Annotated in this window: 45 protein-coding genes (2 of these 45 only partly in view); 14 read left to right on the top strand and 31 right to left on the bottom strand. The window is 48.0% G+C overall.

From position 1 onward, the window contains the following. The 4 genes in view from G8759_RS21400 to G8759_RS21385 are tightly spaced (at most 53 nt apart) and all read right to left on the bottom strand, a layout consistent with a single transcriptional unit that may run on beyond the window. On the bottom strand, window positions 1-446 hold the 5' portion of the coding sequence (locus tag G8759_RS21400; RefSeq protein ID WP_167212174.1) for a hypothetical protein. It extends 61 nt beyond the left edge of the window; the window shows 446 of its 507 coding nt (coding positions 1-446); the start codon lies at window positions 444-446; the stop codon falls past the left edge of the window. Beyond that, window positions 443-970 (bottom strand): hypothetical protein, encoded by a 528-nt coding sequence (locus G8759_RS21395; RefSeq protein ID WP_167212171.1) that lies wholly within the window; start codon window positions 968-970, stop codon window positions 443-445. Before G8759_RS21395 ends, G8759_RS21400 begins: the two co-directional genes overlap by 4 nt. 53 nt (window positions 971-1,023) lie before the next feature. After that, a complete protein-coding gene (locus G8759_RS21390) occupies window positions 1,024-1,503 on the bottom strand; it encodes a hypothetical protein (protein ID WP_167212168.1) in 480 nt (159 codons plus the stop codon). A 12-nt stretch (window positions 1,504-1,515) separates the two neighbouring features. After that, complete coding sequence (locus G8759_RS21385) at window positions 1,516-2,067, bottom strand: DUF4468 domain-containing protein (protein ID WP_167212165.1); 552 nt, start codon at window positions 2,065-2,067, stop codon at window positions 1,516-1,518. 294 nt (window positions 2,068-2,361) lie between these two features. On the opposite strand from G8759_RS21385, the gene G8759_RS21380 reads away from it, so the two are divergent. Together G8759_RS21380 and G8759_RS21375 are read left to right on the top strand one after the other, a co-directional pair. Next, window positions 2,362-4,131, top strand: coding sequence for a purple acid phosphatase family protein (locus G8759_RS21380; RefSeq protein WP_167212162.1), 1,770 nt, complete (start codon window positions 2,362-2,364; stop codon window positions 4,129-4,131). Window positions 4,132-4,262: 131 nt separating this feature from the next. Then, entirely contained in the window at window positions 4,263-4,913 is a 651-nt protein-coding gene (locus G8759_RS21375) for a hypothetical protein (RefSeq protein WP_167212159.1), read from the top strand. Window positions 4,914-4,938: 25 nt separating this feature from the next. Here the strand turns inward: G8759_RS21375 and G8759_RS21370 are convergent, their stop codons facing one another. The 8 genes from G8759_RS21370 to G8759_RS21335 all read right to left on the bottom strand — a co-directional run bounded on the left by G8759_RS21370 (window position 4,939) and on the right by G8759_RS21335 (window position 15,760). After that, window positions 4,939-6,978 (bottom strand): alpha/beta hydrolase domain-containing protein, encoded by a 2,040-nt coding sequence (locus G8759_RS21370; RefSeq protein ID WP_167212155.1) that lies wholly within the window; start codon window positions 6,976-6,978, stop codon window positions 4,939-4,941. A gap of 132 nt (window positions 6,979-7,110) precedes the next feature. Further along, window positions 7,111-8,508 (bottom strand): FGGY-family carbohydrate kinase, encoded by a 1,398-nt coding sequence (locus G8759_RS21365; protein WP_167212152.1) that lies wholly within the window; start codon window positions 8,506-8,508, stop codon window positions 7,111-7,113. 98 nt (window positions 8,509-8,606) lie between these two features. Then, a complete protein-coding gene (locus G8759_RS21360) occupies window positions 8,607-9,881 on the bottom strand; it encodes a TIM barrel protein (RefSeq protein WP_167212149.1) in 1,275 nt (424 codons plus the stop codon). A 54-nt stretch (window positions 9,882-9,935) separates the two neighbouring features. After that, window positions 9,936-12,056: a bifunctional aldolase/short-chain dehydrogenase gene (locus tag G8759_RS21355; protein WP_167212145.1), complete on the bottom strand. Its 2,121-nt coding sequence runs from the start codon at window positions 12,054-12,056 to the stop codon at window positions 9,936-9,938. A gap of 355 nt (window positions 12,057-12,411) precedes the next feature. Beyond that, entirely contained in the window at window positions 12,412-12,792 is a 381-nt protein-coding gene (locus G8759_RS21350) for a hypothetical protein (protein ID WP_167212143.1), read from the bottom strand. 40 nt (window positions 12,793-12,832) lie between these two features. Then, entirely contained in the window at window positions 12,833-13,801 is a 969-nt protein-coding gene (locus G8759_RS21345) for an extracellular catalytic domain type 1 short-chain-length polyhydroxyalkanoate depolymerase (protein ID WP_167212138.1), read from the bottom strand. Window positions 13,802-13,916: 115 nt separating this feature from the next. Next, window positions 13,917-14,729, bottom strand: a complete 813-nt coding sequence (locus tag G8759_RS21340; protein WP_167212135.1) for a LytR/AlgR family response regulator transcription factor — start codon at window positions 14,727-14,729, stop codon at window positions 13,917-13,919. Beyond that, window positions 14,729-15,760, bottom strand: a complete 1,032-nt coding sequence (locus tag G8759_RS21335; protein WP_167212132.1) for a sensor histidine kinase — start codon at window positions 15,758-15,760, stop codon at window positions 14,729-14,731. Before G8759_RS21335 ends, G8759_RS21340 begins: the two co-directional genes overlap by 1 nt. Window positions 15,761-15,990: 230 nt before the next feature. Here G8759_RS21335 and G8759_RS21330 point away from each other — a divergent pair, with 230 nt between their 5' ends. After that, window positions 15,991-16,647 (top strand): hypothetical protein, encoded by a 657-nt coding sequence (locus G8759_RS21330; RefSeq protein ID WP_167212129.1) that lies wholly within the window; start codon window positions 15,991-15,993, stop codon window positions 16,645-16,647. A 9-nt stretch (window positions 16,648-16,656) separates the two neighbouring features. On the opposite strand, the gene G8759_RS21325 is transcribed toward G8759_RS21330, so the two are convergent. The 4 genes from G8759_RS21325 to G8759_RS21310 all read right to left on the bottom strand — a co-directional run bounded on the left by G8759_RS21325 (window position 16,657) and on the right by G8759_RS21310 (window position 23,631). Continuing rightward, complete coding sequence (locus G8759_RS21325) at window positions 16,657-17,331, bottom strand: DinB family protein (RefSeq protein WP_167212126.1); 675 nt, start codon at window positions 17,329-17,331, stop codon at window positions 16,657-16,659. A 92-nt stretch (window positions 17,332-17,423) separates the two neighbouring features. Continuing rightward, window positions 17,424-20,150, bottom strand: coding sequence for a M14 family metallopeptidase (locus tag G8759_RS21320; RefSeq protein ID WP_167212123.1), 2,727 nt, complete (start codon window positions 20,148-20,150; stop codon window positions 17,424-17,426). 57 nt (window positions 20,151-20,207) lie between these two features. Next, entirely contained in the window at window positions 20,208-21,668 is a 1,461-nt protein-coding gene (locus G8759_RS21315; protein ID WP_167212120.1) for a serine hydrolase domain-containing protein, read from the bottom strand. 91 nt (window positions 21,669-21,759) lie between these two features. Next, window positions 21,760-23,631 carry a CocE/NonD family hydrolase gene (locus G8759_RS21310; protein ID WP_167212117.1) on the bottom strand — a complete coding sequence of 624 codons (1,872 nt, stop codon included), beginning with the start codon at window positions 23,629-23,631 and terminating at the stop codon, window positions 21,760-21,762. Window positions 23,632-23,903: 272 nt separating this feature from the next. Here G8759_RS21310 and G8759_RS21305 point away from each other — a divergent pair, with 272 nt between their 5' ends. Then, entirely contained in the window at window positions 23,904-25,802 is a 1,899-nt protein-coding gene (locus tag G8759_RS21305; protein ID WP_167212114.1) for an AAA domain-containing protein, read from the top strand. 130 nt (window positions 25,803-25,932) lie between these two features. Here G8759_RS21305 and G8759_RS21300 read toward each other — a convergent pair whose 3' ends face one another. Next, window positions 25,933-27,306, bottom strand: coding sequence for an amidohydrolase family protein (locus tag G8759_RS21300; RefSeq protein WP_167212111.1), 1,374 nt, complete (start codon window positions 27,304-27,306; stop codon window positions 25,933-25,935). Between the two features lie 284 nt (window positions 27,307-27,590). Here G8759_RS21300 and G8759_RS21295 point away from each other — a divergent pair, with 284 nt between their 5' ends. Together G8759_RS21295 and G8759_RS21290 are read left to right on the top strand one after the other, a co-directional pair. Next, the gene (locus G8759_RS21295) at window positions 27,591-28,214 is read left to right on the top strand and encodes a hypothetical protein (RefSeq protein ID WP_167212108.1); all 624 of its coding nucleotides are present in this window, start codon (window positions 27,591-27,593) and stop codon (window positions 28,212-28,214) included. Between the two features lie 26 nt (window positions 28,215-28,240). Further along, complete coding sequence (locus G8759_RS21290; RefSeq protein WP_167212105.1) at window positions 28,241-28,903, top strand: NAD-dependent epimerase/dehydratase family protein; 663 nt, start codon at window positions 28,241-28,243, stop codon at window positions 28,901-28,903. A gap of 179 nt (window positions 28,904-29,082) precedes the next feature. Here the strand turns inward: G8759_RS21290 and G8759_RS21285 are convergent, their stop codons facing one another. The 5 genes from G8759_RS21285 to G8759_RS21265 all read right to left on the bottom strand — a co-directional run bounded on the left by G8759_RS21285 (window position 29,083) and on the right by G8759_RS21265 (window position 37,326). Beyond that, window positions 29,083-29,856 (bottom strand): SDR family oxidoreductase, encoded by a 774-nt coding sequence (locus tag G8759_RS21285; protein WP_167212102.1) that lies wholly within the window; start codon window positions 29,854-29,856, stop codon window positions 29,083-29,085. Between the two features lie 177 nt (window positions 29,857-30,033). Next, a complete protein-coding gene (gene kduI, locus G8759_RS21280; RefSeq protein WP_167212098.1) occupies window positions 30,034-30,918 on the bottom strand; it encodes a 5-dehydro-4-deoxy-D-glucuronate isomerase in 885 nt (294 codons plus the stop codon). A gap of 444 nt (window positions 30,919-31,362) precedes the next feature. After that, window positions 31,363-32,607, bottom strand: coding sequence for an L-fucose:H+ symporter permease (gene fucP / locus G8759_RS21275; protein WP_167212095.1), 1,245 nt, complete (start codon window positions 32,605-32,607; stop codon window positions 31,363-31,365). Window positions 32,608-32,963: 356 nt separating this feature from the next. After that, window positions 32,964-35,852 (bottom strand): M16 family metallopeptidase, encoded by a 2,889-nt coding sequence (locus G8759_RS21270; RefSeq protein ID WP_167212092.1) that lies wholly within the window; start codon window positions 35,850-35,852, stop codon window positions 32,964-32,966. Between the two features lie 103 nt (window positions 35,853-35,955). Continuing rightward, window positions 35,956-37,326, bottom strand: a complete 1,371-nt coding sequence (locus G8759_RS21265) for a glycoside hydrolase family 88/105 protein (protein WP_167212089.1) — start codon at window positions 37,324-37,326, stop codon at window positions 35,956-35,958. A 300-nt stretch (window positions 37,327-37,626) separates the two neighbouring features. On the opposite strand from G8759_RS21265, the gene G8759_RS21260 reads away from it, so the two are divergent. Then, the gene (locus tag G8759_RS21260; protein ID WP_167212086.1) at window positions 37,627-38,433 is read left to right on the top strand and encodes a GNAT family N-acetyltransferase; all 807 of its coding nucleotides are present in this window, start codon (window positions 37,627-37,629) and stop codon (window positions 38,431-38,433) included. Window positions 38,434-38,470: 37 nt separating this feature from the next. Here G8759_RS21260 and G8759_RS21255 read toward each other — a convergent pair whose 3' ends face one another. Beyond that, window positions 38,471-39,469, bottom strand: a complete 999-nt coding sequence (locus tag G8759_RS21255) for an SMP-30/gluconolactonase/LRE family protein (protein ID WP_167212083.1) — start codon at window positions 39,467-39,469, stop codon at window positions 38,471-38,473. A 223-nt stretch (window positions 39,470-39,692) separates the two neighbouring features. On the opposite strand from G8759_RS21255, the gene G8759_RS21250 reads away from it, so the two are divergent. After that, entirely contained in the window at window positions 39,693-40,175 is a 483-nt protein-coding gene (locus G8759_RS21250; RefSeq protein WP_167212080.1) for an ankyrin repeat domain-containing protein, read from the top strand. A gap of 74 nt (window positions 40,176-40,249) precedes the next feature. Here the strand turns inward: G8759_RS21250 and G8759_RS21245 are convergent, their stop codons facing one another. The 4 genes from G8759_RS21245 to G8759_RS21230 all read right to left on the bottom strand — a co-directional run bounded on the left by G8759_RS21245 (window position 40,250) and on the right by G8759_RS21230 (window position 44,155). Continuing rightward, window positions 40,250-40,966, bottom strand: a complete 717-nt coding sequence (locus tag G8759_RS21245) for an SDR family oxidoreductase (RefSeq protein ID WP_167212077.1) — start codon at window positions 40,964-40,966, stop codon at window positions 40,250-40,252. 121 nt (window positions 40,967-41,087) lie between these two features. Next, window positions 41,088-42,362, bottom strand: coding sequence for a PQQ-dependent sugar dehydrogenase (locus tag G8759_RS21240; protein ID WP_167212074.1), 1,275 nt, complete (start codon window positions 42,360-42,362; stop codon window positions 41,088-41,090). Window positions 42,363-42,643: 281 nt separating this feature from the next. Continuing rightward, window positions 42,644-43,432, bottom strand: coding sequence for an alpha/beta hydrolase (locus tag G8759_RS21235; RefSeq protein ID WP_167212071.1), 789 nt, complete (start codon window positions 43,430-43,432; stop codon window positions 42,644-42,646). Between the two features lie 135 nt (window positions 43,433-43,567). Continuing rightward, a complete protein-coding gene (locus G8759_RS21230; RefSeq protein ID WP_167212068.1) occupies window positions 43,568-44,155 on the bottom strand; it encodes a Crp/Fnr family transcriptional regulator in 588 nt (195 codons plus the stop codon). A 284-nt stretch (window positions 44,156-44,439) separates the two neighbouring features. Here G8759_RS21230 and G8759_RS21225 point away from each other — a divergent pair, with 284 nt between their 5' ends. Next, entirely contained in the window at window positions 44,440-45,192 is a 753-nt protein-coding gene (locus G8759_RS21225; protein WP_167212065.1) for a hypothetical protein, read from the top strand. A 105-nt stretch (window positions 45,193-45,297) separates the two neighbouring features. On the opposite strand, the gene G8759_RS21220 is transcribed toward G8759_RS21225, so the two are convergent. Then, window positions 45,298-48,252, bottom strand: a complete 2,955-nt coding sequence (locus G8759_RS21220) for a glycosyltransferase family 117 protein (RefSeq protein ID WP_167212062.1) — start codon at window positions 48,250-48,252, stop codon at window positions 45,298-45,300. 256 nt (window positions 48,253-48,508) lie between these two features. Between G8759_RS21220 and G8759_RS21215 the strand changes: the two genes are divergently transcribed. Continuing rightward, a complete protein-coding gene (locus G8759_RS21215; RefSeq protein ID WP_167212059.1) occupies window positions 48,509-48,967 on the top strand; it encodes a GNAT family N-acetyltransferase in 459 nt (152 codons plus the stop codon). Between the two features lie 101 nt (window positions 48,968-49,068). Here G8759_RS21215 and G8759_RS21210 read toward each other — a convergent pair whose 3' ends face one another. Next, window positions 49,069-49,821 (bottom strand): SDR family oxidoreductase, encoded by a 753-nt coding sequence (locus G8759_RS21210; RefSeq protein ID WP_167212056.1) that lies wholly within the window; start codon window positions 49,819-49,821, stop codon window positions 49,069-49,071. A gap of 372 nt (window positions 49,822-50,193) precedes the next feature. Here G8759_RS21210 and G8759_RS21205 point away from each other — a divergent pair, with 372 nt between their 5' ends. Continuing rightward, window positions 50,194-50,493, top strand: coding sequence for a GNAT family N-acetyltransferase (locus tag G8759_RS21205; RefSeq protein ID WP_167212053.1), 300 nt, complete (start codon window positions 50,194-50,196; stop codon window positions 50,491-50,493). Window positions 50,494-50,544: 51 nt separating this feature from the next. Here G8759_RS21205 and G8759_RS21200 read toward each other — a convergent pair whose 3' ends face one another. Both G8759_RS21200 and G8759_RS21195 read right to left on the bottom strand, forming a co-directional pair. Then, window positions 50,545-51,273 carry a LytR/AlgR family response regulator transcription factor gene (locus G8759_RS21200; protein WP_167212050.1) on the bottom strand — a complete coding sequence of 243 codons (729 nt, stop codon included), beginning with the start codon at window positions 51,271-51,273 and terminating at the stop codon, window positions 50,545-50,547. Next, the gene (locus G8759_RS21195; protein WP_167212046.1) at window positions 51,270-52,745 is read right to left on the bottom strand and encodes a sensor histidine kinase; all 1,476 of its coding nucleotides are present in this window, start codon (window positions 52,743-52,745) and stop codon (window positions 51,270-51,272) included. Before G8759_RS21195 ends, G8759_RS21200 begins: the two co-directional genes overlap by 4 nt. Window positions 52,746-52,963: 218 nt before the next feature. Here G8759_RS21195 and G8759_RS21190 point away from each other — a divergent pair, with 218 nt between their 5' ends. The 3 genes from G8759_RS21190 to G8759_RS21180 all read left to right on the top strand — a co-directional run. After that, complete coding sequence (locus G8759_RS21190; RefSeq protein ID WP_167212043.1) at window positions 52,964-53,866, top strand: ABC transporter ATP-binding protein; 903 nt, start codon at window positions 52,964-52,966, stop codon at window positions 53,864-53,866. Then, entirely contained in the window at window positions 53,860-57,387 is a 3,528-nt protein-coding gene (locus G8759_RS21185) for an ABC transporter permease/M1 family aminopeptidase (RefSeq protein WP_167212040.1), read from the top strand. Before G8759_RS21190 ends, G8759_RS21185 begins: the two co-directional genes overlap by 7 nt. A gap of 225 nt (window positions 57,388-57,612) precedes the next feature. Beyond that, window positions 57,613-57,671, top strand: partial view of an RNA polymerase sigma-70 factor gene (locus tag G8759_RS21180; protein WP_167212039.1) — the 5' portion only. 643 nt of this gene lie beyond the right edge of the window; only the first 59 of its 702 coding nucleotides appear in the window; the start codon lies at window positions 57,613-57,615; its stop codon lies beyond the right edge, outside the window.

The following is a 57,671-nucleotide window of genomic DNA, read 5'->3' as shown; positions in this document are numbered from 1 at the left end:
AGGATGCCGACAATGATCAGTAGCCATTTTAAGACTGGTAGTAACGGCCATTTAGTTAGTAGAAAAATGGCGCTAATAAACATCATACCAATAAGCGTCATTATCCCCAGGCTGAAAAACATAATCCAGGCGGTTCCAACACCCGAATCGCGGCTGTCGTGATACTGGACCGAACTGCATAGATAGGTGACAACGAAGGCAATGCCCAGGCTACTGACCAGGCCAATACGAATTAACCATAACCAATGGTTTCCAGGTGCCCAGAATAAAGGAACGAAAGCCATGATCACACCAATGAGCGGTAAAAACCAGCCAAAGTTCAGTAACTGTTCTTTCGAAGAGTCGGTGGCCAGCGGCTGATAGAAGGCAACAAGCCACATTGTCATCAGGTATAGGATGAGCCAGCTTAATTCAGGACCAGCCAGATAAGCAGCGGTGCGGTTCATGGCTTAACCAGTGTTATTATGAAAACAATCGATCCGCCGATAAACAAGATGCCCGAAAATACGACAGCCAGAATGGAAAAAACACCCGTAATTCCAACCTTGGGCCTGATGAGCAGTTTATCGGTTTGGTTAAAATCGTCGTTCGCCGGATTGAAAAGCCGGAATGTGCTGGGCTGGTCGATCGTAAACTCTGCAATTGGCACAATTCGGTTGCCGGACATATCTCGGCTGCCGGAAAGCAGAAAGTTATAGTTTTCGACGGCAATACTTTTTTCAGCCTGACGATCAAGTACTTCAAAGGGAATTTGTTTGGGTATTACGCCAAATAGAGAAGGCCGAATCACCGAAATTTCATAGATACCTGGGTCACGCAGATCAAAATAACAGGCAGGTGATTGGGCAATCCACTCAACTTTAGGAGCCGTTGCATAGATCGCTGTGAGTCGGGTGATACTTTTTATCAATAATATAAAACCGACTATTGACAGAGTTGCGAATAAAACGGTTGATGGAAGGGTGTACATGTGCGTACGAATATGATTTTCTTAAAAAGAGGAAGGACCGTAGTGACGTTGTTTCAGGGGTTGTCCCACTTGAACTTCATCACAAGCAGAAAGAGGCTAAACACAACCAGCAAACATTTTAGGGCGGGCAGGAATGACCAGTTCGCTAATTGAAAAAGGATAGCGATCAATCCTATGGATGCTAATAGTGTCCAGCCGATAGCGACGAAGAACAGAAATCCCATGCCAACGCCCAGATCGCGGATATCCGAATAACTGGCCGATTTACACAAATAACCCACGAGCAGAACAACACCAATCAGACTTGCCAGACCAATCCGTACCAGCCACCACCACAGGTTGCCCGTTGCCCAGAACAAGGGTACAAAGGCCAGCATAACGCCAATGGCGGGTAGATACCAGTTTAACCAGATGATCTTCAGATGACTTATTCCCGTTACGGGCTGGTTCTGGGCCACAAGAATACCCGCTAGAGCGAATAAAAGCAGCCAGACCAATTCGGGGCCAAGCAAATACGTGACAGTTCGGTTCATGGAGCAGGATTCCTAAAAACCTTTGTAGTTTTTAACGTTTTCCTGAAGCAGTTGCAGCGTGCCTTTTAGCTGCTTATCTAGTTCCTGATAGATAAGCTGAAGGTCTTTTTCATTGCGTTGCGAATAGACCTCGATCGGTGTTAATTTATCACTGTTTCCATCTTCTACGTCGATCTGCGTTATCGTTGCCCGGTATTTGCGGTTGCTGCATTCGATGACGAAACTATAGCGAAAGGAAAAAACACCACCGGCAAAGCTCTCCGAACGGGGCATACTAACGACCTGTTTTCCCCGGCTTACCAGATCACCGGTTTCTTTATCGTTTAGTGAAAAGGTACTGGTTGACGAAGACGACGACTGAGCAATCCATAATCTGGCGCGCCGGAACAGGTCGATCTGCGACACACTCCCACAATCAACGACCTCGGAATACGTCACTTTCTGATTGACTATTGGCAGAATGCCGTGCAATTTTCCATCAGTTACCGACGATGGGTTCAGTGTGGTTGCGAAAACAGAACTTAGTAAACTGGCCATTAATAAGCCAAAGGATAATGTATGCATGGTTAATGATTGAGTTATAGTAGTGATTCGTTACGTTGACTGGCCTCGCAAATGGATTAAAGCAAAGCTCCTTGAGTATGTAAAGAACAGCCCAAAAGTAGCCCAGTAAAGAGGAGGCAGCCAGCCAGAGTTGACAATAGGTTGACTCTGGTTAACAAGTGGTCGCGAAAAGGAAATAGTCTACTTACAGGGAGCCGGACTTATTGGTATCCCATTGCTTACGATTCGCATTTTTGCTGTATGTCCGAAGTGTTATTAAAGTTGTGTACTTTTAATGAAGCCAACTAGTAGTATATGATCCGACTAACTCTACTTCATGTCATTTGGATTGTCAGCCTGATAGTGGCCGTAACGGTTTCGATGGCGCAAACCGTTACGCGTTCACCTTACCTGCAGACGGTTACACCAACGGGCATAACGATTCGCTGGCGTACCGATCAACCAACCAACAGCCGCGTTCGCTTTGGTAGTAACGCCGGTCAGCTTAACCAGGAAACTACCGACCCAACGGCAACAACTGAGCACATTGTTACACTAACCGGCTTACAACCGGCGAGTCGTTACTATTATGCCATTGGCTCCTCGGCGGGCGATTTAATGACCTCCAGTGATCAGTATTTTCAAACTTCGCCAACCGTGGGGTCTACCGTTCCTGTCCGTATCTGGGCGCTGGGTGATTTTGGCGTTGGTACGGCCAATGCTAACCAAAATGCCGTTTTAAATCAATACCGGCAAGCCGCGCAGAGCCATCCCGCCGATATCTGGCTTTGGCTGGGCGATAATGCTTATAATCAGGGATTTGACGCGCAGTACCAGCAAAACCTCTTTAATATCTATACCGATATTTTGAAGCATGTTCCGGTCTGGTCTACACCGGGTAACCATGAGTACATCGATAACCCCAACAATTTAAACGTTGACTATTTCAATCTGGTCAGTGTTCCGCAGCAGGCCGAAGCCGGTGGAGTGCCTTCCGGATCTAAACTCAACTATTCGTTCAATTATGCGAATATTCACTTCGTTTCGCTGGATTCTGAAGGGAATGATGGTTCACGGCTCTACGATCCGGCGGGTCGGCAGGCGCAATGGCTTGTCAGCGATTTAGCCGCTAATCATCAGCCCTGGACGATTGTTTTTTTTCACCATCCGCCCTATACCAAAGGCTCACATAATTCGGATACTGAAAATGATTTAATTCAGATACGCCAGCAATTACTTCCTATTCTGGAGCAGTATCAGGTCGACCTGGTCTTATCGGGGCACAGCCATCTGTATGAACGCAGCTATCTCATGAAAGGACATTATGGTCAGGCCAATACATTCGATTTAAATCAGCATGCCATATCGACTAGCAATGCCCGGTATGATGGTTCGCCCAATTCCTGCCCGATTATCAACAAACAGGCCGGTACGATCTATGTGGTCAATGGAAGCGGTGGTCAACTGGGCGGGCAGTCGGTTGGGTATCCACATCAGGCTATGGTTTATTCGGATAATCAGGTGGGCGGTTCCATGCTGATCGACGTAAACGACAATCGACTCGATGCGCAGTGGCTGGCTGCAGATGGAACTGTACGAGACAAATTCACCGTTTTTAAAAAGGTCAGCCAGCGCCGTTATTTCCTGACAATTCCCGATAAACCGCTGACACTGGCGGCTTCATGGCCCGGAAATTATACCTGGAATTCCGGGCAAACCAGCCGAACCATCAGTGTGTCGCCTGCGGTGTCAACGACCTACACCGTCACCGATCAGTCTGGTTGTTTAACGGATGTTTTTACGGTCGATGTCGACAATTCAACGGATACGAACCTGAGGTTTGAGGGGCAACTGACGATCAATCCAAATCCTACAACAGGGGCAACGGCCATTAAGGTGTCGATTCCCGCTCCCCAGACTATTGATCTACACGTGACCGATAATCAGGGGCTTGTCATCTTCGAGAAACAATACATTAACACCGCTGAAGTCAATGAGCAGATTAACCTTACGGTTCCTGGTGACTATCAGTTCATTGCACGCGTTGGATCGCAGGTTCTCGCCCGAATGAATTTCAAGCTATAAGTCAGTGTTTCATGGGCAATAAACAGCCTTCAACCCAGTTCAAACACCCTATTTGACGTTTCAAGCAGAATTGTATATCAGAAACATTCCGGTGCTGGTAGCTTCGTTGCCACAAACGATCAGTGACCAGCATGAAAATTTTAACTATACTTATTATCCTGCTGCAGAGCGCCCTTGGGCTGGCCCAATATATACCAGTAGGAGCCATCACAATGTGGACCGATGGCTACGTCGTTACGATGACGAACGATACGATCCGTGGAGAAATGCGAATTGGAGCACTCATAAATGATTCACCGGCAGGAGTCATCATTCGCAGCGCCGACAAGACTAAAACCAAATTGAAGGGCGATGATCTGCGTCTTATTGCACAGCATATCCCTGATTTCGCTTATTCGAGCGGGTATATTTCACGTGACCGGGAAATGGTTATTTTTGAACGGGTGCCCAATCCACGACGAAGCAATAAACCGATGTTACTGGAACGCCTGAGCCCTTTGGAAGGACGAGTGGCGCTTTATTTCGATGTGTCGGGCTGGAAAAAAACGACTGAGTATACATTCGGGAATTTCGTTCTGGAAAGTAATCGTCAGGAGTTGAGCTACATTGTTCTGAAAAACGGGCAGGAACCGCTGCTTGCCAGACGTGGTGATCTGGAAGCTGTTCATGAAAAACTGTTTGGCGATTGCCCGACTTTTATCCGCAACTACCCGATAGCCACCCGTCGCGACTGGAATCAGTTTGGTGACATGGTTGCCGCTTATAACGAGCTTTGCCAGTAAATTCCGGTTCATTTTCTGTTGCCAGCTACTTCAATACGTTACTTGACGCTGCTGTATGAATATACTGATCGATATCTTCCTGTAGCAAAAAACGTTGCTCAGCTAGTTTTCGGGCGGCTTTCTCCACTGCTTTCACGTAGCCATCATGTGTCTGGTAGCGTTCCTGTAACGATAACCGAGGATCATTGACTGACAGCCGTTCAGCTTTTGTTGGTTTAAAGGGAATAAACTGACCGGCCCCCTCACAGCCTTCATTTTCACCGTAACCAGCCCGACGCAGCGCCCACCCCGTTGTTGTTGCGATGGGTGCGGCAACGGGTGGCAACCGAATCCCGGCGATCTCATTCCCGTCCTGATCGACCTTAGAAACGAAGTTTATGTAAACCGGTCGCTCACCGATACTGGGTGGATACTGGCTCATGATTCCGTGCCTAAACGAAGAGCCAAAATCTAGCTGGTAGCGAGTAGTAATGAGGCCAGTATACGTCACGCCAGGAATCGTCGGCCAGCCGAGTGCCTCCTGATCAATCTGTCCCGTTTGCCAGTTCTGATGGGCATTGGCGATAACAGCCGTGCCCGTTGATCGCCGGGGAACTTCACTTCTGGGTGGAGGTGTGCCTTTCGTCACCCAGTCGTCCAGGGCAATAAACAGAGCCCGTAGCATTGGTTCCGCATTGGTTGGATTCTGAAACTGCTGGCACAAACCACGGTTGTTGACGTTGCCCGCACCATGCTGGGCACCTGATACGAGGAAGAAACGAACATTCTCCGGGTCTGGCAAGTCATTTCCCAAAGCATCCGTATGCAGCAACGAAGCCGCTTTTACCCAATATTCGTTGGCCGAATTGATTTCGAAAACATTCGGACATGTATGACTGGTTGAACAGGCCACTATCCGTCCTCCAGTTTTCCCCGTAAATGGGTCTGTCGTAACGGGATAGGCAAATGGAAAAACGCCTTCCGGGTAAAGGTGGTTTTGCCGATTACGTTCGGTTCGTGAGGGTTGGGCAAACCGAACGTTCAATCCAATTCCACTGCCACCACCCAGCCAGTTTTCGATACCATCAATGACACGTCGGTTATTTTCATCGGCATTGAAGCCAAGAGTCTGAAAGTCATTCAAATAGCGGGCCGGTTGCGAAACGGCATAGGAGAACGTATACTGCAAGTCACCAGCCAGTGGATTGACATTTCCAAAATCGTCGGCCCTGGCGTACCGTAAGAACGACACAAAATCACGCGTGGCCGCAAAACCAATCCCGGCTGCAATTGGATCGCGGGCTGGATAGACCAGTTCATAGATCGCACTTTGCCGGAAAGTCGTTCCGGCGGGCAACAACTGAATCGTACGCTCATTGACATACTCCCAACCCCCTGCCGGTATAACAGTCGGCGAGTCCTGCAAGTGGTCGCGCACAGTGAGGGTTGCCTGTGCGGTGTTCAACGTGGCCGCTGGATAAGCGAGCGAATACGTGGTTGATGGTTTATCGTCGAAAACTATGTATTCGTATGAGGGTCCTGTGATCGGTGAACCGTCCGGATTCCTGACGGTCGGAACGCTGATTGTCAGGTTATTGTTGGCGGCTGATGCCGATGGGTCCCAACCATTCCAGGCGATTGTGTAGCCCCGATTCATCAAAAAGCCCTCTCCCGCGTGAGCAGCAGTGGTAGGGTCATTGCCGCCACTACTGTTGTTGAAACCGCCGAACAATTTCCCACCCCGATTATTGACCTCCAGAAAGAGTTTATGATTGCCATTGGCCAGATTGATCGGTTTCAGGATGTAAATGTCCATTACATACTCTACTTTTCCCCTGGCATTGCGAGGAGCTAACTGGATGTCGGTAATGACGGCATTTTGAAGAGCCGCCGGATCTAGCTCGCCATAGGCTTTTCCCCGTAATTTCTCGTATGCGCCCACCTTCCCGAAGACCTTCCCCTCAAACGTTGGCGATTGAACACTGGTAATTTCAATCCGAACAATCCGCGCCTGAAGCTGTGAGGTAGTGCTAACAAAACCGAGCATGAATAGAAGTACCCGACTGAAGCGAAATGGGCCGTTCATAGAGGTTTGAATGAGATGAGAGAGTATAGCATAAAAAGAGAGACGAAGGCGTCTAAGAAACAACGTTCGCTTAGAGGCCTTCGTCTCGCAAAAGTAGTCGGCAAAATCTGAAAAAACTGTGCAAAGTCCGGGTTAAATGGCCACGGAATCCGTTGTATATAACTTTAAATCAACAATTTCGGCAGGGATAGCTTTTGTGTTCCAGTGCTGGTGAATAGCCAGTGCCGCACCCAGTGCCGTTGCCTGGGCCACCGACGCGGCAAAGACTTCGGTTTGCGGAAAGGCAGCCGCCAGTAAGGCCATATAAATTGGATTCTTGCTGAATCCACCATCTACGAATAGGCGCTTGACGGGTGAGTTTTCCAGCACCAGATCCGTTGAAATCAATTGTTGGGCTACCAGATCCAGCATAAGCTGGTGGTAGGCTTCTTCGTAACTCTGAAAATGCGAAAGATTCCGATGGCCAAACAACGACTCCTGCATGGGCGGGTTTTTTACCTGATCGAAGTTGGTTCCAGCATCGGGTCGGTGCATCCTGAGCGACTGGATCAGCAGGGGATCATAGGCAACCGTTTTGTAGTAATCAACGGGCGTTTTAAAATGCTCGGCCAATCGTTTGGTTTGCTGTTCGTGTTCATAACCGGCAAATAAGCGCGATGCTTTAACGGGCTGACCTTTGTAGTGCAGAAAACACAAACAGTCATACTGCAATTCTTCCGGTGTAACGGGACTGGCATTGAACGGATTCATGCTGATCGACCAGGTACCCGTCGAGATTAAAATAAAGGGTTCACGAAACGACGCCAGATAGGGAATAAGTGCTGCCGAACTATCGTGTAGACCGATGCCGACCGGATAAGGCCGATTGGCAACTTCCGGGCTAATGACATTATCGGAAGGAAATGTGGGGGCAAGAATCTTGTCAATGCCTTCATTCAGGACCCACTGGTGATAATCGTTTCGCTGAAAATCCCACAGCATCGTATGACAGCCAATGCTAGTCAAATCAGAGAAACACTTTCCGGAAATAAGATAGCTCACAAACTGCGGTAAATGAAGCGAATAACGGATGCGTTCGTACAGCTCGGGCTTGTCATACTTGAGTCGGTACAGCATCAGTCCAGAATTCAGGCTATCCAGTGCTGGTGAAGCCGTTTGAAGAGACAGGTCGCTTTGGGTTCCGTAGGTGTCGTAAAATTGCTGCCGGATGGCTGCCGGGAAAGGCTTTAGGTAATTATATAAATAACCAACTGTTTGGCCATTGGCACCCAGGTGGACGAAGCTGGCCCCATATGCAGAAAAATTGACGGCCTTTACCGAGAACTCGGGTAATTGTAAAACATCGTTCAACGACGATTGCACCCAGTCACTTAGCTGACTGACATCTTCGCAGGGATCGCCATCATCGTCGGTTGTTTCAGGAAATTGCGTCGTCTTTTCCCAAACAATTTCATAGTCTTCATTGAAGAGAAACAGCTTCTTGTTTGTCTTACCGACGTCAAAAATGGCGATAACAGGCGTTTGGGTCATGGGAAAGGGAAAATATTAGATAGAATGTAGGCTATAGCGTGTATGATATCAAACTAAAGAATCATACATGCTATAGCCTACATTCTACATTGCTTCGCTTACAGTCCTGTGGCAATTGTTTTGGTGCCGCGTTCGCCAATGAGCTTCTGCCGAACGTTTAACTGCCGGTATAGAGCCAATGGCTGAATGGCACCACCAGCCCGTAAACGGGCCTCGGCTACGAGTGGCCGAACGTCGGTGCGGAAGGCTTCCTGAAGAATCTCCTGCGCCCGAACGACATCATTGGCTTCCCGTGCTTCTTCCAGCGCGACCCGGTCAACCAGCAAAGCCTGAGCATAGGCAAGCTGAATGGCCTCTACTGATTGAAGCAGATCTTCGAGCGGATCTTTTACGTTGTGCGATGCGTCGATCATCCAGCCGAGGCTGGTCGCATGGTTCAGACCGCGCGCATCCAGGCCATCGACCAGTTCATTGAAAATCAAGAACAGCTGATATGGTTTGACGCTGCCAGCCGTCAGGTCATCGTCACCGTATTTGGAATCGTTGAAATGAAAACCACCTAACTTCTTTTCATTCAGTAGGATAGCAACAATTTGTTCGATGTTGGCATTCGGCAGATGATGGCCCAGATCGACGAGTGTATACGCTTTCGGACCCAGTTTGGTCGCGTACAGAAAGGACGAGCCCCAGTCACCAATGGTTGTCGAATAGAAATTGGGTTCGTAGGCTTTGTATTCGACCAGCATCTTCCAGTCGTCGGGGAGTGCTTTGTAAATTGCCTGAAGGCTATCGAGCGTGCGTTCAAACGCTTTGCGGAAATTCAACTGACCAGGAAAGCAGGAACCATCGGCCAGCCATACCGTCAATGCGTCAGAGCCCAATGCTAAACCATGCCGAATTACCTCGATATTATGCTCGACGGCCTGTTGACGAACCGCAGGATCGACGTGTTGCAGCGAACCAAATTTATAACTTAGGGGCTGGCCAGGCTGATCCTGAAACGTATTGGAATTCATGGCGTCGAACCGAATGCCATACTGAGCTGCTAACTGTTTGATGGCCTCCGGGTCCGTTGGAATATCCCAGGGAATGTGCAGGGAAATGGCTCCACTCGACTGGTTCAGGGCGTGGAGCAAACCAATGTCTCCGAGTTTTTCCTCCAGCGAACGGGGTTCACCACCACCCGCAAACCGACCAAAGCGGGTTCCGCCCGTACCTAAAGCCCAACTGGGAATGGCGATCTGAAAATCGATCAACTTACCGATAATGGTTTCGGCATTTGCTACTTCTTCAGTCCAGTAAGCCAGCTTGCGCTGATGACTTTCCTGTAGGCTGTTATTATGGTCAGCTATCTGATACGATTCGAGTTGCATAATGTTACTAGGGTTTAATCGATTTTGGTTTACCGGATTCGGTAAACCAAAACCTTATCGAACAAACGCCATGGCTACACCGCCGTCAACGTTCAGCACGTTGCCCGTCGATTTATTCAGCAGGCCGCCAACAAAGGCAAAGCAGGCACTGGCAATGTCGTCCGGCAAAATGATTTCGTTCAACAGCGTCCGTTTTGCGTAGTAAGCAGGCAGTTCTTCAACCTTCACACCATAGGCTTTGGCGCGTCCTTCAGCCCAGGCACCCGCCCAGATTTTACTGTCTGAAATCACCGCATCGGGGTTGACGACGTTCACCCGGATATGATCTTTTCCTAGTTCGGCAGCATTCAGGCGGCTCAGATGCAATTGAGCGGCTTTGGCAGAGCCATAACCCGCGTTATTTGGACCCGATACCAAAGCATTCTTGCTGACAATGTTCAGAACATCGCCACCAATGTCCTGTTTGCGCATGATCTCAACACCATACTGAGTAACCAGGAACTGACCTTTAACGAGTACATCGTACAGTAAATCCCAGTCTTTTTCGGTATGCTCCTCAATTGGTTTCGAAATCGACAGACCAGCACAGTTAACGACAATGTCAACACCACCAAATGCCAGTGCGGCTGTTTCATACGCTTTCCGGATGGTTTCGGCATCGGTAACGTCCAGCAGGGCAGCGGCATGAGCATCTTTGCCATACTGCTGTTTGAATTCCTCATCAGCTCCTTTCAGCCGGTCAGCGTCGTTGTCGTTAATCACAACCACAGCACCCTCCGCCTGGAAGCGTTTGGCAATGGCCTTCCCAATACCGCCTGCGCTACCTGTAATGAGCGCGATCCGGCCCGACAAAGGCTTTGGTTTTGGCATTCGCTGCAACTTTGCTTCTTCCAGAAGCCAGTACTCAATATTGAACGCTTCCTGACGGGGTAGTGACGTATATTCAGAAACCGCTTCGGCACCCCGCATCACGTTGATGGCATTCGTATAAAATTCAGCGGCTACGCGGGCGGTCTGCTTGTCTTTCGCGAAGGTGAACATACCTACTCCCGGATAGAGAATGACAACCGGATTTTTGTCGCGAATGGCCGGACTATTCGGGTGTTTGCAGGTATTGTAATAGTCCTCGTACATGGCCCGGTACGACTCAAACGCTGACGTCAGTCTTTCTTTCACCGCTTTGGTGTCCGAAAGGTCTTCGTCGGGAGCCAGTTCCAGAACGAGCGGGCTGATTTTGGTGCGCAGGAAGTGATCAGGGCAGGATGTTCCCATGGGGGCCAGCCGGTCGAGATCTACTGAGTTGATGAATTGCAGAACGCGGTCATCATCGGTAAAATGGCCAATCATGGGTTGCTGGTTCGAGCAGAAGCCGCGAAGAATCGGAGCGAGGGTAGCGGCCTGTTTCAGACGGGCGTCTTTCTCGATAGATTCCAGTTTCTGTCCGCCGAAAATCGGGCCTTTTTTGCCATAATTTTCTTCGAGATATTCTGCACACCGTTCAATGACTTCCAGTGTGTTTACGTAGCTTTCATAGGCCGTATCACCCCAGGTGAACAATCCGTGCGAGCCCAGCATGATACCGCGGATACCCGGATTTTCCTGGAGACATTGTTCCAGCTGTAAGCCTAATTCGAAACCAGGCCGTTGCCAGTCTACCCAGCCGAGCGTACCGCCGAAGAGGTCCTGAACGATCTGTTTACCATCTTTTGCGGCTGCAATGGCAATGGCGGCATCGGGATGAAGGTGGTCGATGTGCTTAAACGGTAGAAATCCGTGAAGCGGTGTATCGATGGATGGTGCTTTCGACGCCAGATCAAAAATGCAGTGGTTGAAGAGCTCAACCATTTCATCTTCAAATTCAAGGCCCCGATAGATGTTTTTCAGGCTGCGAAGGCGATCCACATACAGCGCTGCCAAACCACTGCGCTTGAGGGTACCGATATCACCACCCGACCCTTTGACCCACATTACTTCGGTATCCTGACCCGTAAGCGGATCTTTCGCCATTGCTTTGCAGGAGGTGTTACCTCCGCCATAGTTGGTCAGGCGCAGATCAGCACCGAGTAAATTAGACCGGTAAATCAATAGACCTACCTCATCGCCGGCCAGTTCTGCCGCTTTGGCTTCGTCCCACAAATAGCTGACGTGCTGAAACGTTTTTGTCGTACTTGACATAGTTTAATAGTTATGCTGCTGTTTGGCAGGTGTGTATTGTTGCGCTCTTAATTTGATCCAAAATTATTTGACATCGAAATAAGCTCTTTCCTGTACTGTCCTACTTTTAGTTGTATTTGTGAAAAAAAATCCGTTGTCAAAGGAGATATGTTCGGTTAGAGCAACCGATACGTCATGAAAGCACAAAAGAAAGAAGTGTCATGAAACTAATGTATGCTTTGTGCGAAGTTCTATGCTTCTCTACTAATTTTAAAAAAACTGTCATAAAACAACTTTATCGTAAACTAAAGTAGGTGCCCTGATCCAGGACACCTACGCAAAAAATAAAGGGTATACGTTGTCGACAGCTTACCCACTATTGCCGTTGCTGACGCAGTTCTTTCATCTGACTCATCATATCTTCTTTGAGGGTCAGGTATTTGTTGAATTGATCCTTAGTCAATACTTCTTTTAATTCATTATCCTTACTTTTCATACTTGACTTAGCAGTACGTGCCGTTTTTAGGTTTCGTCCGCCGGTTTCCAGTAAAGACTGCATCTGTTTGGCGTATTTCAGGTTAATATCGGCTACCGAAGTTTCCTGTTCAGCCGACAGATTCAGGGCTTCTTTCATTCGGGTTGTTTGGCGGGTAGCTCGTTCTTCAGGTGTGCCTAGCTGACCGCGTTGAGCAAACGACGAAATGGAAATAAGTACCAGAGCCACAGATAGAATTGCGTTTACCAGGTTGTTTTTCATGATAATTTACTTGTTTGATTGTTGATTTATTCGACTCGTTTTAGGGCAGCGAATGTGTTTTGAAAAATTGCCAGATGATATCGTTATTCACGAACGCTTCCGACGGTGTATCGCCGATGAAACGCGCTCCTTTTTGACCACCGGGCCAGGCGTGTCCACCATCTGTGGTCAGGTAATACTGAATCTCGATGCTGCCTTCGCAATTTGTCCATTTATAAAACGTGTAATTATCGGTCGAACGAACAACCTGTTTCTGACTTTTGCATTGCGCGATCTGTGCGAATACCGTGAGTGTACTATCCACCGGGGAATTCCATTGTTTGTTGATGCTCTTTGTGCCAACGCCACCCATATACGGTACGTTTCGATCCAGTTGCGAATGGATATGAAGAATCGGCATGATGCGGGTAGGGTGACAGGCTGTTTTTAGCTGCATGGTTCCTGCATTCGCAGCGATGGCCGCCAGTTTATTCGACAAGTCACAGGCCAGCCTGTAACACAGCATCGCACCATTGGAATGGCCTGTAGCATACACTTTTTTGGGATCGATGCGGTAAGTAGTGGTTAGTTTATCGATGAGTTTTCCGATAAATCCGACGTCATCGGTTTGCTGTGTTGACGCACTCTGTCCACAACAGGCACCCGCATTCCAGGTACGTAAATGCAGGATACCGGGGTTTTGTATGCCATCTGGATAGACCACAATAAAGCCTTCCTGGTTGGCTTTTTCGCTTAATCTCGATTGGGTTTCAAATTGCTGACCACTACCACCACCGCCGTGTAACGCAATCACCAACGGTAGCAGATTGGTACTCTGTTTATAGACAGTCGGCACATGTACCCAGTAAATTCGTGTCTGCCCATCATGCCGAATGGTGTCGCGAATACTAGGTTCTGGTGTCGTTACTGATGAAGCCTGCTGCGCTTTATTTAGTGAACACAACCCTACAGTCCCATCGCCCAAAAGGATAAAACTTGCTATGAAAATCGTTGCAATCAAGTTGGTCATTATTGGTTAGTCGTTTAGACAACACAAACTTACTATCTCTTTGAAGCAACCATCGGAAAACTAACGTGAAGGCGTCAGATTGACCAGTTAAACCGCCGACGGGCCGGGTGAAAAATCAAAACTCCTCCATCCATTTTTTAAATAGATTTGCCCGGTCTTTGCTGATCAGCACCTGCTGGCTTGGGGCAGGCTTTAACTTAAGCTGCAAGCGCCCGTTGAAATACAATTCGGCCTCGCTGATACTATTGCGGGCTACAATAAACTGGCGGTTAGCCCGAAAAAACTGACGAGGATCAAGTTGGCTATCCAGATCTTCGAGCTTTTGCTCAATTGGGTAGCTGATCGCCCGGTCCGGCTGTCGATGGTCCGATAACCGGTGATGTGTCACCATGTCATAAATCGTTGCGGAAACAACTCCCCCTTCAATCGAGAAATAAGCGATATCGGCTACCTTAATGGGCAATAGTTTATCCCTGAACTGGATTAAAAAACTAGTCCGGTAGGTTGGAGGCATGAAGGCGTGTATGCTTAGCATATTCTGCATCTGGCGAACCAGTTCATCACTGGCCGGTCGGGCGAGGGACCGATATTTCTGAAGACTGGCTTCAAGGGCCTCCCGTTCGATGGGCTTCAGCAGGTAGTCAATGCTGTTGTGTCTGAAGGCTCGAATGGCGTATTCGTCGTAAGCCGTCGTGAAAATGATGGGGCAGTGAACAGCTACCTGCTCCAGTAACGAAAATGATAGCCCATCGGCCAGTTGAATATCCGACAGGATAAGATCGGGCGTTGGTAGTTGAGACCACCGCGCCAGGCCTTCCTCAACACTGTCGATGACAGCTACTATTGTTAGTGATGGTTCGAGTTCACGAAGCAAAGCCTCCAGATGATTGGCCGCTGTCCGTTCATCTTCAAGTAGTAACACACGCATCAGATTGCAGGGATAATGGGTAACTGAACGATGAATTCGCCATCCGTTCGCGATAGTTGAATTGACTTACTGGTCAGCAAACGAAACCGACTGTCGAGATTAGACAAACCGCTGCCCATCCCGTCGGCGGGTTCGGGCTTTGGTTGATAGACATTCCGGACGATAATGTACTCGTGGGCTGTATCCGTAGCCAGACTGATCGTGAGCGGCCTGGAACTGGAAACGATGTTATGTTTGACTGCATTTTCGATCAGTAGCTGGAGCGACATGGGCGGGATTTTCCATGGCCCGTCGGCAGGTAGCTGATTGTCGATACGCAGGTTATCGCCAAACCGAATCGTCAGCAGAAAGGAGTAGGCCGATGTAAACTGCATCTCCTCCGCAAACGGGACCAGCGATTGCTGTTGAACCTGTAACGAATACCGCAACACCTGCGACAATTTTGCCAGATACTGCTGACTTTTTGGGCCTCCTTCCCGGATGAGCGAACTAAGCGCATTGAGTGAATTAAACAGAAAATGCGGATTAAGCTGCGCTCGAAGTGTGTCCAGTTGTGCCTGTAAGTTTTGCTGTTTTAAAAGTTCATTCTCCAATTGAATGGTTCGGTTCTGTTGGAGAACTGTCAGGAAGTTTGCCAGTAGCAGCGCCGTTACCCAGACGAAAAAACTTCGAAAATAACTGGTTGTGATGACCAGAATAGGGCGCTCTGGATACCAGGGTACTACAAGGATGACGAACAGACCTGTCAGTACCAGAAATAACAGGAAATTAAGGGCATACCAGCCCAGTAAACCAAACCGGGCAGCATAAGATTTCCGGGTAAGCACACGGCGATTCAACTCAATAAAGAAAAATGTGAAGGCCAGATGAAACACCAGACGGCTTAGGGCAAGCCCTACATCAGGTGTACCAGGCGGCACGACAGCAAGCCTTGATCGGGAGGTTAAGCCAAACAACGGTAGATTAACCAGGGTCGCCACAATCAGCGCAGCAATTCCGGCAATTTGTCGCCACGAAAACCGAATAGTCATGTGCTAAGATAAGAAGCAACGAATGGCTTAAGGAACGTCAAAACCTGAAGCTGTAAAAGTTGCGGGTGAGGGTGGAGATTGGGGAAGTGAAATGAGGTTAATCATACGTAGTTCCGGGCTTATGCACTGACTGGACGCAACCATGGGCGAAATTCCTCCGTACTATGGGTAACGACCAGCGCTGACAGTATTCGGTTTTTATTAACTCATTCTTACTTATTAATTTCCTCATGGCAAAACTTTTCGTTCTCCTCCTTTGTGTTTGTTTACAAGTTCATGCCCAGGACACGTCGTATGTCCGCCAAACAACGGCTGCAACGGTTGATAATCAACTGCTGAATGCGTCCACTGATTCGGATGCTCAGCTACGTTTACCTCACAAAATGATGTTCACCCAACGGGTTTTCTGGGGTCCCAACGGGCTGCTTCGGGTTGCACATATTGCCCCGCTTACGCAGGAAGGACGGAAGAAAGAACTCAAGGTGCGTGCGTTCATGCTATTATCTCACAAGGTTACAGGCTATGCAACACTGGCGGGTTTTGTAGCACAGGGTATTCTGGGCCTTAAGATGAATAATGCCACGGGTATCGAGTATGATCAGCTCGTCAATGCCCAGCGGACTACGAGGACTATAACCAATATTGCCTATGGTACCACTGCACTGCTATCGCTAACGGCTCCTCCTAAATTACTGGCCGATCAAAAAGCACGAAGCGGAGTCCGGTTGCACAAATACTTATCCATTATTCACCTGGCAGGCTTTATTGCAACCAATGTTCTGGCAGGGAAAACGAACCAGCATACCGAACTCAGACCCTACCAACAGGTTGCTGCCTTCACAACAGCCGCAGCGTTGGCTCCTGCGTTGATTGCCCTTAAATTCTGACGTATTCGGTTAAATAAACTGGAAAAGAGTGCGTGTGAGATGCTTCAGAGCGATCTTATACGCAACCAAAAAGAGCGCCAATCCAATCGGGTCGGCGCTCTTTTTGGGTAGAATAGCAGGGACAAAATCGTATGGCCTAAAACAACTTTTCGTTGGGGGCTTGATGCCTTTCGCCCGAATGTAGATGGTTGCCTGACCGCGATGATGCGTTTGGTGTTCAAACGCTTTCGCCAGAACCAGCTCGCGGGTCATTTCGCGCTGGCCCATCTTCACATTTTCGGCCAATTGCGCGTCCGTTAATCCTTTTACGCCATCGAGCATGAAATCGTAGCTATCCAGAACGGCTTTTGTGAGCGCAGCCTTCGTTTTAAGCTCGCTCATTTCCTCCAGCTTTTTGCCTTGAAATGGGTTCGCTTTTCCGCTGGCCAATGCACCAAAATTGTAGTTTGCTGCGGCAAGGTGTAGCATTTGCTCGGCAAAGCTACGAATGTCGGGGGTTGGCTTAAAGCCCATGCCATCTTCGGGCATCGTATCTAAATATTCTTTCGTGAATTCGCGGGCCCGTTGCCAGTCGGCCGTTAGCTGCGCTATGGTAGTCAGCGGTTTAGCGGCCTGAACCGCCGAAAGTGTCATGAGCAGCCCTACAAGAGCCAGCATGAATCGGAAAGGTAGTTTAGTGATCATAGATAAATGGTTGATTGGTACGATGTTACTTGTAAAAGTTGCAGGTGCGACGAAGCTACTGCACACTCGACCGATTAACACCATCTACTTTCTTATTTTTTCTCCTCTTCTTTCTGTTTCATTGACACCGAAGGCGATTTCCAGAACTCTACGGTGCCAAATTTACTCTTCGCCAGCTCACCACCATAGAGGACTGAATTCAAAAGAACGCGATATGTGCCCAGCGGTTGACCGCGCCATTGCGGCCGGAAACCGTGAAGAATGACGTGTCCCTTGCCGTGTTGTACATCCAGTGAAGCCGCATAACCCTGTAGGTGCTTTTCACCCAGTAAATAACCTGACCGCAATGGCGAACCTGCCGGAGCAAACTTGGCTAATGCCTGACCTTTAAATCCGTCGAGGGTAGCAAATACGGGACTGTTCTCAACAAAAACAGCAGCTTTGGTGGGCATACCAGCCATAACCGGATGGGTTGCATCCGTTTCAACTTCCAGCAGCGAACCACCCGTAAAGAAATCTTTACTGTTAATGCCCGCTACCACATTTTTCACGGGTAAATGAAGCGCGTCGATGGCGTAGTCGCTGCTCGAATTCAGGCAAACCAGCGTTCCGCCCTGGCGCACAAAATTATCCAGATTCGAAGCCCCCTGCTCGCCCAATCCACCTTCATAAGCCGGTGGGACCGATCCTTTTGCGAACCCATCTTTGATATTCCTTGGCCGATCAGAGGCAATCAGAATCACGTCGAATCGATCGGTCAGATCTCCCGCCAATACGTCGGCATTGCTGATGTTAACGAATGAAAACTCAAATTGCTCCAGTACCCAATGGCTCCAGCCTTCGTCCATGCTTGCCGTCCAGGGTTTGTAAACCGCAATCCTTGGTTTTACAACCGCGCCAGTCGTATTCGTAGTAAGTTCAGCGGTTACCCCCAAGTCCTTTACCCACGGCTCCAGCGTCGTTCTTGATATTCCACTAATCGCATACCGTTGGCGGTCTTTGTTGTAGCTGACCGTTCCACCCGCTTTTAGTGACCGGTTTATTACTCTGAACGCATTATTCTCGGCCGGATTTACCAATGCAATCGTACCTGAACCGGTCAATCGGCCTTCCGGCGCTTTGATCCCTGCCGAAACCGGATTGGTGTCAAAACCGATTCCGCCAACAAAATCGGCCGGATTGGCATCTTTACGATCATCTGTTTTCCAGTCTCTGGAAGTTCCGGCAACCAGTTGGATTGCTCCTTTTACATCGGAGGTCAGCGGTGTCGTAGCCGGAATTACGTTCAGTTCAAATTGCAGCGGAAGCGTCCAGCCCGCAGCGTCATAGGGCTGTTCGGGTGGGCCGCCCGGAAATTCGCGCAGGTCTGGATACGACTGTACATCAAGCAATTGCTTGGTCAACTCCCCATATTCCTGATTCATCGGAATTACCCAGGTTCCCTTGGGATAGTTGCGACCCTCAAATGCAACCTCTTTCGTCAACTGGCCAATTCGGATACCGTGAAATGCCAGTCGGCGCAGCAGTTCAACCGGGCGAACTGGGTCGCGTTGTTTCTGAGGAATGAAATAAGCATAGGGCGGTTCCTGCTCGTATTTTTTGATGGTATTGCGCCCAGCCTGATACCGGTTATACAACAGTACATCACCATATTTGGCGGCATAATCGAGCGTGGCCAGTGAAGCCGTTTGCATGTAGGCGATGGCATCACTGATGCGCCACCAGCCACCCGGCCACGGGCTAGAATACAAGGACTCGACGCGAAACTCATTCTTATCTTTGGGGAAATCGCGAACGGTGTAAAAATGCGGTGTGGCGTAGTTATACAAGGCCGTTTCGGTCCAGAAAGCCGGTATGTTTTGCAGAACCGGCATATAATCGATGTAGCCCGGATACCAGGCATCAAAACCCGTTCCCATGTGGGTAGCCCCTTTTTGTCCATTGCTTTCGAGTGCCTGTGCCATCGCCATGCCAATCATGTTTACCTCGCGGGCAATGATAGGTGGTGTTTGGGAGGCAATTGGTTCGGCGAAGGGCGGCAACCAGATTCTTGTCGGGAAGGGCGAGGTCTGATGGTGGACGAAAATGATATTCGGCTCCCAGTCGCGCCAGGTTCGGGCTACTACCCGCGACTCAATCATGTTGAGCATGTAGGCATCGCGGTTGTTATCGTGGCCAACGTATTTCTGATATAGAAATGGGGGAGGTGCTACTTCATAAGGCGTACCCACATTTGATTTATACCAGTCGCCGATCATGGTTTGACCGTCGGGGTTAAGCGATGGCCACAGCAACAGAATCACATTGTCCAGGATCGCCTTCATCTTAGGATCATCGGCCTTACTGAGCATGTCATACGCCAGCGAAATCGTATGCTGAGCACCTGCTACTTCCGATGCATGCAGACCACCGTCGATATGCACCAACGGTTTGCCTTCCAATGCTAGTTTTTTCGCTTCATCGTCGGTCAGACCCGCCGGATGTGCCAGCCGTTGCGCAATAGCCCGGTACCTATCAATGTTGTCGAGGTTCTTTTTTGACGAGATCAGCGCAAAATACCAGGGCCTTCCTTCCGACGTTTCGCCCACGTGAACCAGCTTGATCAGATCGCTGGCTTCGTCGAGTTTCTGAAAGTATTTCAGCGATTGTTCGTAGGTAGCCAGTTTAAAATCAGCACCAACCGGAAAACCAAGGGTTTCTTCTGGTTTGGGAATTGCTTTTTGCTGGGCGTGAGCCAGCGTATTCGTCAGCCAATAACCCAAGAGGAATAAATTGATCACAGGCAATGAAGCCCGCTTTATCAAGTGAAGTGGGTACATGTTAATTGGTGTATAAGTTAGGTAGTACGTGAAATCAGGTAAGTTTATCAAGCCCGCTTACTTCCCGGCAACGGGCGGTTTGCCGTCATCAAAGCCATCGGGCAACCGTTTGAACCACAGATTGCGAACCCGCCCGTTCGATACGCGAAGGCCAATCACGGCATTTTTGATATCGCGCTCGATATCAACCGACGACATAAACCACCAGCCCGTCTCAAAGTGGTCTTTCCCGGCATTCTTCAGCGGTACGTTGCCGTGATGTACATGAACCAGTTCCAGTGCATCGCCACGCTGTCGAATCGAATAAATGGTTTCCAGTTCCGGGCTATAATATCGCCCGACATAGTCGGTCGCGACAATTGGAACGGGTTTGTTGTCAGGTGTCGTTGCTTTGGGTGGTGGCGGCACTTCTCTGGATTTTTTCTGATAAGGTGCCAGATAGACGTCTGCCAATTCCAGCGCTCGGGCACTTGGATTCGACTCGGCCTGATTGCTCAGCACAATAAATCCATAGTCTTCTTTCGGGAAATAGCCGATGTACGAACGGAAACCCGCATCAGAGCCGCCATGACCATAGTACGCTAATCCTTTGTGGGTGGCATGGGACAATGCAAACGCATACGGAATCGTATCACCCTTCGTTAAACGGCCTCGCTCCAGCATTTGCGTCATGGTTGCGGCATTGCCCACAACGGGATTTTTAAAGTTGTTGATCCAGTGAGACAGATCCGTAACCGTCGTGAATAAACTGGTCGCACCGGCATTGGAAAAGCTAAGTATGTTTTTCTTATAGCCTTTCGAATCTTTGTGAAATGAATACGCCCGGCCTTTTACAATACGTTCGTTATCGTCGTAGAAGAGCGTATTTTTCATCCCCAACGGCCCGAACACGCGCAGCTGCATCCACTCCCGAAAGGGTTGCCTGCCTACGCGGGCTACAATTTCAGCGAGCAGTGTATAGCCCGTATTGCAATACAGGAATTCTGCTCCGGGCGCAAAATTCAGTTCTTTTTGCCGACGAACCAGGTTGAAAATGTGCTCTTTAGTGATCACATCACTCAATCCCCAGCCCGCCATGCTCAACAGCGCCCACTGATCGCGCAGCCCGCTCGTATGGTGAATCAGGTGGCGAATCGTGATTTTCTGCCCAAAATCCGGCACTTCAGGGAGATAGGTATGAATATCGTCGTCGATGGACAGTTTCCCTTCCTGCGCCAGCAGCACAATGGCGTAGGCCGTGAATTCCTTGGAAATAGACGCTACGTGAAAAATCGTTTCCGGCGTAATAGGCGCTCCGGTTTCCACATCAGCGTTACCAAAACCTTTGGCGTAGATCAATTTTCCGCCGTGTACAACGCCTACCGCCATACCCGGCCGATCGGGGCCATTCCATTCAGCAAACAACTTGTCTGCTTTCGACGCTAACGAGTCAGATGGCGTTTGGGCAAACAGATCGCAGCCACACAGAAGGGCAAAGATGAGTAAACGAAAGCGTTTGGGAATGAAGAGGTAGGCCATGACCGACAAGTTCGATGGTATAGAATATAGTTATAGTCTGAATTCAGGTCTGTTCCTGTTGCCTGTCAGGACGAGAGATCAGGGACAGTCCTTATTTATTCACGGGCAAAATGATTTTACTGGCAGTCGTTGCGCTGTGATACACTTTTATGGCAGCTTTCTGGAAATCACTATCCTTGGCGTGGTAGATATCTACGTACTTCTGCGGGTTTCGGTCAACCAGCGGGAACCAGCTACTCTGAACCTGGACCATGATCCGGTGGCCTTTTTTGAAGGTATGCGCCACATCAGGCAGCGTGTACTTTACCTCGCTAATCTGACCTGGTACAAAAGGCTCCGGCTTTTCGAAACTCTTCCGGAAACGACCCCGAAATACTTCACCCCGAACCAGCATCTGGTAGCCATTCATGATATAAGCATCGGTTGGGCGATACTGAAAATCATCGGGAAATACATCGATCAGCTTCACGATAAAATCGGCATCCGTACTGCTGAGACTCACCTGCAAATCGGCCACAAGCGGCCCCGAAAGTGTTAGATCGTCGGTCAGCACATCCGTTTTGAAAACCAGCACATCGGGCCTATTGGCCGCAAACCGCTGATCGTCGGTCATGTATTCGCGGGTGCGGTTGGCTTTAACGCCATCCGTATACGGAACGGGTTTGGCCGGATCGCTTTGGTATTCGGAAAAAGCTTCACTACCACTAGCCGACGGCTGGGTAAAACTCAGACCACCTTTGGGTTGGAGATACAGGGCGCGCTCGGTAACTGTAGCGGGTGGCCATTTATCAAACTGGTGCCACTGATTTTCGCCGGTAAAGAAGATGTTCGCTTCCTTGATTTTGTCGATGCTGCCTTTGCCTTTCAGGTAATAATTAAAAAAAGGTACTTCTACATTTTCGGCATAATAGGCGCTGGTTGGGCTACCAAACTGCACATTTCCCAACGACGATCCATCGCTGCCACGACCTGCCCATTGGCCATGAAACCAGGGCCCCATTATAATTTTGTTGTTGTTCTTCGCTTTCCCTTCAATAGCGGCATAGGTTGACCAGGCACCGAAACAATCTTCGGCATCGAACAGGCCACCAACCACCAGCGTTGCAATCGTCGGCGAAATAGCGCTGACAAAATTCCGGACATTCCGGGCTTTCCACCACGCATCCAAATTCGGGTGCTGCATCATGTCGTTCCAGAAACGAACACTGTCGCCCGCAAAACGGGTCAGGTTCGGCAGGGCACCGCTCCGCAAAAAGAAATCATAACTGTCTTTGGTCGGAACCGGAAGTCCCCTGGGGCCAACGGTAGTAGGCTTAGGCCGTGGAAAACCAAACCCACGACGAAGGTAGAAATTAAAGCCATCCATTTCCATGAAGGCACCATTGTGGTGAAAGTCATCACCCATAAACCAGTCGGTAACGGGGGCTTGCGGGCTAACGGCTTTTAAGGCTGGATGATTACTCAGGGCGGCCATGGTTGAGTAAAAGCCCGGATAAGAAATGCCAAACACCCCAACTTTTTCGTTGTTGTTGGGTAGGTTTTTTACAAGCCAGTCAATGGCATCGTAGGTATCACTGGCTTCGTCGAAATCGTTCGCTTTTTTATCCGTCTGGTATGGGCGAACATCTTCAAATACACCCTCGCTCATCCAGCGACCCCGAACGTCCTGAACGACCATGATGTAGCCTTCTTTCAGGTATTCTTTGTAGTGATTGCTCCAGAAATTCCGATATACATTTTCGCCATAGGGAGCGCAGGAATAGGGCGTACGGGAAATCAGGATCGGATGTTTTTCGGCGTTGTCCTTCGGTAAATAAATGGAGGTAAATAATCGGGTGCCATCCCGCATTGGAATATACTGCTCTTTTTTCGTGTAGTTATTCCGAAACCAGGTAGAGTCTGGATTCTGCCCAAACGAACACACAGATAGGAATACCAGTAACAGGCAATAGAGTTGATTCATGGTTGGGTTGTATTCTGGCTAATAAAGGATTCGTCAACAAGTATAGGGACAACAGGCGTAAATTCCCTCAAAAACAGATCAGGATGGATAAAATGCCAGGTTAACTACTGAAAAATTTTGCCTGTATGGATTTTTTCAATAGAAAATAGACGTGTTTGGCTAATGCCCGTGGAGGAGCATAGGACTCATTGGAAGTCCCGCCCGGCTTAGACCCCTATCAACAGAAGTATAAGCCAGGCAGGGCTAGTAAAAAGAAGTAGCTACTTTTGTGAATGGATTATTTTAAACAGCTGTTCGATCTGCTCCGGATCGAACGGGAAGAAGACCGTACCCAATATCGTAAACTTACCGAAACCACATCCATTGCTGAGCGTCGGGCCAATGGTCTGACCTGGTATCCGATCGCCATCCGGGGTTCAGAAATGAGCCGGGGTGATTACCTGACAGTAGAGGTTGAACGGACCACGCATCAGGACATCCCTCATCAGCTTCGTTTTGGCATGCCTGCTGTTCTGTTCAGCAACCACGATCCTAAAACCGACCGGGTAGAGGGTACAATTTCGTTCCAGGGCGGCAACCGGGCCAAAATAACCCTGCGCACTGATGAATTGCCCGACTGGTCGCGCGATGGCAAACTTGGTATTGAAGTATTGTTCGACGACAACAGCTACGATGAAATGGAGGAGGCACTGAAGACTGCCACTTCCTTGGCTGAGAAATCCGGTAATCGTCTGATCAATATTCTGACCAGCTCAACATCACCCACTTTCCATCCCGAAACGCCAAAGCTATTTCTCCCTACACTGAATCCGAGTCAGGTGTCGGCAGTTGAAAAAATAGTGACCGCCAATGAACTGGCTATAGTCCATGGCCCGCCGGGTACGGGTAAAACAACAACGCTGGTTCAGGCCATAAAAGCCCTGATCAATCAGGATCATAAAAAGATTTTAGTCGTTGCGCCCAGTAATACGGCCGTTGATTTACTGAGCGAAAAACTGCACGATGAGGGGCTAAATGTACTTCGGGTAGGTAACCCTGCCCGCGTGTCGGAGCGTTTGATGGCGCTTACGCTGGACCATAAAATGGCCCAACACCCTTATATGAAAGAGGCTAAAAAGTTGAAAAAGCAGGCGAATGAGTTCAAAAACATGGCTCATAAGTACAAGCGAAATTTTGGCAAAGCCGAGCGGGATCAGCGTAAAGCCCTGTTCGATGAGGCTCACCGAATCATGAAGGAAGTCGGAAATTCGGAGCAGTATATCATCGACGATCTAATTGCCAAAGCGCAGGTGATTACGGCAACGCTGGTCGGCGCGAACCACTACACGGTTCGTAAGCTTACGTACCATACGGTTGTGATCGATGAAGCGGGGCAGGCGCTCGAACCGGCCTGCTGGATTCCTATTCTAAAAGCGCAGAAAGTTGTGCTGGCTGGTGATCATTGCCAGCTACCACCGACAATTAAATCGCCAGAGGCCGCCCGGAAGGGATTGAGTACGACATTGCTCGAAAAATGCGTAACGCTGCATCCCGCAGCCGTTACGCTTCTGGACGAGCAATACCGTATGCACGAACACATAATGGGGTATTCGTCGCAGGTGTTTTATGAGAATAAAGTGAAGGCACATGCATCCGTAGCCCGTCATTCGCTGTATGATGGCGATACCTCGCTGGTGTTTGTCGATACGGCTGGTTGTGGTTTCGACGAAAAACTGGATGGTACCAGTTCAACGAATCCGGAAGAAGCATCTCTGCTCATGCGGCATTTATCGCAACTGGTAGCCGATCTGAGTACTCGCTACACCCGGCAGGATTTTCCGACGATCGCGATCATTTCGCCGTATAAGCAGCAAATCAATGTCCTGAAAGAACACTTACTTCAATACCCCGACCTATTGGTGTATGGTGATAAAATTTCAGTGAATACCATCGATAGTTTTCAGGGGCAGGAACGGGACATTGTCTATATATCGATGACCCGGAGCAACTCTGAAGGTGAAATTGGTTTCCTGTCGGATATTCGGCGCATGAATGTAGCCATGACCCGTGCCCGAAAGAAACTAGTTATTGTAGGCGACAGTGCTACGTTGGCCAGTCTCCCCTTTTACGCCGATTTTATTGCCTATTCCGAAGCACTCGATACATACCAAAGCGCCTGGGAATGGATGTGATCCGGACAACTTTCTTGCGCTAGTCGAACGGCCCTCGTGGTGTCGATTTTACGTAACCGACACCACGAGGGCCGTTCGACTTTTTTACTGATGAATTCACGGATCAATAAGTGGGAGGCAATGGCTTCGGTTACTGCTTCTCCAGCTTCTTCAACTCCTGTTGAATATAGTCTTTTGGGAGCCAGTTTGTACCAATCATTACTCCTTCGATGGTACGAGTCTGATTGATGTCCTTCAATGGGTTTCCGCTGAGTAAAACCAGATCCGACACATTGCCGGTTTTGATAACGCCCGAATCAGGTTTGTTCAAATAGGACGCAACGTTAACTGTCCCTGTCCGTAAGGCTTCATAAGGTGTCAATCCGGCATCGACCAGATACTTGAGCTCATTATGGATCGAGAATCCGGGTACATTGAAGATCTGTGGCGCATCGGAGCCTAACAGGAGCTCAACGCCATTTTTCTGACATTCATAGATCAACTTCCGACGAATCTGGATGAGTTTCTCAGCCCGCTCTTTCGAAAACTTGGGGTTATTGTTATACCCATTTTTTGCATTTACCCAACTCTTTATCTGTTCTGGTTTCATGTATTTCATCTCCGGGTCATCGGTAAATTCTTCTGCTGGAAATGGAGATAGCCATCGCTCGGCCAGTGCCTGCGTTGGGACAACCCGGATATGATTGGTACGCAACCCGTTCACCAGCTTAGGAATCTGCGACACATCGGCCCGGTCGGCAATCCAACTGGCAAACTGGCCGGTTTCCTGCTCAGCCAGCGTATCGACGCCCGGTGTGATGGCTTCAATAAAACCGTCCAGATGATCGATGGATGAATACCGGGCATCAATGGCCCGCCAAACGCCTACATTAAACGAGACGTGTCCAACGAACGGAATTCCAACTTCCTGAGCCGTTTTGGCAATGGCCGGAAAGGTCTCTTTCGTTAAGCCCGGATGTAATTTCAGGAAATCATACCCAGCCGCTTTCTGTTCGCGGACCATGGCGGCACCCCGCTCAGCTGTTTTTACTGTTTGCCCGTTGAAGGATGGCCCCGTTGCATAAAAATGAGGGCCAAGGATCTCACCACTATTAATTTTACTCCGTAGTTCCAGGTGTTTGGGGTGGCCAAGCATACCCCGAATGGTCGTAATTCCGTTTGCCAGATAAAGAATCAGCACTTCCTTCATCGGCTCAATATCGTCAATCGGCGGAACGTGCGCATGGATTTCAGCCCAGCCCGGCGTCAGGTATTTTCCCTTTGCGTCGACTACAATCGCATCTTTGCTGAATTTCACCTTGTCGTTATTACCCAGGGCAGTTATCCTGCCATTCTTCACAACAACCGTTTGATTTTCAATAACACGTTCCTGGTCCATCGGAATGATATTGACGGCTTTGAAAACGATTTCGCGCTGGCGATTGCTGGTTAATTCCTGTGCCAGGATTGGGAGGCAGGACGTTACAAGCAGAGAAATGAGCACAATACAAGAGAGAGGTCGCATTTGGAAGAAGGGTTTGGTTGATGGAAGTCGGGCCGTTTACAACTGGTGTTTATCTTTACTGAGTCGGCTTAGCTTTCGTTTTAATGGAGCAGATCTGTAAATTTATTCAATTCGTCATAAATTGATTGTATCATGTCGCCCAGTAACTCCGGAACGTAATGATATTGACAACTTTAGATTATACAAAGCCAGTTATGAACTAATGGGTATCAAACCTGCTGTTTTACGAATAACTTGCTTCTAAATAACCGATCACTGAATTTCCACTTTTTTAGCGTACAAACATGCTGCACCATCATCGAAAAATTTTCTTTTACGTAGCCGACTGGCTGAACTGCTGGATTGGTTTACGTGAACCAAATCCGCTTGCTGACCAATGGATTGGCAAACCCGGTTACATTCCCAAGTCAGCCGCGTGTAAGGCAAAGACATCGGATACCGATGCGTCAAATTTTCCGTTTGCTGGCCTTGTTGTCGATCCAATTCTTCGTCCTGAAGGCTTTCAGGCTGAAACTCGTAATGAAGCCGTTGACAAGTGGATGAAATTTGCCCTTGGCAACAGGCTGCCATCCGGTTTTAGTCGTGCTGAGACAGGACCCGAAAAAGGACTTGTTAAATATGAAGGTTCCGCAATTCATTCTGATTATGACCTGATGTATGTCAGCAAAGCCGATCAGAATGGAAATCTAGCCTTTACATCGCTGGAAGAAGCAAAACAGCTCTTAAAATTGGTCCAACCCATGCTGAATCAGCGTTTGGGGGCAGCTATGATCCAGCACGGTGCCGAGTTTGAATGGGATGGAGGGGTAGGGGCACGCGAACGCGAACTGGTTTTTCGGTTTGGTCCCAAGGGTAAGTATTTTGAAGAAGAATCGTCCATGCCTCAGCGAAAAGGTTTTATGCATTAACTTCCGAAAGACTTTAGTATCCCTCTATGAAAATCAACGTAATTATCACTGGCGCTACCGGTATGGTGGGCGAAGGCGTCATGCATGAATGCCTGCTGCATCCCGATGTCGAACAGGTTTTAGTTATTAATCGTAAACCCGTGGGTGTATCGCATCCCAAACTACGCGAAATCATCCATACCAATTTTTTTGATCTGTCGCCCATTGAAAAACAGTTGACGGGATACAATGCCTGTTTTTTCTGTCTGGGGGTATCGTCTGTGGGAATGAAGGAAGCCGAATACCGCCGATTGACATATGACCTGACACTCCGTGTGGCAGAACTACTCGCAAAACTGAATCCGGATATGACCTTCGGATACATTTCGGGGGCCGCTACCGACAGCACGGAACAGGGCCGAAGTATGTGGGCCAGGGTGAAAGGAGCCACTGAAAATGCACTGATGCGGCTACCCTTCAAAAAAACATATATGTTCAGGCCGGGATTTCTTCGGGCGACCAAAGGGTTGCGAAATACGTTGAGCTATTACAAGTACGTAGCCTGGTTATATCCGATTGGTCGTGCGCTTTATCCGGCTGGCTTTTCAACCCTACAGGAGCTGGGCTTAGCGATGATTAAATCGGTAAGTCTGGGATACGAAAAACCAATTCTGGAAGTAAAAGATATTGTTGCTCTGGCGAAGCGGTAAACGAGTTAGGGGCAACAAAGGCCGCGCAGGAGACAAAGAAGCACGCTGTTCTGTACGTTTAGTCCTTTGGCTTCGGGCCGTGTCACGGTTATTTAAGCATTTGCAAACAAACCGGGGCATGGCTCGAAGCCAAAGGACTAACTTTAGCCGGATTCTTCGCGGCATTTCATTACTTATGACTACCGGCCCATCCAGCCACCATCGACAGTTAGCACCGTGCCATGAACGTAACGGGCCGCGTCGGAGGCCAGGAAAACAATCGGGCCTTTGAAATCATCGGGCTCACCCCATCGGGCGGCAGGAATCCGGTCGAGGATCGATTTGCTACGCACCGGATCGTTCCGTAATGCTTCGGTATTGTCAGTTGAGATGTAGCCGGGTGCAATGGCATTGACATTGACGCCTTTCGATGCCCATTCATTCGCAAATGCTTTTACCAGACTACCAATCGCTCCCTTGCTGGCAGCATAACCCGGTACGTTGACACCGCCCTGAAATGTGAGCAACGAGGCCGTAAAAATGACCTTCCCACTTCCTTTCGTAACCATGTCTTTCCCCATTTCACGGGTTAGAATAAACTGGGCTGTCTGATTGATAGCAATGACCTCATCCCAGTATTCATCAGGGTGCTCTGCGGCTGGTTTGCGTAAAATCGTTCCCGCATTGTTCACCAGAATATCAATGGTTGGATGGTCTTTTTTTACCTGCTCGATAAACGTATAAATGGCTTCCCGCTTACTGAAATCGGCCTGATAGGCATAGAATTTGCGGCCTATCTGTTCCACGGATTGCGAGACGGCACTACCGCTTAACTCCAGATTAGCGGAAACGCCAATAATATCGGCACCTGCTTCCGCCAAAGCCTCAGCCATGGCTTTCCCGATCCCTCGTTTACAGCCTGTTACAAGCGCCAGTTTACCGGTCAGTGAAAACGTATTAAGTACTGAACTCATGTGTTTTAGAAGGTGGTTTTTAATCGTAAGCGCATTCAGTTTACGGGTGGGTAACTTACAAATTCAACCAGTAGTACCATAGTTCCACGTAAACAAAAAGCCATAACTTATTCCCCAGTCGCGACGATCAGCTGGATTTTCAGTTCATTCAGAATCCGAACAAACGCAAACCTTAGCCTATTTTAAGTCAGTAATTGCGCAGAAATCCATGTCGCTGTAGTCAAGATTTTCACCTGCCATCCCCCAGATGAACGTGTAGTTAGAGGTTCCGGCGCCGGAGTGAATCGACCAGTTGGGCGAAATAACCGCCTGCTCGTTCTGCATCCAGATATGGCGGGTTTCCTGCGGTTGTCCCATAAAATGGCAAACGGCCTGATTTTCGGGAACTTCAAAGTAAAAATAGACTTCCATCCGCCGATCGTGCGTATGGGCGGGCATGGTATTCCAGACACTACCCGTTTTTAACTCCGTCATACCCATTTGTAACTGGCAGGTTGGTAGAACACTATTGACGATCAATTTATTGATTGTCCGATGGTTGGATGTACCTAAAGTGCCAAGCTCAACAACATCGGCATCCGCTCTTGAAACTTTACGAGTGGGGTAATTTTTAGTAGCGGGCGTAGAATTCAGATAAAACTTAGCTGGTGCATCGGCATCATTAGAGCTAAATAGAATAGACTGCGTTCCCTGACCAATATACAAAGCTTCTTTATAGTCAAGATCGTAGGCTATACCATCGGCCACTACTCGCCCTTGTCCGCCTACATTGATGATACCCAGTTCGCGCCGTTCCAGGAAATAGGCAGCCTTTAACTGGTCTGGGGCAGTGAGTGCAACCGTTCCATCAATTGGCATAATGCCGCCAGTCAGGTAACGGTCGAAAAACGACAGCACCCACCGGAACTGGTCAGCAACGAACAGATTCTCAATAAGAAAATTCTGCCGAAGCTGATCCGTATTCATCCCTTTTACTTCGGTTGGGGAGGTAGCATAGCGGCTTTCAAAAAATGTTTCCTGTTCAGTCTGATTAGCTGCGAGTGTTGTCAGTTCAGTTTGCATACTTGTATGGATTGTCTGCCAATGTCAGGGTTGTAAATAGGTTTGAAAAGCGTACAGTAAAGATGTTGTTTAATGGGCCAAATATGGGCCAAATTATTCATCAGATTGCCAAATTACTACTAAGAAATAGTCATCAGCGTTCAGACAATACCCTTTACTAGCAGAATTAAGGTATTCTCTGCTTGGTTATTTGTTGATCAAATTGATGCTGAACCCGTTGCCTGTTCATTCGGACAGTAGTCTTTGAGCAGTATCCGCAGAGACTTTGGTTTGTAGATTCTGTGATCCACGCACTGAAACCAGACTTAGCGCATTCTGCCTACACGTCCAACGGGCTGTTTACGGAAAAGGTGACTTTGATCAGCGCAGGCAACTGATAAGGAATAATACACGCCCAGTGCAGTACATCTGTTTTTAGGTGGCTCTTTATGGAAGATTCATTGCCTATTTTACTTTATAAAACTTAGCGCCGAACAGAAAAATAACAGCGTAACAGATGATAGGTAGGTAATAAGCATTGGCCACATCTTTTTCGGCAGCCATACCCATCAAAAATGGAAAAACGGCACCACCAACCACACCCATTGAAATAAAGGAAGAAGCTTGCTGGGTATGAGAGCCAAGGTTTTTTAAACCCAGGCTAAAAATGGTCGGGAACATGATACTGAAAAAGAAATTGAGCATCAGTAAGGCAATAAATGAAGGCCATCCGAAGCTTTGCGCAATGATGAGACACATGACAATGTTACCAGCCGCAAAAATGGCCAGTAATGAATGGGGTGCAATGACACGCATCAGGAATGTGCCCACAAACCGGCCAGCCAGCATCAGCCCCATAAACAGCACCATGTAATTGCCCGCCGTAGCGTCAGAAAAGCCCATTTTTTCGTGACCGTAATTGATGAAAAATGCCCAGGTACCTCCCTGTGCGGCCACATTGAAAAATTGAGCGATAACGGCCCAGACAAAGTGCTTATGCTGAAACAGCGTTTTTCCCGGTTCCACATCGACGTTTGCCGCTTCAGGATCGATCACGGCGTGTGGGTCCGTTAAAGCAGGCACTTTTACGAATGAAAACAGGATGGCGATCGTAGCGATTACACTGCCAATTACAATGTACAAAGTCTTAACCGACGTCAGATCGGTGCTGCCCTCGGTATTATTTCGTAACAGAAAATAGGAGCCGATCGCCGGTCCGATAATGGCACCTAATGCATTGAAAGCCTGGGCAAAATTGATGCGTTGATCACTGGTACGCTGATCGCCAAGAGAGGCAACAAATGGGTGGGCAACGGTTTCAAGCGTTGAAAGTCCACAGCCCAGAATAAAAAGAGCAATGCCAAAATAGGTAAAGGAAGCAGCGGCTGCTGCTGGAACAAACAAAAAGGCACCCGTCGCAAAAAGTGAAAGCCCCAGTAATACCCCGTTTTTATACCCAAACCGCTTCATAAACAAACCAGCCGGAATACCCATTACAAAGTAAGCCCCAAAAATAGCAAACTGAACAAAGGCAGATTGGGTCTTGGTGAGGTTCAACACATGCTGAAAATGTTTGTTCAATACATCGCCCATCGTGATGGCGACACCCCAAAACATGAAAAGTGACGTGACAAAGACAAGGGTAATCAGGTATTTACTGTCGGTAAAAGTGGCTGGCGTCGATTTGCCGGCTGCGGTTGTTGCCTGCATGAGTTAGGTTAATTAATTGCTGGTTGTGTTTTCGAGCGATCTGATACTTCCTGAAGCAAGACGCACGTCCACGGTTGTAAAGTCTTTTTCCGGTCCAAATTACCGCTTTCGGTTTTAATTTGCTCTTTCAGAGTAGCCATCGCCTGATGTTTTCGCGTCATTGCGCGTTTGCAGGCAGCATAGCCAGGATGAAACACTATGGTAAAGTAGTCCTTCGACGCCCTGAAATACCCTTTTGTATCCTGAAAATGTGGCACTGCAAGAATACTTTCCCGTCGTCACCTGTTCAAATGTAAAAGCCGCGCTCAAATAGATTGGGCGCGGCTTTTACTGTGGACGTGTGCTGAAACAACCCGTTACGGTTTCGATGATCCGGCGCGGGCGGGTGGCGCTACTACTGCTGCTGTAGCCACAGGATTCCCTTCTTTGTCTAACTCGATCAGTTCGTAGCCCAGGCGTTCGAGACCGGGTTTTATTAATTCTTTGTTGCCTACTACCGTAATGACCATGTTATTGACTGGCAACCGCTTTTTAGCAATGGCATCGATCTGGGCTTTTGTTATGTTGCGGAGGATGTCGTTCTGCTGTTCCGTGAAATTGCGGGGCAGATCATAGTCAATAACCCGGCCGAGGAAAAACGCCTTCTGGAGCGATGTTTCGTACCGAAGCGCATCGACCTGACCAAGGGAGCTTTTCACAAAAGCCAGTTCCTGATCGGTAATGCCTGCCTTGCCATAATTGGTAATTTCTTTGATAAACTCAACGACAGAGCTATCTGTTGCGGCTGCTTTGACACCCGCCTGTGCCGTAAACGGACCTGGTGTGTGGGTACTCGAAAAGCCTGAACGCGCTCCATAGGTGTAGCCTTTGTCTTCGCGCAGATTCATATTGATCCGGCTGTTAAATGCACCACCAAGCATGTAATTTGTCAAGCCGCTCCGGTAATAATCGCCCGTTGCGTCATAGGGCATATCGGTCAGATAACCGATCCGGATTTCTGATTGAGCGGCTTTTTCCTTGTCGATCAGGTAAATGCGGGTCTTGTCGATCTTCCGGGCAACAGATGCCGTTGGAACTTTTACGGGTTTTGGGGTCCATTTGTTGAGGAAAGCCAACTTTGGAAGCACCGCAGCCTGTTCAACATCGCCAACAATGACCAGATTCGTTACTGTGGGCGAAAAGTATTTGGCATAAAACGCCTTCACATCATCGAGTGTGATGGCTTCAACGGTTTTCGCCGTACCACTCACGGGAATCGACCGGATGTTGTCGGTACCGTAGATGAGTTTGTTATACGCTTTGTTGGCAATGACCACCGGCTGTGTTCCCTGATTGGCAATCAGCTCCAGCTGCTGCTTCTTAAGCCGTTCGAAATCGTCGGGCGCAAACTTGGGCCGCAGGAGCTTTTCTTCAACCAATGCCAGTGTCGAATCCAGATTTTTGGTCAGCGATTCAACCGAAACGTTAATTTCTTCGGTACTCGCCCGAATATCGACGCTACTGCCTAATTTCTCCAGTTTTGTATTGAGCTGTTCGTTCGAGTAATTCTGCGTTGCTTCGTTCATCAGCGCAGCGGTCAACTGGGCGATTCCCGCTTTGGCCGGATCATTGGCTGATAAGAGATGACCGCCCTTGATCGAAAACAGCAGTGTTACCGCTGGAATTTCATCATTCCGGGTACCGATCATTTTTAAGCCATTGGGCAGCTTATCGGTCCAGAACGGGGGGACTTTCAGTGTCGGATTCGGCCCTGGGCCTGGTTTGGATTTCCGGTCGAAGCTATCGGTTGGCTTCGTATACGTCAGGCCATTATAGCCATAATCGGGTGCTTTGTAATTGGCCGTCGAGACTGTATAATTGTCTGGCTTTGCTACGATTTCGGGTTTCCCTTTTGGATAAACGGTCAATAAAACAGCGTTTTTTCCTTTAATATACTGGTTATAAACCCGCATCACATCCGCCTTTGTAACTGACTTGTATCGTTTCAGCTCCTGTGGCAGATAATTCGGATTACCCAGATAAGTCTGAAATGCAGCCAGTTGCGACACTTTTCCGGACACACTCGACAACCCATCAATAAGTTGAGCCTCGCGAGTTGCCGTAAACTGGGCAATATCATCATCCGTAACGCCCCGTTTTTCAAACTCACTCAGCGTACGGCGAACAAGAGCTTCGGTGCTGTCAAGGCGCTTGTCAGGAAACGGCAATACCGTCATAGTAAACTGACCAGCCAGCTCTGTTGCCGGATGCGATGCGTTGGCCTGAACGGCAAGCTGGGCTTTTACGAAGTTTTTGTAAAACAATGAGTTTTTTCCACCCCCCAGAATTTCGGCCAGTGCATCAAGCGGGGCTTCATCGGGATGGTAGTTTGGTACCGTTGGAAACACAACCTGAAGCATTGGGAACCGAATGTTGTCTTCATAGGATACATAACGATCCTTGTCGAGAACGGGTGTAGGCACCTGCGTTTTAGTCACTTCCGGGCCTCGTGGAATAGAACCGAAATACTTTTCGGCCAATGTTACGACCTGTTTGGCCGTGACGTCCCCACCAACGGTCAGCACGGCGTTATTCGGCCCATACCACCGCAGAAAGAAGTTTTTCAGGTCATTGACATTCACCCGGTTCAGGTCTTCAATGTAGCCGATAGTCAGCCATGAATAGGGGTGGCCGTAAGGAAACAGGTTTTTGGCTACCGTTTCGCCCGCCAGACCGTAGGGACGGTTATCGTAATTCTGCCCACGCTCGTTCTTAACCGTAGCCCGTTGAATTTCGAATTTTTTCTGGGTTACGGCATCCAGCAAAAAGCCCATCCGGTCGGCTTCGAGCCAGAGTGCACGCTCAAGCTGATTGCTCGGCAGGGTTTCGTAGTAGTTGGTCCGGTCGCGGTTGGTAGAACCGTTGAGCGTTCCTCCCGATTCAGTTACGATTTTGAAATGTTCATCATCGGCAACGTGGTCGGAGCCCTGGAACATCATGTGCTCAAAAAAGTGAGCAAAGCCGGATTTGCCGATTTCTTCGCGGGCAGAACCAACGTGGTACGTGACATCGACGTGAACAACCGGGTCGGAGTGATCTTCATGAACCACGAGCGTCAGGCCATTCGGAAGTACGTATTTTTCGTAGGGAATGATGAGTTCTTTGCCCTGCCGGGTTACTTTCTCAACTAATTTAGTTTGCGAATGCGCAGAGTTTACCAGGGTCAGGGCCAACATAGCCGACAGGTAAACGGTGATCTTCTTCATGTTGATAAATGAAAAGTATAAGTAGCAAGTTACGCAGTTAAACTGGTTAATTGTGGTTGGATAAACGGGGAATTGGTCTTTTTTTGGATACTAATTAGCCTGATTACTTTTTTTGGGTTAGCTGTAGCGAACTGTCGTTAATCTCGAAAGTTTTCTTTTTGATCAGATTTATCACTTCAGCGCCAGCGAGCAATACAGGCCCGTAGCCATGTGCAGCGTACAGATTAATGGGCCGGTGATAATAAAACGCCGGATCGAATCCCATACCGGTTCCTACACAGGTGCCATCGACCTGCCCTTTGTCGGTAACCTTGGTAGCAACGGCGTTCCAGCCAAGCAACGCCATCGGCGCGTACGCCAGTGGATCGAGCCAGCCCCGGTTGATGGCTCTGGCAATGGAATAAACGTAAATCGCTGTGGCCGATGTTTCTAAATAGGAGTCGTTACGATCCAGCAACTGATGCCAGAAGCCCGAACCCGACTGGCAGGCCGCCAATCCACGGGCATGAGCACGTAATAACTCAAGCATGGCAGCGCGACCCGGATGATTTTCTGGTAGAACGTCCAGCAATTCAACGGCCGTCATGATTCCCCAACCATTCGCTCTCGCCCAGTGAAACTCGGGGTGTACGGTCATTCCTTCGACCCAGCCGTGCATATACAGCCCTTTCTCCTTGTTAAACATCCGTTTGGAGAATTGGACTACCTGTTTAACGGCCTCATCATAGTAGGCCCGTTCGCCAGTGAGTTTGCCCATCTGCGCCAGAGCCGGAACGCTCATGAACAGGTCATCTAGCCAGAGCGTATTTGGTTGCGGACGATTGCGGGCCAGCGTTCCATCGGGCAGCCGAAATTCCTTTTTGGTAATGTAGTCGATATAGGTATTGATCTGGGGCCGAAGATCAGTTTTGACGCCACCGGCACGAGCCGCTTTGATCATGGCCGCACACATAGCCCCTGCATCATCGAGCGCGTGTGGAGCCAGCATGGGCCGCAGAGAGGTATTGGCTTTTGGATCGGCCTTCACCTGATCGCGAAAATACGGAATCAGGCTAGCTAGAAATGCCAGCCGCTTGTTGGTGTACTCGGCATAACGGGAATCACCGGTAGCTTCGCTCGCCAGTAACATACCTGCATACGTAACGCCCCATTCGTAACTGGTCAACCGAAAGTCGCCCGGTTTGATGACCGCATTGGGATTGAAGGTTGTCAGATTGGTTATCTCCTGACCGCTCTGACGGTCAATTAGTTGGGTTGGTGTATTGGCCTCCAGATACTCATAAACACGGTTTATAACTTTCGTTACGTCGTCAACGCGAGGCTGCCCGTATGGAACCGGGTAGTCGGGCTGGAGCAGATGAAGGGGTGTTGTCGAATCATTCGCTTTAGGAGGAGTGGCCTGTCCAACAACCAGTGTTGACGTAATCAGTGCACTAAGCAGGGTGGCCGTAGATCGTTTAGCGAGTCTGGTCATGGAATCAATCAGAAATATGAGTATAAATACTTGCCGGTACTTTTGAGTAGCTTACCTAAAAGCCCGATTGAGCGAGTAGATACTGTGCACTATCGATGCTGCTCATGCAGAATTTATACCTGTTCAGCCGCAAATTCCAACAATTCAGGAAATATCGTAATGCTTGCATAGATTTTCTTCTCAAAATTTGGGCTTTTCACAGGGCTCAGACGCGTGCCACGGTTGTTAGCAAAAGCATCAATGACCGTGGCACGCGTCTGAGCCCTGTGAAAAGCCTGGAATATCAGCCTGCTAAATTGTATGGATCAGTCAATTAATGCGATCGTTCGTAGGAATTTCATCGCCAAAGCGACCTATTTTGCCCGATTGCTTCCAGGTATGCATGTTGATGATATAGAGGCATATACGGTGGTTGATTGCGGATTGCCTAGTGATACGTTCAATGTCATTATTCCTAAAACTACAAAGCTTACGTCATTAGCTGATCTTTTTGAAAACAGGGTAAGCGAGTTTAGCCGGAAACGATTTCCACTGGCATTATGGTGTTGGGATGAACTATTCAATCCTGAACTGGCAACGTTACTTCATCATTATGATCTGGTTCGTGATGAAACCAACGTGGCGATGTGGCTAAATTTAGATGCCCGCCCAATTAAGCCGCTTAAAAACAGTCAGTTGCTTATTCGGTCACTACAATCACCGGAGGAGTATGACCAGTTTGCGGACGTGATTGCCGAACTCTTCGGCGATTCGCCGGAAGCCGACCAGATTCGGCAATATTACCAACTCATCAGTCGTGTACATGTGCCAACGCAGCCCATGCATTTTTATCTGGGTGTGTATGAGGGGAAGATTGTGACAACTGGAACGCTGTTTCTAGATGATGAATCAGCGGGTATCTATGACATTGCTACCCGGCCCGACTGGCGCGGTCATGGATTTGGATCGCATATGTTTGATTACCTGCTTGGGGAAGCCCACCGTCAATCAGCCCGGCAAGTAGTTTTGCAGGCATCGACCGATGGGCTGGGAATCTATAAACGGGCTGGATTTGTAGAAGTAGGTACCGTACAGGTTTTTGGTACAGTAGCTGAAACGCTGCGGTAAATTGGTGACTGGAAACCAGATGATTATCCTGACTAAATCAATCCAGTGCCAGAACGAGTAGGGTTGGTTTTTGTGCCGGATAATTCGGGACTGGCTTACCCGCATTATCGAATGCATCCCACTGACTGTTGGCAATGAAATAAAACTGTGATCCAGCCACGACTCCTAAAGTTGGTTCAGTCATGAGCGGATGACCTGCAATCAACGTGTCTACCCGATCAATGACGTTAGCTGTTTGGGATAGGTAGAGTCGAATAACTTTATAGGGTTTCGACCGATTCTGAATCGCTATAAGGCTGTTTTTGTAATAATACAGACCATCTATACCGCTCAGATCGGCTCCGGCTGGCCAGATAAGTTTCCTTACCTGTTTGGTTGCCAGATTGATCGCCAGCGGCCCTCGCCGATAATCGGCAACGTACAGCGTTTGTTCATCCTCTGACAGGGCTAATCCCTGCAGGGAGTAAAACAGACTATCCGTTAAAAAGCGTGTTACCGTTTGTTCTCCGGCAACCAGTCGATAAAGCGAAGGCGTTCGGCTATCTGTGCTGTAAACGGTTCCGTTTTTAGTTATGGTCAGGTCGCCTAGCAGATGCGGTTTTCCATCCGAAGGGACGATATAAGTGTGCAAAAGCCGTTTGGTTTTCAAATCATATGCGACAAGTGATGACTGCCCATCAGTTGACGCCGTACTCCCAATTGCCTGCGGTAACGTTGAACTGCAAGCCCAAAGAACTCCTTGGATACCGTCTACTTTCATACCGAAAATGCCCCCCAGACTATCAGTGGGAAAGGAAAATGGTTTTTCTCCTGCCTGCTGATTGTAGCTAATAATTTTACGCTTATGGACACTTCCCACGTAAAACGTTCCTGTGCTGGCGTCATAGGCAACGCCCTCGGTAATAAGTCCCGTTTCCGTTAACTGGAATGCAATTTTATCCGTTTTGTTCGTGAGGTCCTGTGCCTGGCTCGATTGGGTCAAAATCAATTGCACAAGAACATAGAGAATCTTGCTTAAGCGGAAAAAGTAGGGCATAGGCCTGTCATTTGAATCAGTACAAAATGGATAGTTTGCTTAATGATTGTTTTTTAGATAATTTTCTAAAGGTAAGCGAATTAGGCTTGCTTTAGAATACCTCTTTGCCCCATTTTATTGCTAAAAGTCGCTTGTTCACCGAGTCGTTTAAAACACAATAGCCCCTATAGCTGGTTATGTTTTCAGCACGCAGCATGGTTCAACAACTCAACGCTCTATCAGGATGACTTTTTATTCAGCCCGACCCGAAGATCTCTTTTTTGACGCTGCCCGCAAGGGCGATGTCGCCTACATAAAGCAATTGATCGATGATCAGATCGATGTGAATTTGCAGGACGGCAAAGGCTTTACACCATTAATTGTAGCTGCCTATGATGGGCACATTGAGGCTACCAGAACATTGCTGGAGGCAGGTGCCGATGTGAATGTTCAGGATGTTAGTGGAAATACGGCCTTGATGGGTGTATCGTTTAAAGGATACGCTGAAATTGCCCGGATGTTGATTGAAAACGGTGCCGACCTCAACAGCCAAAACGGGAATGGAGGTACTGCATTGATGTTTGCTACGTTGTTTGGTCGGAATCAATTGGTGAAGCTGTTAATCGACTACGGAGCGGATGCATCAATTCGGGACATCCGGGGGCTGACTGCACTCGATCTGGCAATACAACAGGGCAACGAAGAAGCCCTGCAACTCCTACAATGAGTAGTGATCAGGTAACGGGAACGTATGGCGTTTGCCTTGCCTCTACCTGTTACCTGATCTTCATTAGATGGCATTTATTTACCCCCAGGTCGACTCGGTCTGACCTCAATCTTGCTGGGCAAAGTACGGGCGGGCATCCGGATCAGATCAACGACAAGTTGACCAATATCTTCGGGCTGGATTTTCCAGGCATCTTTTTCGCTAGGCTGGTGATTATCGAAATAGGTAGCCACCGAACCTGGCATTATGGTTGTTACTTTGATACCTTCGCTACGCAGGTCTAGCATGATGGCCTGCGAAAATCCGACTAAACCGAACTTACTGGCATTATAGGCGGCCCCTTTCTCGAAGAAATTTGTTCCGGCCAGACTCGAAATAGTAATAAAGTAACCTTCTGTTTTTTTCAACGCATCGATCGTTGCTTTGGCTGTATAAAACACGCCAGTCAGATTAATGTCGATCGTTTCCTGCCATTGCTCGGGCGTTAAGTCCTGAATGGGCGCGAAATGTCCGACGCCAGCATTGGCGATAACGTAATCGAGTTGATTCCATTCTGCCAGAATAGCCTCAACGGCCTTCTTCTGAGAAGCAAAATCGCGCACGTCGGCAGCAATCCCAATTGCGCTACCGGGTTTAAGTTGATTGAGTGAATCCGCAGCCGAAAGGGCACTTTCTTCCGATCGACTGGTAATTGCAACCTTGATATTCTGTTGAATCAGTGCTTCGGCAATGCCATATCCGATTCCCTTGGAGCCGCCTGTGATCAGGGCGGTTTTTATACTATCTGCCATGAATGAGTTGAGTTAAACAAACTGACTTGTTAACTCCGGTGCAGATTCGAAGGTTTCATCGGCTTAGTTATACGAGAGCACAGAATGTAAAAAAGCAACGATAACAAGCATAATTGTACATTCATTCTCCGAGACGTAACTGGGCACCACCCGCAAACAAAACCCGCCCGCCAACCTGGTAACTTACGCGCAGAGTCTGACCAGTTTGGTTCATAGAAACCGTAACGGCGTGACGCACAGTTGTTTTGTCGGCAGACGTTGGGATTCTGCCACATGACCAGACCGAAGTGTCGTGCCAGTTGCCGTCTTTCAGGCTCTGGCAGATGTTGTTAGCGGTGTAAATAATTTCATACAATGTTCCAGTTCCCCGGCTCAGGTAATATAAATTGCCGTCAATCCCTGCTGTTAGACCTACCGAGAACCCAGGAAGACCAGCGGCTAACGTTAACCGGACCGGTGCAGGACCTGATAAGTCCAGCATGTTTATCCAGTTATTGCAAAAGTCCTGATAAAAGTACCGACCGACATAGGAAGCGGGATAAGTTGCTTCGGGTGGGTTATAAAAAACGCCCCCCGTTATGGCACAGCCATTTTCGTTTCCGGTGGCAGCATGGGGATACATAAAAACAGGATTAGTAAAAGCCGGATTACTACTAGTCCCCTCTGCTGTAGGCCACCCAAAATTCAGCCCTCCCATACTGGCATCGTTGATTTCTTCCCAGGTTTCCTGCCCAACATCATTGACGAAAAAACGACCCGTTACGGGTTGAACAGCCAACGTGTAGGGATTACGCAGCCCATACGCCCAGATTCGTTTTCTGGCTTCCGAGCCGGTTGTAAACGGATTTCCGGTAGGTACGCTTCCGTCCTTGTTGATTCGTAAAACTTTTCCTAAATAATTATCCAGATACTGGGAGTTACCTGGATTGGCATTTTCACCAACGCCAATGTACAATTTTCCGTCAGCGCCAAAAACCATCGATCCCCCATTATGGTTTGTTGCGCCACTGAGCGCATCCAGCTCCAGAAGTATCAATTCACTGCCAGACAGCGCTACATCACCACTGGCAGTGAAACGACTGATCCGGTTATGAACGGTAACCGTACCGCTGGTTGGAACCGTATAGTACAGATATACGTGTTGATTAGTAGTAAAATCAGGGTCAAAGGCAATACCTAACAAGCCCCGCTCACCATTGGCATCAACCGTAAGTTGTACGAAAGGTGTTGGCATCAGACTCCCGTTTTTAACGACCCGCAGTTGACCGCTCTGCTGGGCGACAAAAATTCGCCCATCGGGTGAAAAAGCCGCAATCGTTGGAGCGTTTAGACCCGTAGCAACAGCCACCTGGGTGAAATTCGCTGGAAACGACTGGGCAAATGCCTGTGTTACCATGAAAGAGCAGACAAAAACAACCTGTACGCAAAATCTTGTTAAGATGAGACTATGGTTTCGCTGTTGCAATCTGTTCATGGCATTCGCAGTTTTTATCTGTTAAGCGAAAGTTTAGAAAGAATTGAATTGACTGTTAATATTAGCGCGGTATCGTCTATAAAGTATAGGTTGATCGGCCAATAAAACATTCTAATGTTGTTGAATTCAAGACAGAGGCACAAAGAGAACAGAGATAATACTCCGCCCCTTTGTGCCTTTGTCTTGAATTCAACGCTATTTATTTACGCATTTTTAGCCAACCACTCCAGAATATAATCGGCATCCTCTTTCCAGGTAGGTTGTCCAACTACAAAGTGATTGCGTCCTTCAAACTCTTTGTATTCCAGTACCGAACCATTCTGTTCGTAAGCCTTGAAATTCCGTTTATTCAGGTGGGGCGGTATGATGTTATCGATACTGCCCGACGTTAGGAGCAGGGGGGGATGTTGTTTCTCAAAATCCACATGAGCGGCACTGGTCAGGCCTCCTCTGGCCACCGTTTTTGATTCGGGAATCGTATTTTCTTCATAGGCTTTCTCCTGATCTTCCAGAGACATCTCGTTGACAAATGCATACTGCCAATCTTCAAAAGACATTAAGTACGTTTCATCAAGGGATGTAAATAACCCAAGCGCCTTCCAGCCCGCTTTCAGAAACGAAAACTCATAGGGAATAACACCCTGTGGCGGAACCGAGTGAATCGCGACCCCTGCAACGCCCAAATCCCGATTGATTAGAATCTGGGTAATCAATCCACCCAGCGAATGGCCGATGATGATTGGTTTTTCGGGAAGCGCTTTAACAATGTCCGCATAATGATCGACCAGATGAGACAGGGTTAAAGCCGCCAGATCGGTGTCGTTCGGCTGCCTGGCCCGCAACTCGGCAGCCGTACCATCTTTATACGGCCACGGCGGTGCAAGGGTTGTATACCCTTTGCTTTCAAAATAGGTTTGCCAATCCTTCCAGCCATGATGCGTGACAAAGGCTCCGGTTACAAATACAATGGTCTTGGTTTTACTGGTTTCCATGATTCAAGGGGGTAAATGGTTTATAAAAAGAGAAACTTACGATACTGCTGCACTAGAGCACTGTTTATCTGCTCATTGAACGGGACAAAAGTCAACAAGTGTGCTGACAAGAATATTAACCCAGGTTAAAATCGGTTACCGAACCGATAATCTTTTCCTAATACGGCTTAACGAAGGCCCCTGAATGCCAAGGTACGATGATATATGATAGAGCGGAATGGCCTGGAAAATATCAGGATGCTGTTCGATAAGATCCAGATACCGTTGTTCAGGTGTTTGAAAAAGAAAATCCTCTGTTCGGGTCATGGCGATATTGAAAGCCCGTTCGGCAACTAATCGGCCAAATCGCTCCCACTGGTGTGAGCGCTGATATAGCTCAAGCAGGTGATTGATATGAATGTATAGAATCGTGGAATCGACCATGGATTCCGTATAATAATTGCAGGGCGTCTGATTAATAAAACTCTTGTACGAAACGACAACCTGGTTTGTCGAAAAAAAGAAAACGTTCTTTTCTTCGCCGGTTTTATCGTTTATGCAATAGGCTCTGAAAATGCCATTGAGAATAAAGCCGAGGTGCTTGCAAACGTTTTTGTATTCATTATAAAATTCGCCTTTCTGGTATGTTCTTTTTTGCCAGTAGGGAATAGAGAGGGCAAAGGACTCTTCATCTATTTCAGCAAAGGCGTTCAGTGCGTGGCCTAATACACCAAGTTCGGTCATGCAGTAGGTTAAGTTTCAGCAGATGAATACGATAAAAAAGAGAGTTAAGCGAATTAAGCGATAAAAACGCTGAAATTCATAGAATTAGGCCTTTTTCCTAAATGTCTTTCGATTACTCCCGTTTGGAGAGCTGTGAAGTAGCGAATAAAAGCCAACCGGTAAGCCACTCATCCGTGAAATACCTTCCAATATCAGCGAAGTAGTACGATAGACGAATTTGCCCTGCTATGAGGTCATGCGGTCTATAACTTGCGACCGATTTGCTCTATCATACTCCTTGATCAATGAAACAACTTCTTATACTAACCCTTCTGTCTTGTGGTTTTTTCCTAACGGCCGAGGCTCAGATCGATACCATCAACACCGCTAGTCTGAAACTGAATAGGGCGGCTTTTAAAGAAGCCAAACGCTCCTACGCAGTGTTTTTTGAAGATAGTACCGGCAAACGATTAACCTCCGCCGACATCTGGGACCGGACCATTCGATTCGGCAAATCAGCTACCGGCCAGAAAATCTATGAGTTTGACTGGACATGGTTTCAGAAAGATTCGTTGCTCGCGCATGTTACGGCAACGGGTTTACTGTCGTCGCTGGCACCGTTAACGCATGAGGCTACCTTTACGAAGCGTGGGAGCCGCAACTTTGTCTTTACCGGGAACACCGTCACCATTCCTCCCGCCAACCGACGAACGGCCAAAGACAGCACATTCAACGTTGTCATGAATCCGCCAGCTTTTGAGTTCCCGATGGACCTGGAAATTCTGCCGCTCCTGCCGTTTAAGAAAATAGGTCAGGAGTTTGCGCTGGCTTTTTATGAGCCAGGGGCCCCAACCTCAAATTACTACCGCCTGACAGTAACCGGGAAGGAAGAGTTGCCGATTAGCGGCATGACTAAAATCAATTGCTGGCTGCTGAAAATAGATTATGGGCAACAGGGCGCTTTTGCAACCTTCTGGATTTCCGATCAATCGAGGGAAGTGATCAAAATGCGGGAGTATTTTAGGGGTCGCTATCGCTATAAAGTGAAGCTGTATTAGCTTTCAGAACGTAGCCTAATTCATCGCGAATTGATCGTCGGAAGTCAGGCTCCAAACAGGAGCCCGGTTGACTTTGCCCACCGGACTCCTGAATGCAATCAAGTACTAACCGCCAAAGGCAGTGAGATGCCGCTGGAAAATGGCTTCATACCTGGTAGCGGCTGTCTCCTGTCGGACTTCCTTGCAGGCTTCGACAATAGTTTGAAGCACGTATAGATCGCCCTGTGGACTGCCAAATTGCCCCTGCCCGCTTCGGGCATATGTGAGATTCTGGTCGGCGCGGGTGGCCATGGTATCGGCAATGGTCAGGGCTTCCTTCGTGTTATTTACGGCAAACAGAAACCGGACATAATTCGACGAAATCTGGTCGTAGGGAATGCTCTTGTCCGGCATAACTTTTAACGAATAATTGAGCACTTGACGGGCTTTGTCGGTTTTCCCTTCTCGAATCAGCTGATCGGCCAGCCGGAAGAACGCAATCCGGGCTGAGATCACGGGTGGACCTTTGTAGGTCTCGTCATAATATACGTTTGGGTTATCAAACTCCCGCCAGTAGGTTTTGTGCATCATATTGGTAAACATGATGTCGGAATTTACATAGCCATCCGTTGCTCCCGGAACGGCTACTGGCATTAACCGATACGTATAGCCTTCCAGCTGCATGTAATTTTTCATGTTCAGGTAATGATCGTTGGCCAGCGTGCTCGAGAAATAGATGGGGCGTTGCCAGTTATTTGTAGCAATCATATCGAGCATGACCAGATCAGGTTTGTACAGGTCTTTTTTGCCAATGGTCCACTGTAGAGTGTCTTTCATAAAGGGTCTCAGTGACGCAGGAACGAACTTTGCGTTATCGACAACCTTTTTGTCAATAGGCAGGAAGAGCACCGACGACGGTAAAATATTAGTCATATCCCCACTGGTCAGGGGGACCTGAATGGCCGGGCTATTTGTTTTGACCAGGTTGATATACTGCTTGAGATCAATGCCGTTTTTGACTCCTGGTACTTCATAGAAAGGTATAATATCATTTTTACCCTTGTTGAACTGATCGAACTCCAGCGACATGGGGACCGCATCTGACTCATACGTCTTTCGTTTCATCTGCTGGATGTACCACTCGGTGCCCAGAAGACTGAGGTTGCAGACCCGTATGTCGCGACGGAACCCTTCTACCTCCTGCACGTACCAGAGCGGAAAGGTATCGTTATCGCCCTCCGTAAACAGAATGGCATTGGGCGCACACGAATTGAGCATATTTTTAGCGAAATCAACTGAGTGGAAGCGGTGGTCGCGGTTGTGATTATCCCAGCTTTTCACGCACATGAGAACCGGAACCAGCAGGCACAGGCCCAAAACCAGTTCGTTGCGTACTGTGGCTGATTTCAGATAGGTCCGAATAACCTCGGCAACCGCCATGACACCTAACCCCAGCCAGATGGCAAAGAAATAGAACGAGCCAACGTAGATATAATCCCGTTCGCGTGGTTCCGACGGTGGAGAGTTGAGAAAAATTTGCAGACCAATACCCGTTATCAGGAACAATAATACAACGACCACCAAGTCGTGCCGTCGACGAACGTACTGAAAGACAATGCCGAAGAGGCCCAGCAGAAACGGCAGCATATAAAAATTGTCGCGGGCTTTGTTCGCTTTCAACAGGTTGGGCACGTTCTGGTCCGATGACCAGGGCAAAAGATAGCCTGCTCCCTCTTCGTCGCTTTCGCGCCCGGCAAAATTCCACATCAGGTATCGTCCCCACATGTGGCCTAACTGATAGGTAAACAGAAACTTCAGATTGTCGATCATGGTCGGTTTCTGCCCTTCGGCCAGCCCTAACATCTGTCGATAAAGCTGCGGATGGCTGAGCTGACTGCTGTATAGCCGAGGAAATAATAGTTCATCACCGAGGGCATAGATATACTCGGGCTGATAGTCGAAGATGACGTATTTATTGCCTTCTTTTTTCCACATTGGCGCTCCTTTTTTCTGATCGATGGGTCGGGCGGTAAATAAAGGTCCATAAAGCAGGGAGCGACTACCGTATTGTTCCCGCCCCTGATACGCCCGGAAATTGATCACATCGGATGGCGCATTTTCATTGATTGGCGGATTGAAGCTAGCCCGTACCAATACCTGTAGATACGACGTGTAACCAATTAGCAGGAACGCCAGGGCAAGGAGTGATGTATTCAGGGTTACCCATTTCCGGCGAATCGACCAGATAATGCCCGATGCCATACCCCCCAGCAGTAATACCGTGAAGAAAATGACACCCGAATTGAACGGTAGGCCAAAGGAATTAACGAACACTCGTTCGACGGTGAAAGCAAGCGCAGGCAACCCCGGAATCGACGCATTGATGATTCCCAGGGCAACCAGGCCAATACTCAGAGCCATTATACCTCCCCAGAAAGTAGGCTGGGGATATTTTTTGAAATAATAGATGAGAGCCAGTACGGGAAGGATGACCAGATTCAACAGGTGAACACCGATCGACAGGCCAATAAGATAAGCAATAAAAACCAGCCAACGATTGGCAGTTGCCTGATCGTCAATGCGTTCCCATTTGAAGGCTGCCCAGATGACAATGGCCGTAAAAAACGAGGACATGCTATATACTTCAGCTTCTACGGCAGAGAACCAGAAGGTATCGGAGAATGTATACGCTAAGGCTCCAATGGTACTGCTGCCAATGATCAGGGCGGTATCGGCGTTGGTATACTCATTTTCTGCTGTACCCATTAATTTCTGAGACAATAGCGTAATGGTCCAGAACAGGAACAGAATAGTGAACGCGCTGGCCAGTGCCGAGCCCATGTTGATCCAGTAGGCGACCTGAGTGAGATCACCCAGGGAAAGCATCGAGAAAATACGGCCCAGAAGTAGAAATAAAGGGGCTCCTGGCGGATGAGGAACCTGAAGTTTGAAGGACGAGGCAATGAATTCGCCACAGTCCCAGAAACTGGCTGTACGCTCAACGGTCATCGCATACGTAGTCAATGCGATAGCAAAAACGAGCCAGCCTGCGAGGATGTTCAATCGTTTAAATAACAGCATACCGATGTAGAATTAGCGAAATGTATTTGTGTAAGGTGCTGCCAAAACTACGGAAGATACTGCCCGACTGCGAGGCTACTACTGTTAAAGTTTGTTAATAATATCCTGTATATCAGTACATTGTTTTGTATCTCCTATGAAGCGAACATTTTTGAATTGTATGGGCGTCGAATAAATCTGAAATATATTATAGTATATGTGTGATGTAGTCTGAGGGTTTTTATGTTTTATTTGTATCATAAAATTTCTTCCTGCTATGACCATACGAATTGAATTAGAGCTAACTTCGTCGAGTGCTCAGATCTATCGGCTTGACTTATTGGATGACTATAACCAAACTGTTGGCTATGCCACTGGGGAGTTTAGACGTTATGCTGTGTGGTTTGATGGACAGCCTCACTTTTTTCTGGACCAACTGGTCATTCCCGATAAAGACAATCGACAGCAGGGATTCGGTAGTCAGTTAGTAAAAGCAGTAGAAGTCTTTGCTCGAAATCAGGGAGCTTACTGGATCAGAGGCCAGTTTGTGCCTTCGCAGTTTGCCAGTAGCCCGGCCGATGAACGGGCTTTAAGTACATTCTGGAACAAAAACGGGTATGGGCTAAAGCGGGAAATTTACGACAATTCAATCCGGTTCTGGAAGCCGCTTCGTTCGGCAACGAAGAGCCGACCCGTCGGCTCAGCATCAGCAGGCGTTCAGAAAACGGCGGGTTAATTCGACGTTTATCTGGGTCGTTGAGCATGTCGAATCATTGTTATTGGACAGTATAGTCCAAGAGCAACGATTCGACGAATTTACAATGGACGGTCCATCGATTAAAGAGTCATACCACCATCAACAATCAATTCGGCACCCACAACAAACGATGAATCGTCGGAAGCGAAGAATAGGGCAACTTTGGCAATTTCTTCCGGACGACCAAAGCGATGGAGTGGAATCTTCTCAATAATTCCCTGATTCATCTCGTTGACTTGTTGCTCCGACAACCCTAATTTAGTGGACGTATGCAGGGGAGTTTGTATTGGACCTGGGCTGATCGCATTGACGCGAATGTTCCGGCTGATCAGTTCGACAGACAGATTTTTGGCCATTGTCAGTACTGCTGCCTTGGTTGCTGCATAAACACTGGCACCGGGCGCACCGATATGAGCGTTTATTGAGGTGTTCAGCACAATTGAGCCGCCCTTATCCATGAAAGGCAACAGCGCCTGAATTGTAAAATACGCTCCTTTAACATTCGTATTGACGCTTTCATCAAAAATTTCAGGTGTCATCTGCTCAAAGGTGGCAAATTTAGCGACTCCCGCATTGATGAATATAATATCGATAGAGGTAAAATTTTCCTGGACGAATTCAGCGAAGCGATAAATAGCACCCGAATCGATGGCATCCCAGATAAATCCAAACGCCTGTTCGCCAAGTTCGGCAATGGCCTGATCTACTGAGGCTTGACTGCGGCCGGTAATAATAACTTTTGCTCCCTGGGCAATGAATTCTTTCGCAGTTGCCAGGCCAATCCCCGTGGTTCCTCCCGTAATGACAGCTACTTTATCCTGAAGACGATTCATAAGCGTGTGTTTTTGGCGTTTTAAGTGTTGTGAACGAAATTCCTGTTGACAGTTCAGCGGAGAGCTCGTTCGGTTAAGGTATACCTAAAGGGTAATTTTTCAACATAGCTATCCGAACTAATTTAGCTGATCACGAGTACACTATTAACAGGAGTGAATCTAATGCTGGTAAGGTGGATACGAAATGCTCAGATATAATGCCGGGCTGAATGGGGCTCTTAACGAATGAATACAAATCGTATATGAGAAAAAGAACGGCTTCTGCTTTTATTACTTAGGTTAACACTTGAGATGTAGTCGCCGAAAATAGACTGGCAACTGTTGGTTTAGACTGTTATTTAAAACAAAATGCTTGGCAAATAGACATCGTTTATGGCAGATATACAATTGACACTGAATGAAAAAAAACACGGTTCATTCTTTATTGAGGAAGGAGACGAAAAAATAGCCGAGATGGTCATTGCCATCGCTGGTTCTAACCTGACGGTATATCATACTGAGGTTGTACCGGAACAGGAAGGGAAGGGGTTAGCTCATGAACTGTTGGTGTACATGGTGGAGTATGCCCGTCAGCATCAATTGAAGGTCATACCGCTCTGTCCCTATGTCCATGCTCAGTTCAAACGCCATCCGGAGCTATATCAGGATCTATGGGAGGGCGATGAGTCCTGATTGTTCCCGTTTCGGAGCTATGTCATGTGTATGCTGACTAGCGGTATTTGGTTATTGTCGATTCAGGAGCTGCTTCACGACGTGCCGGTAGTTTTTTCCAAGCGGTAATTGTTTGCCATTCGTCAGGTGAATGGTATTCCCCTCAATGTAATGCACAAACTTTCTATTGAGGATATACGATTTGTGGATGCGGATAAACGTTTCGCCGGAAAGCTGGCTCTCGAAACTGCTTAATGTTCTTGGAGTTAGCAGAAACTGCTGATTCTCCCATACTTTCACATAATTACCCAGGCTTTCCAGATAGTATACTTCATCCAGCGTAATCTGGATGAATTTCTTATCCGTTTTTATGTAGATATTAGCCGGTTCATGACTGACAACCGGGTGGGTTACGGGTGCAGAAACGGCTGGTTGTTGTTTTAATGAATGGATGGCCAGAGCACGATTTGCCGCTTTTAGAAAGCGATCGAAACGGAACGGTTTTAACAGGTAATCGCAAACATCAAGCTCAAAACTTTCCAGGGCATGCTCTTCGTAAGCCGAGGTAATGATAATAATCGGCTGGTGCTGCAAGGTTCGTAGAAAATCCAGCCCGCTCAGTTTAGGCATCCGAATATCCAGAAAAATAAGGTCTACGGTTTGCGTACTTAAAAACGCCAGCGCTTCCGTTGCTCTGTAACAGTGCCCGCAATTTTCCAGAAAAGGAATATCCTCCAGGTAACTCAGGATAATGTCATGGGCCAGTGGCTCATCGTCAACGATCAGGCAGCGCATACTCATGATAAGTCCAGTTGTAATTCGGCCGTAAAAGTATGATCCTGAATCGTGGTTTTCAGCACATGTTTACTGGGATACAGTAAAGCCAATCTCCTTTTCAGATTGCTCAGTCCGATGCCTTCTTTTGTTTCGATAGCTGATTCGACCGAATTTTCACAACGGAAATAAAGCTGCCGGGAATCACATCGTAATTCGAGATGCAGAATAGTCTCATTATCAGCGGATTCTATGCCGTGTTTAAACGCATTTTCGACAAAGACGATCAACAATAAAGGCGCAATCGTCTGGTGGTCATCGGTTATGACTTGCTTAAACTGAAAATCCAACGACTTCCTGAGTCGTATTCGCTGCAATTGTATATAATCGTCCAGATACTTCACCTCATCCCGGATGGTTACCGTTGACTCCTGCCCTTTGTAAATCACATACCGCATTAACTCAGAGAGCTGAAGAATGCTTTCCGGCGTCTGTTTTGATTGTTGCAGACTCATGGCGTACAAATTATTCAACGTATTGAAGAAGAAGTGCGGATTGAGCTGTTGCTTCAACAAATCCAGTTCGGTCTGCGTTTTTTCCTTTTCCAAGGCCATGATCTGGCTATTTTGCCTGGCCCATTGAAGGGCTAGTACAATGGGCAAACTGACCAGCATGATGGCTAGCGCAGCAAACGCATTTTCCAGCTTGAACGGATTGGTTGGGAAGATGTGCCCGAAAAGCTGGTTCATGGGCAATGAAGCAATAAGCTGTGCCACAATGGGATATAGAAAGCTAATTGTAGCTAAAACGCTCAGAACATATAACACCAGTCCGTTTCGTTTTAATACCTTCGAAACCAGAAAACGGCTGTTGATATAGTAAAATAAATAGCCACATAAATACATAAACAGGAACTGAAGAGCGATGCTCAGGAAGGTGCCAAAATGCCGGATGATCTTTACAATACTGAATTCGAATCCGATCAACAGTTGTTCCTTCGTGTGATAAATCGGGTCGTTCAGGCTGGATACGGCCATAGCCGCAAGCGTCACCGAAATTAGTGTAACGCTGATCAGCAGGGCGCTGTCAAGATCAATTTTCCGAATCCATTTACTTTGTCTGCCCCGCGTTTGGTAATACGCGTTGGCGGCCAGCAGTAATTCAAGCGTATAACTGCAAAGAGAACTAACAATGATCAGGTCATGATACTGGTTTGGCTGTACTAAAATGCAGAGTATCGTGCTGGCTGGTAAGCAAATGCCAAAACAGAATAACCAGTATTTCAGATAGCGACGAGAGGATAGTATCTGGCTTAGTCGTTCTTTTTTCCAGGCGAATACAAGTGTTGGTAATTGAACCGGAATCAGGACCAGGAGAGCCACAAAATAGTCTCTCCACATAGCCGATGCGTTTTCCAGCGTATGGAAAATTCCCAGCCATAGCAAAAGTCCGATAAAGAGCCAGAAATCCTGATGCCGGGTGAGAAATCCTGGTTTCATTCGTAAGGTATTCACGGTTGAAAACAATAAATGAAATGCTTCGTGCTGGTTTGTACAAATCTTAATGATGAACGTACGGATTTTAATGATGTAGGTGAAGGAATACGGTTGCCGAGCAAATAAGAGCGTTCATCCTCCCAATAGCGACCGTCGTCATCTATTATTGATTGGTCAAGAACGTCCAGCTAGTTTTCCGCCAAAATCACGAAACAATAGGGATGAACAGGCTGGAAATAGTCAATCTCACCAAAAGCTACGGCAACGGGGTCAAAGCACTGGACAATGTCTCACTAAGCATATCCAATGGCCTTTTTGGGCTTTTGGGACCAAATGGTGCAGGGAAATCCTCGTTAATGCGCACGCTGGCCACTCTCCAGCAGCCCGACAGCGGGTGCGTCCTTTTTGACGGACAGGATATACATAAAAACCCTCAGTTACTTCGTAGCCAGCTTGGCTATCTGCCGCAGGATTTTGGCGTGTATCCCAAATTGTCTGCCGTCGATTTATTGAATCACCTGGCCGTATTAAAAGGCTTGTTGGTTCGACAAGAGCGCCACGAACAGGTCATGGCCTTATTGCAGCAAACTAACCTGTATGCTGTTCGGAAACAGGCAGTAAGTACATTTTCGGGAGGTATGCGGCAACGTTTTGGTATCGCACAGGCCTTGCTGGGAAACCCTCAGCTGATCATTGTCGATGAGCCAACCGCTGGCCTTGACCCCCTCGAACGCAATCGATTTCATGATCTTCTGAGCGAAATCGGCGAGCAGGTTGTCATATTGCTTTCAACGCATATCGTGGAGGATGTTCATGATCTATGCCCTGAAATGGCCGTTCTGGCGAACGGGAAAGTGATTTTACAAGGTAAGCCCGCAGCGTTGACCGAATTGCTGAAAGGGCAGGTTTGGCGCAAAATAATTCCCAAAGATGCCCTACAGACGTATCAGTCAACCTATACTGTAATCTCGACCCGCCTGATCGGAGGTAAGCTGCAACTGCATGTACTTGCCGACGATCGCCCGGAGGCAGGTTTTGACCCGCTTTATCCAGGCCTGGAGGAGGTGTATTTTTCGGCATTACTTGGCGCACAGCGTTCCAGAAAGGAGGGACGCGTATGGTAAACGTACTCTTACCGTTCGAAATAAGGTATCATCTCCGCCAGATCTCGTTCAGGGCAGCCGCTATCCTGTTTTTTGGATTAGGGATACTGGCGATTCAGGGGAGTTACGGGGGCGAGGAGGTCCACAAAAATTCACCCTATGCCATTACGGTTATCGTGGGGCTGCTTTCTCTGTGCTCAATTTTTGCCAGTACGATCTTCTGCGCCAATGTTGTTTTGCGGGATACGACCTATAAGATGGATGCCATCGTGTTTACTACCGCTGTAGGGCGTTTACCGTATTTCGGAGTACGGTTTTTTGGTCTGTTCATGGCTGTGTTTCTGCTGCTTTGCCTTTCTCTATTGGGTATTGCTGCTGGTTCACTGCTATTGGATGACGGCCAGACGGGTCCGTTTCGTTTCGCTTATTTCTGGCAGCCTCTTCTAGTTTTTGGGCTTCCCAATATCCTGTTTTCCAGTAGCCTGATCTTCTGCACGGCCATGCTTAGCCAGAATGTACGGGCTATTTATGTGGCGGGTGTACTGCTCTATATACTGTACTGGACGGCGTCAATACTAGGCAATTCGCCTTTACTGGCAACATCTAGTCTCAAACTTACCGAACCTGATCCGTTGCCGTTTTTGCTGGATCCATTTGGTCTGGCCGCTCTCTTTGGTGAGGCTCGTCTGTGGTCTGACTGGCAGCGGAATAATCAGCTTTTCCCCCTCCAGAATGTGTTCCTGCTGAATCGCCTGCTATGGACAGTGTTTGCGGGCCTATTACTCACGGTGAGCTATCGGTATTTTTCATTTCGGCTACACCTGCCTGCCCAGACCAGACAGAAAACACGGCAGGAGTCGGTTAACCCGGTTCGTTATAGTCCCCATCGAGTTCATCCACAAGGTTACACCTATGGTTGGAAAACCTTCAAGTCGCAATTAAAACTGGAAATCATATCCCTAGTGAAGCATATTCCATTTATGGTTATGCTTTTATTATGGATTTTTCTTTTTGCCATTGAACTGAAAGACACGCTGTTCAGTGGTTCTTATGGCATTCGTTCGTACCCTTCAACGGGCGTCATTATCGATGAACTCAGGGCAATGCGACTGGCTATGTTGTTGATCATTTTTTATGCTGCTGAACTGCTCGGGCGCGAACGGGCGGCATCTATGCAGGAGTTAATATACAGTACACCCGTATTTACCTCGAGTTTATGGGGAGCCAAGTGCGTAACGCTGGGCGTACTTGTGGCAATTCTGGTCAGTGCAAACATCGGTATTGGAATAGTCGTACAACTGAGTAATGGCTATTTTACGGTTGAACTTCCTACCTACCTTACGTTATATTATTACAGTGGCCTGCCATTATTTTTGTTTGCTATTCTGGCCATTTTCATCCAAACCATAATACCCAACAAATACCTGGGCATGCTACTCAGCATGTTGGTTGCATTTTGTATCGTGTTCAGCAGAAGGCTTGGAATTGAGCATTATCTCTTACGCTATGCCACCGTGCCCGAACTGACGTATTCGTACCTGAACGGTTTTGGGCATTATGCGAAAGCGTTCAACGGGTATATGCTTTACTGGGGGTCTTTTGCCGTTGTGCTTTCGCTATTGACCGTTGGTCTCTGGCAAAATGGCCAGTATAGTACCGGGTGGCAACGAGTGAAATCAATAGGAAGCCAATGGGGTATATCAAGTGCCTATGTAGGGGCAGCCGCCGTATTGCTTTGGCTTTTTACCAGTTCGAGTATTTATTATGACACGAATGTAATTGGCAACTACAAAAGCACCGCAGCAAAACTCGACTGGCAGTTGCGTTATGAACAGCAGTTTAAACCATTTTCCAGGCATCCACAACCCATTATTAGAGCTGTAAAAACGGATATCGCTTTATATCCGAAAGCCGGGAAGTATACCGTAAAAGGCAGCTATCGGTTAAAAAACGAATCGGCTGAACCCATTACAAAAATTTGGGTGGGAATTGACCCGGAGGTGACAGCCAGCCGTTTATCGATACCGGGTGCCAAAGAGACTCGCAATACCGAATTTAACCAGCATTGGTTCCTTCTCAATAAGCCGTTAGGGCCGGGTTCTGAGATAACGTTACAGTTTTCAATGGAAGTTATCCGGTCTGGCTTTGTGCCATTTAACAGTGAACATGCTGTGGTCGAAAATGGCACCTACATCGAACTGGAAAAATACGTACCGTTTCTGGGCTACAACAGCCGATTCGAAACCGACGATGCCAGGGCCCGGAAGAAGTCGGGGCTGCCCACCCAGTCTATTCCAGGACCAGCGGATAATCGTTATCACTTGATTGACCTCGAAACCACCGTTTCAACCGAGCCTGATCAATACGTTGTAACGGTGGGCGATTTACAGAAATCGTGGATTGCCGATCAGCGCCGGTATTTTCACTATAAAACCACTGTACCGATCAACTTTATGTTTGCTCTGAGTTCGGCACGCTATACGATCAAAAAAGAGATCTACAAAGGGATTGAATTGAGCATCTGTTATCAGGATGGTCAGATCTTTAACATTGCCAGTATGATGCAGGCCATGAAAGATGCGTTGCATTATTGTAAAAGCAACTTTAGCCACTACCCACTAAAGCACTTCACCCTTGCGGAGATTCCACAGTATAAGGGTGCAGCTACGGCCTATCCGGGTCTGATATTCAGCGCTGAACGGATCAATTTTTTGAGTGACTTTCGGGATACGGACAAGATCAACTATGGATATGCTATCGTGGCCCATGAGGTGTCGCATCAATGGTGGGCCAACAAACTAGCACCGGTTAATGGACCTGGTGATGGCTTGCTCACCGAATCACTCGCCAAATACACCGAAGCCATGGTCGTCGAAAAAACCTTTGGTAAAATGCTGCTAAGGAACTACTTACAGGCCGACAATAGACTTTACTTTTCGATGCGAAACACAGATGGAAAGGAGTTGCCGTTAGACCAGGCAACCGACCAGCCGTTTGTTTATTATCAGAAAGGCGGACTGGTTTTGTATGCCATTAAAGAAACCCTCGGCGAAGAAAAATTCAACCGGGCCTTGCAACGCCTGATCGAAAAACATGCTTACCCTGGTACGAAAGCAACACCTGATGATCTGATTCACGAATTGAAACAAGATGCAACCGCCAGTCAGGCCAGACGCATTGATGACTGGCTCAGAAAAGTAATCGTCTATTCACTGAAGGTTACCGTAGTATCCTGTGAATCGCTCGTAAACGGTCAGTTCAGACTGACGCTTCGGGTCAATATGGATAAAACGGAACAAGGATCAAACAAGTCGCTTTTGCCGGATGATGAAATCGACGTTGCCTTGTTTGACCGGAAACCTGCGGATTGGGATCAACAGCTGAAACCAGTCTATCTGCAAAAGCATCAGTTCAGCAAAGCGGAAACACTGCTGACGATTACGGTTACCAAAAAGCCCCAGTCGGTGGCCATTGATCCGTATGGCTATCTATTGGATGAAAACCAATCCGATAACACGCAAGAGATCAGATTCGGAAAATAGCGTGGTTTCGCCGAAAGGTTTTTATCAGGTATTAATCGTTTATTGGCAAAAGAGATGTTAGGACAGTAAACTCAGACTATTCACACCATAGTCTGAGTTGTCAATGATTGAAGGCGGATTTTCGCAGTTGCTATTAAAATAATAAAAATAAATCTACGAATTGACTAAGGGATAAGGCAGATTTTGCGGACTTAGTAGTAATTGCGATTCATTTTGCTGCTGCCAATGGCCGAAAATCTACCTGACAAACCCGATCCAGCCAACCCGTTCCGTCAGTCAACTGC

Source organism: Spirosoma aureum, from assembly GCF_011604685.1.
Classification (GTDB): Bacteria; Bacteroidota; Bacteroidia; order Cytophagales; family Spirosomataceae; genus Spirosoma; species Spirosoma aureum.
Note: the sequence above shows the minus strand (reverse complement) of the source record. Positions and strands in the feature narration are given on the sequence as shown.

Coding starts and splice junctions, on each gene's coding strand:
- G8759_RS21185 (WP_167212040.1), top strand. CDS start 53,860: ATGGTAAACGTACTCTTACCGTTCGAAATAAGGTATCATCTCCGCCAG.
- G8759_RS21195 (WP_167212046.1), bottom strand. CDS start 52,745: ATGAAACCAGGATTTCTCACCCGGCATCAGGATTTCTGGCTCTTTATC.
- G8759_RS21380 (WP_167212162.1), top strand. CDS start 2,362: ATGATCCGACTAACTCTACTTCATGTCATTTGGATTGTCAGCCTGATA.
- G8759_RS21265 (WP_167212089.1), bottom strand. CDS start 37,326: ATGACCAGACTCGCTAAACGATCTACGGCCACCCTGCTTAGTGCACTG.
- G8759_RS21285 (WP_167212102.1), bottom strand. CDS start 29,856: ATGAGTTCAGTACTTAATACGTTTTCACTGACCGGTAAACTGGCGCTT.
- G8759_RS21225 (WP_167212065.1), top strand. CDS start 44,440: ATGAAACAACTTCTTATACTAACCCTTCTGTCTTGTGGTTTTTTCCTA.
- G8759_RS21365 (WP_167212152.1), bottom strand. CDS start 8,508: ATGACCCAAACGCCTGTTATCGCCATTTTTGACGTCGGTAAGACAAAC.
- G8759_RS21190 (WP_167212043.1), top strand. CDS start 52,964: ATGAACAGGCTGGAAATAGTCAATCTCACCAAAAGCTACGGCAACGGG.
- G8759_RS21295 (WP_167212108.1), top strand. CDS start 27,591: ATGCTGCACCATCATCGAAAAATTTTCTTTTACGTAGCCGACTGGCTG.
- G8759_RS21250 (WP_167212080.1), top strand. CDS start 39,693: ATGACTTTTTATTCAGCCCGACCCGAAGATCTCTTTTTTGACGCTGCC.
- fucP (WP_167212095.1), bottom strand. CDS start 32,607: ATGCAGGCAACAACCGCAGCCGGCAAATCGACGCCAGCCACTTTTACC.
- G8759_RS21300 (WP_167212111.1), bottom strand. CDS start 27,306: ATGCGACCTCTCTCTTGTATTGTGCTCATTTCTCTGCTTGTAACGTCC.
- G8759_RS21220 (WP_167212062.1), bottom strand. CDS start 48,252: ATGCTGTTATTTAAACGATTGAACATCCTCGCAGGCTGGCTCGTTTTT.
- G8759_RS21385 (WP_167212165.1), bottom strand. CDS start 2,067: ATGCATACATTATCCTTTGGCTTATTAATGGCCAGTTTACTAAGTTCT.
- kduI (WP_167212098.1), bottom strand. CDS start 30,918: ATGCAAACTGAACTGACAACACTCGCAGCTAATCAGACTGAACAGGAA.
- G8759_RS21360 (WP_167212149.1), bottom strand. CDS start 9,881: ATGCAACTCGAATCGTATCAGATAGCTGACCATAATAACAGCCTACAG.
- G8759_RS21350 (WP_167212143.1), bottom strand. CDS start 12,792: ATGAAAAACAACCTGGTAAACGCAATTCTATCTGTGGCTCTGGTACTT.
- G8759_RS21330 (WP_167212129.1), top strand. CDS start 15,991: ATGGCAAAACTTTTCGTTCTCCTCCTTTGTGTTTGTTTACAAGTTCAT.
- G8759_RS21315 (WP_167212120.1), bottom strand. CDS start 21,668: ATGGCCTACCTCTTCATTCCCAAACGCTTTCGTTTACTCATCTTTGCC.
- G8759_RS21375 (WP_167212159.1), top strand. CDS start 4,263: ATGAAAATTTTAACTATACTTATTATCCTGCTGCAGAGCGCCCTTGGG.
- G8759_RS21345 (WP_167212138.1), bottom strand. CDS start 13,801: ATGACCAACTTGATTGCAACGATTTTCATAGCAAGTTTTATCCTTTTG.
- G8759_RS21270 (WP_167212092.1), bottom strand. CDS start 35,852: ATGAAGAAGATCACCGTTTACCTGTCGGCTATGTTGGCCCTGACCCTG.
- G8759_RS21370 (WP_167212155.1), bottom strand. CDS start 6,978: ATGAACGGCCCATTTCGCTTCAGTCGGGTACTTCTATTCATGCTCGGT.
- G8759_RS21395 (WP_167212171.1), bottom strand. CDS start 970: ATGTACACCCTTCCATCAACCGTTTTATTCGCAACTCTGTCAATAGTC.
- G8759_RS21205 (WP_167212053.1), top strand. CDS start 50,194: ATGGCAGATATACAATTGACACTGAATGAAAAAAAACACGGTTCATTC.
- G8759_RS21215 (WP_167212059.1), top strand. CDS start 48,509: ATGACCATACGAATTGAATTAGAGCTAACTTCGTCGAGTGCTCAGATC.
- G8759_RS21230 (WP_167212068.1), bottom strand. CDS start 44,155: ATGACCGAACTTGGTGTATTAGGCCACGCACTGAACGCCTTTGCTGAA.
- G8759_RS21290 (WP_167212105.1), top strand. CDS start 28,241: ATGAAAATCAACGTAATTATCACTGGCGCTACCGGTATGGTGGGCGAA.
- G8759_RS21240 (WP_167212074.1), bottom strand. CDS start 42,362: ATGGTAACACAGGCATTTGCCCAGTCGTTTCCAGCGAATTTCACCCAG.
- G8759_RS21255 (WP_167212083.1), bottom strand. CDS start 39,469: ATGCCCTACTTTTTCCGCTTAAGCAAGATTCTCTATGTTCTTGTGCAA.
- G8759_RS21235 (WP_167212071.1), bottom strand. CDS start 43,432: ATGGAAACCAGTAAAACCAAGACCATTGTATTTGTAACCGGAGCCTTT.
- G8759_RS21310 (WP_167212117.1), bottom strand. CDS start 23,631: ATGAATCAACTCTATTGCCTGTTACTGGTATTCCTATCTGTGTGTTCG.
- G8759_RS21335 (WP_167212132.1), bottom strand. CDS start 15,760: ATGACTATTCGGTTTTCGTGGCGACAAATTGCCGGAATTGCTGCGCTG.
- G8759_RS21210 (WP_167212056.1), bottom strand. CDS start 49,821: ATGAATCGTCTTCAGGATAAAGTAGCTGTCATTACGGGAGGAACCACG.
- G8759_RS21305 (WP_167212114.1), top strand. CDS start 23,904: ATGGATTATTTTAAACAGCTGTTCGATCTGCTCCGGATCGAACGGGAA.
- G8759_RS21260 (WP_167212086.1), top strand. CDS start 37,627: ATGGATCAGTCAATTAATGCGATCGTTCGTAGGAATTTCATCGCCAAA.
- G8759_RS21200 (WP_167212050.1), bottom strand. CDS start 51,273: ATGAGTATGCGCTGCCTGATCGTTGACGATGAGCCACTGGCCCATGAC.
- G8759_RS21355 (WP_167212145.1), bottom strand. CDS start 12,056: ATGTCAAGTACGACAAAAACGTTTCAGCACGTCAGCTATTTGTGGGAC.
- G8759_RS21340 (WP_167212135.1), bottom strand. CDS start 14,729: ATGCGTGTGTTACTACTTGAAGATGAACGGACAGCGGCCAATCATCTG.
- G8759_RS21325 (WP_167212126.1), bottom strand. CDS start 17,331: ATGATCACTAAACTACCTTTCCGATTCATGCTGGCTCTTGTAGGGCTG.
- G8759_RS21390 (WP_167212168.1), bottom strand. CDS start 1,503: ATGAACCGAACTGTCACGTATTTGCTTGGCCCCGAATTGGTCTGGCTG.
- G8759_RS21320 (WP_167212123.1), bottom strand. CDS start 20,150: ATGTACCCACTTCACTTGATAAAGCGGGCTTCATTGCCTGTGATCAAT.
- G8759_RS21245 (WP_167212077.1), bottom strand. CDS start 40,966: ATGGCAGATAGTATAAAAACCGCCCTGATCACAGGCGGCTCCAAGGGA.